This is a genomic window from Variovorax paradoxus (assembly GCF_009498455.1).
Classification (GTDB): domain Bacteria; phylum Pseudomonadota; class Gammaproteobacteria; order Burkholderiales; family Burkholderiaceae_C; genus Variovorax; species Variovorax paradoxus_H.
Genome location: NZ_CP045644.1, coordinates 2235001 through 2292671 on the forward strand (window position 1 = coordinate 2235001; position 57671 = coordinate 2292671).

Here is a 57671-nt window from a genome sequence, read left to right on the forward strand (position 1 = left end):
GACGAAGGACGTGATAGCCTGCGATAAGCTTCGGGGAGCTGGCAAATTAGCTTTGATCCGGAGATTTCCGAATGGGGAAACCCACCTGCAAAGGTATCGCATGATGAATACATAGTCATGCGAGGCGAACCGGGTGAACTGAAACATCTCAGTAGCTCGAGGAAAAGACATCAACCGAGATTCCGAAAGTAGTGGCGAGCGAAATCGGAAGAGCCTGTTAGTGATAGCACAAGACATAACGGAACAGCTTGGAAAGGCTGGCCATAGCGGGTGATAGCCCCGTACGTGAAATGACCTGTGTGGTACTGAGCTAACGACAAGTAGGGCGGGACACGAGAAATCCTGTCTGAATATGGGGGGACCATCCTCCAAGGCTAAATACTCATCATTGACCGATAGTGAACTAGTACCGTGAGGGAAAGGCGAAAAGAACCCCGGGAGGGGAGTGAAATAGATCCTGAAACCGCGTGCTTACAAAAAGTAGGAGCCTCGTAAGGGGTGACTGCGTACCTTTTGTATAATGGGTCAGCGACTTACATTCAGTGGCAAGGTTAACCGAATAGGGAAGCCGTAGAGAAATCGAGTCCGAATAGGGCGATCAGTCGCTGGGTGTAGACCCGAAACCAAGTGATCTATCCATGGCCAGGATGAAGGTGCCGTAACAGGTACTGGAGGTCCGAACCGACTAGTGTTGCAAAACTAGCGGATGAGCTGTGGATAGGGGTGAAAGGCTAAACAAACTTGGAAATAGCTGGTTCTCTCCGAAAACTATTTAGGTAGTGCCTCAAGTATTACCATCGGGGGTAGAGCACTGTTTTGGCTAGGGGGTCATGGCGACTTACCAAACCAAGGCAAACTCCGAATACCGATGAGTACAGCTTGGGAGACAGAGCACCGGGTGCTAACGTCCGGACTCAAGAGGGAAACAACCCAGACCGCCAGCTAAGGTCCCTAAAATTGGCTAAGTGGGAAACGAAGTGGGAAGGCTAAAACAGTCAGGATGTTGGCTTAGAAGCAGCCATCATTTAAAGAAAGCGTAATAGCTCACTGATCGAGTCGTCCTGCGCGGAAGATGTAACGGGGCTAAGCCAGTTACCGAAGCTGCGGATTTGCAATTTATTGCAAGTGGTAGGAGAGCGTTCTGTAAGCCTGTGAAGGTGCGTTGTAAAGCGTGCTGGAGGTATCAGAAGTGCGAATGCTGACATGAGTAGCGTTAAAGGGGGTGAAAAGCCCCCTCGCCGTAAGCGCAAGGTTTTCTACGCAACGTTCATCGGCGTAGAGTGAGTCGGCCCCTAAGGCGAGGCAGAGATGCGTAGCTGATGGGAAACAGGTCAATATTCCTGTACCGATTGTTAGTGCGATGTGGGGACGGATCTTAATAGGTCATCCAGTTATTGGATTATTCTGGTTTAGTTGGATGTAGGCGTGCATTAGGCAAATCCGGTGCACATATACCGAGGCCAACGATCGAGCGGACTTGTCCGTGAAGTGACTGAACGAGGTTCCAGGAAAAGCCACTAAGCTTCAGCTAACAACGACCGTACCGCAAACCGACACTGGTGCGCGAGATGAGTATTCTAAGGCGCTTGAGAGAACTCAGGAGAAGGAACTCGGCAAATTGACACCGTAACTTCGGAAGAAGGTGTGCCCTATTAGTGTGTAGTGAACAACGAAGCATGAATGGGTTGCAAAAAATCGGTGGCTGCGACTGTTTATTAAAAACACAGCACTCTGCAAACACGAAAGTGGACGTATAGGGTGTGACGCCTGCCCGGTGCTGGAAGATTAAATGATGGGGTGCAAGCTCTTGATTGAAGTCCCAGTAAACGGCGGCCGTAACTATAACGGTCCTAAGGTAGCGAAATTCCTTGTCGGGTAAGTTCCGACCTGCACGAATGGCGTAACGATGGCCACACTGTCTCCTCCTGAGACTCAGCGAAGTTGAAATGTTTGTGATGATGCAATCTCCCCGCGGAAAGACGGAAAGACCCCATGAACCTTTACTGTAGCTTTGTATTGGACTTTGAACAGATCTGTGTAGGATAGGTGGGAGGCTTTGAAGCAGGGTCGCTAGATCTTGTGGAGCCAACGTTGAAATACCACCCTGGTGTGTTTGAGGTTCTAACCTAGGTCCATTATCTGGATCGGGGACAGTGCATGGTAGGCAGTTTGACTGGGGCGGTCTCCTCCCAAAGCGTAACGGAGGAGTTCGAAGGTACGCTAGTTACGGTCGGACATCGTGACGATAGTGCAATGGCATAAGCGTGCTTAACTGCGAGACTGACAAGTCGAGCAGATGCGAAAGGACATAGTGATCCGGTGGTTCTGTATGGAAGGGCCATCGCTCAACGGATAAAAGGTACTCTGGGGATAACAGGCTGATACCGCCCAAGAGTTCATATCGACGGCGGTGTTTGGCACCTCGATGTCGGCTCATCTCATCCTGGGGCTGTAGCCGGTCCCAAGGGTATGGCTGTTCGCCATTTAAAGAGGTACGTGAGCTGGGTTTAAAACGTCGTGAGACAGTTTGGTCCCTATCTTCCGTGGGCGCTGCAGATTTGAGGAAGCCTGCTCCTAGTACGAGAGGACCGGAGTGGACACACCTCTGGTGTATCGGTTGTCACGCCAGTGGCATTGCCGAGTAGCTAAGTGTGGAAGAGATAACCGCTGAAAGCATCTAAGCGGGAAACTCGTTTCAAGATGAGATCTGCCGGGGCCTTGAGCCCCCTAAAGAGTCGTTCAAGACCAGGACGTTGATAGGTCAGGTGTGGAAGCGCAGTAATGCGTTAAGCTAACTGATACTAATTGCTCGTGCGGCTTGACCCTATAACTTTGATCAATCTGATCAAGGTGTTATGCCAAGTTGACGCATTCAAAATAATTCGCCAAAAGCTGATTCCAAACTCTATGAATTCGTTTGATTGATCGTGTGATCAGTCAGACAACCCTTTATGCCTGATGACCATAGCGAGTTGGTACCACTCCTTCCCATCCCGAACAGGACAGTGAAACGACTCAGCGCCGATGATAGTGCGGGTTCCCGTGTGAAAGTAGGTCATCGTCAGGCTCTTACAGCCCAGAAAACCCCAGTCAGCAATGACTGGGGTTTTTTGCTTTGCGCGACGCAAAGACAAAGAACACGCAAAGCACGAGCAAGCGAATAGACGGACAAAGAAAAAGCGCCAACTCGAAAGAGATGGCGCTTTTTTATTGGAGCAAACAACCGCCAATCAGGCGTTCCGAACTCCTAAAGCATCGGATTGTGCTGCGCCAGCGGCAATCAGCTCTGCCAACAGATCCTCAGTCAGGGCTGCCAGCGTCTCACCAGCAAAGAATCGAGCCCGAATCCGCTCGAAATACAGCGTCCCGCCAACCCACTCAGCCCAATCCGCTCGCGACACCGCATGCAGCTCCAGCAGCTTGAACTTCATCAGCACCTTCATCGCATGGCGCGCGTGCTTTACCGGGTCTCGCTGCAAGCCAGCTAAACGCCGGCGCGCAGTTTGCAAGGCACGGTCGACGTCGCCAAAGACTCCTCCATGGCCTGGAATCACATGCAAAGGCGTCAGCTTCTCGATCAAATCGAGCGTCGCGGCGATATCTCCGAACGAGGGCTCGCCCATCAGTTCAGGAAAGGCGATGCCAAAGCCGTTTTCCCAGAGTGAATCCGCAGAAATCAGGGTCCGCGACACTGGATCGAACAGAATCACCGAGTGCGAATCGTGGCCCGGAGCGCCGTGCACTTGCCACGCCCTGCCTCCCAAGAGGCATTCGGTGCCTGGCTCGAGCAGCCCGGTGAAGCCAAAACGAGGGCAAGTCTGCCCTGTCGCAAGAAAACTCAGACCCTGCGCATCCCACCGCTCGACCAACGGCGCCTCGCCAGGTGGAATGTCCGTTCGCAGTGACGGATAATGCTGCTGCAAAGCCGCGTTCCCCCCGCAGTGATCGCTGTGCAGATGCGTGTTCAGCACCCGATCGAGCGGACGCTCTCCAAGAACGGATTCCACCAGTGCCAGCGTCTGATCGGCATGCGTGGCATACCCCGTGTCGACCAGCGCCGTTTCCTCTGCCCCGACGAACAGGATGTTGTTCGACGACAGCCAGCCCCGCTCGAACACGACGACATTCGCCGGCAGTCCGGCGCTGGCTTCCCCGTGATGCGCTACGGGCTCAGGCACCGGCACCGGCGCTGGTGCGCAGCTCGCGCCGCAGGATCTTCCCCACGTTGGTCTTGGGCAGCGACTCGCGGAACTCGATGTGCTTCGGCCGCTTATAGCCGGTCAGTTGTCCGTTGCAGTACTGGAGCACGGCGTCTTCCGTCAACGTCGGGTCCCTGCGGACCACGAAGACCTTGATGGCTTCGCCTTGCTTTTCGTCCGGCACGCCGACGGCCGCGCATTCGACCACCCCCGGGCACAGCGAGATCACGTTCTCCAACTCGTTCGGGAACACGTTGAAACCGCTCACCAGGATCATGTCCTTCTTGCGATCGACGATCCGGCTGTAGCCGTCTTCCTGCATCACGGCGATGTCTCCGGTGCGCATGAAGCCGTCGGCTGTGAAGGCCGCCGCTGTTTCGGCGGGCTGGTTGTAGTAGCCGGTCATCACGTTCGGGCCCTTGATGCAGAGCTCGCCCGCCTGGCCGATCGGAAGCGATTGGCCTTCATCGTCCTTGATCGCGATCTCAATGCTCGGCAACGGCAGGCCAATGGTGCCCGTGAACTTCGTGTTCGACACCGGGTTGTTGGTGCCGATCGCGCAGGTCTCGCTCATGCCCCAGCCTTCGATCATCGGGCAGCCGGTGGCCTCGAACCACTTGCGCGCCGTGCCTTCGGAGGCGGCCATTCCACCGGCCTGAGATACGAAGAGCGTAGAGAAATCGACCGTCTTGAACTCCGGGTGCATCAGCAGCGCATTGAACAAGGTGTTCACCGCCGGCAGCATGTGGAAGGGCCGCTTCTTCAACACCGCGACGAACTTGTTGAAGTCGCGAGGGTTCGGGATCAGCGTCATGTGCGAGCCCTGGCGAATCACGAGCAGGCACAGCGTCAACGCGAAGATGTGATACAGCGGCAGCGCCGCGATGCTGTTGACCTTCGCCAGGTCGCCGGCCCGCGACAGCGCGGGTGTGAACCAGGCTTCGGCCTGCAGCGTGGCGGCCACGATGTTGCGATGGGTCAGCACCGCGCCCTTCGACAAGCCGGTGGTGCCGCCCGTGTACTGCAGGAAGGCGATGGAGTCGAGCGTGCTCTGATCGGGCCCGAGCGTGCGCCCGCGGCCTTCGGCAATCGCCTGCTTGAACGGTGTGACCGTGCGGCCTTCGCTCAACGGCAGCTTGTAGGGCGGCACCATCTTGGCCAAGTGGCGCACGGCCACCGTGATCCACGTGCCGTACAGCCCGCCGAGCAGGTCACCCATCGCGGTCATCACCACGTGCTTGACCGGCGTGCGCTCGATCACCTGCTCGAGCGTGGCGGCAAAGTTCTCGAGGATGACGATGGCCGTCGCGCCGGAGTCCTTGAGCTGGTGCTCCAGTTCGCGCGCCGTGTACAGCGGATTGACGTTGACGCAGGTGTAGCCCGCGCGCAGCACGGCGCACATCGTGACCGCGAACTGCGGCACGTTGGGCAGCATGATCGCCACCCGCGCGCCGGGCTCAAGGCCCCGCGACTGCAGCCAAGCACCCATCGCCTTCGAGAGCGTGTCGAGTTCGCCGTACGACATCCACCGCTCCATGCAGACCGAGAACGGCCGGTCCTTGTAGCGGCCGAAAGCCTCATCGAACATGTGAGGCAGGGAGCGGTACTGCTCCGGGTGAATCTCGTGCGGCACGCCGGCCGGATAGTTCTGTTGCGCGGATGTCTGCATGCAAGCTCCTTTGGCGCGGATTGTGGGAGCCAATGCCTCCCACCCGCCAGCGGGCTTGTCCTAGGGACGCATGCCGGGTGTCGCGCAGGCGATAGTCGCCGTGCGCGCCCGCGTCACTGCGATGCCGATCAGGCGTTGCCGGATTCGCCCGGCAGCAGCACGCCGGCCGGGATGTCGGGCTCGACTTCGAGCGCGCGGTACAGCGGCGTGAAGTCGGGTGCCGTGAGATCGAAGAGCTGCGCGAAGTTCTCGATCACGAAGTAGTTGGCCTGGTAGGTGTCGATCTTGTATTGCGTGCGCATGGTGCGCAGCAGGTCAAGCGGCAGGCGGTGCGGCTCGGGGCTGCGCACCGCGTGCTGCAGTTCGCCGACCGAACTCAGGATGCCGGCACCATAGGCGCGCAGGCCCTCGGGTTGGCGGATCAGTCCGAACTCGACCGTGTACCAATACAGCCGCGCCAGCTTCTCGCCGGCACCCAGCTCGTGCGCCTTCATGCCGCCCTGGCCGTAACGCTGCACGTAGTCGGCGAAGGTCGGGTCGAACAGCATCGGCACGTGGCCGAACAGGTCGTGGAACACGTCGGGCTCGACGATGTAGTCGAACTCTTCGGGCTTGCGGATCCAGTCGGTCACCGGGAACTTGCGGTTCGCCAGCAGCGTGAAGAAGGGCAGTTCGGGAATCAGCCCCGGCACCGCGACGATCTCCCAGCCAGTGGCACGGTGCAGGCGCTCGTTGAGTTCCTCGAAGCGCGGGATGCGGTCCTTCACGCCGAGCAGCGGCAGCGCCTGGATGAAGGCGTCGCAGGCCAGGCCCGGCAGCTGCGCGGCCTGGCGTTCGTACAGCCGCTTGTAGGTGTCGTGGTCGGCCGCCGTGTAGCTGGCCCAGTCCTGCGGGCAGGTGTAGTCGGCTTGCACCGAACCGCCGCGCGAGTAGTCGCCGCGCGGCGGGCGATCGGATGCGCCATAGACGGCGGGAGTGACAACGGCGGCGAGGGTGTCCATGGGGCGGTTCGATTTCTCGGGTTATTTGAGCCAGCGGTCCATCACGCGCTGGAAGTCGCCGCCGGCTTGCTGCAGGTGCAGCCATTGGTCGACATACGATTTGAAAGCCACGTCGTCGCGCGGCAGCATCCAGGCCATCTCGCCGTACTGCAGCGGCTTGTCGGGGTTCACCGCACACAGCCCGGGCTTGAGCTTCTGCTGCGTGATGGCCTCGGCCGATTCGGTGACGAACACGTCGGCGCGGTTGGCCAGAATCTCGTCGAAGATCGTGACGTTCTCGCCGTGCAGCGTGAGCTTGGCTTGCTTGAAGTTGGTGCGGGCAAAGCGTTCGTTGCTGCCGCCCGGGTTGAAGATCACGCGCGTCGACGGCTGGTCGATGGCCGCCACGCTCTGGTACTTGGCCACGTCGGCGCAGCGCGCAATGGGCGTCTTGCCGTTGACCATGTAGGGCGCGCTGAAGAAGGCGCGCTTCTGGCGGTCGGTGGTCACCGACACGCCGCCCACGGCGATGTCGCATTTGCCCGCAGCCAGGTCGGGCAGCAGGTTGGCCCAGGTCGTCTTGACCCACTCGGGCTGGGCGCCGAGGCTGGCGCTGAAGCCCGCCATCAGGTCGACGTCGATGCCTTCGAACGAGGCGTCGGCCTTCTGGAAGCTGAAGGGCCGGTAGTCGCCCGGCGTGCAGATGCGCAGCACCGCCGCCTTCTGCACCGTGTCCAGGTGCGAAGCAGCCAGGCCGGCCGCGGGCGGCGCCGAGGCGCAGCCCGAGAGCACGACCGCAGCGGCGGCTGCCGCGACAAGGGAAGTGACGACAGTCGAAGAAGACGCGTGGCGCATGCCGGGCTCCAGGGCAGTGGTGAAGCGCCTTATTTTGCGGCGCTCAGCACGCCACGGCGCATCTGGTCGAGCTCGATGCTCTCGAACAGCGCCTTGAAGTTGCCGTTGCCGAAGCCGTCGTCGCCCTTGCGCTGGATGAACTCGAAGAAGATCGGGCCCAGCTGGTTCTCGCTGAAGATCTGCAGCAGCAGCGCGTCCTTCTTGCCGTCGATCAGGATCTTGCGTTTCTTCAGCTCGGCCACGCTTTCGCCGTGCTCGGGAATGCGCTTGTCGATCAGCTCGTAATACGTGTCGATGGTGTCCAGCAGCGTCACGCCGTTGGCGCGCAGCGCGTCGACGCTCTCGTACAGGTTGTCCGAGCCCATGGCGATGTGCTGGATGCCCTCGCCCTTGTACATGTCCAGGTACTCCTGGATCTGGCCGGCCTGTTCCTTGCCCTCTTCGTTGATCGGGATGCGGATCTTGCCGCAGGGGCTGGTCATGGCCTTGCTCTTCACGCCCGTCACCTGGCCTTCGATGTCGAAGTACTTCACTTCGCGGAAGTTGAAGAGCTTCTCGTAGAAGTTGGCCCACACGTCCATGCGGCCGCGATACACGTTGTGCGTCAGGTGGTCGATGTAGGTCAGGCCGTTGCCCTTGCGCGTGAGCGCGTCCTGCGACGACACGCCCGGCAGCGCCTCGAAGTCCACGTCGTAGAAGCCGATGTTGCCGATGTCGCCCGGCTGCGCGCCGTTCTTGCCGGGCCAGCGGTCGACCAGGTAGATCAGGCTGTCGCCGATGCCCTTGATGGCGGGAATGTTCAGCTCGCCCGGGCCGGCCTTGTCGGCGAAGCCCCAGGCGCCCAGCGCGGTGGCGCGCTCGTAGGCCTGCTTGGCGTCCTGCACGCGGAAGGCGATGGCGCACACGCTCGGGCCGTGCTCGCGCGCGAAACGCTGGGCGAACGAATCGGGTTCGGCGTTCAGGATGAAGTTGATCGTGCCCTGGCGGTACAGCAGCACGTTCTTGTGGCGGTGCTTGGCGATGGCCACGAAGCCCATGCGCTCGAACACCTGGCCCATCGCGACCGGATCGGGTGCCGCGTATTCGATGAATTCGAAGCCGTCGGTGCCCATCGGGTTCTCCCAGGGCGTGAAGGCGGGGGCGTCGGCGTGGCTCATGGGTGCTGTCTCCGAAAAGTGGGGAAGTTGTGCAGAAAGGAAAACAATGGCCCGGATTCGGGCCGTGCTGCACTGTAGGTCGGAAGCCTTTCAGGTTTTCTGCGTTTCTGGGCGCCTTTGATGGCCATGACGCAGTAAAACTGCAAAAATGGCGAAATGGAAGCACTCGACAAGATCGATCGACTCATTTTGCGCATGCTGCAAGCAGACGGCCGCGCCACCTACGACCAGATCGCGGAGCAGGTCAGCCTGTCGCCCAGCGCCGTGCTGCGGCGGGTCAAGCGGCTCGAAGAGCACAAGGTCATCGACCGCTACGTCGCCTTGGTCCAGCCCGAGGCGGTCGGCCTGGGCCTCACGGCCTACCTGAACGTGCGGCTCGAAAAGCACACCGAAAGCCACAAGCGCAACCCCATGGACCTGTTCCGCGCCAGCGTGCAGACCTGGCCCGAGGTGGTCGAGTGCGCCGCGCTCACCGGCGACATGGACTACCTGCTGCGCGTCGTGGTGGCCGACATGGCGCACTACAGCCGCTTCATCATGGACACCCTGCTGAAGCACCCCAGCGTCCAGGACTGCAAGACCAGCTTTGTGCTCGATCGTGTCAAAGCCACAACATCTGTGCCCGTTTAACTACAAATTGGTTGCGGAAAGACCACGGACTCTGGTACCGAGTCACGAATGCGTCCAGAAAGTGTCCTGACGGGCTTGGTGATTAAGGGAAAACCCTTACATTTGAACCATGCTTACCGCCAAGACCCTCCTCAAAGCGTCTCTCGGCCTCGGCTCTTTCCTGAAGGCGCCGATGGTTGAAGCGCAGCCGCGCGCCGTCAGCGCGCCACCGCCTGTCATGGTGCCGATCCGCTCGATCGGCCCGCGCGAACGCGAACGCATCGCGCGCCACCTGCTCGACCTGACTCCGCACGACCGCTACCTGCGCTTCGGCTATGCCGCGGCCGACGAGCAGGTATTGCGCTACGTCGAAAGCCTGGACTTCGATCGCGACGAACTGTTCGGCATCTACAACCGCCGCCTCGACCTGATCGCGATGGCCCACGTCGCCTACGCGCCCGACGACCAGCACAGCGACTGCGCCGAGTTCGGCGTGTCCGTGTCGGCGCACGCCCGCGGCCGCGGTTACGGCGCGCGCCTGTTTGAGCGCGCCGTGGTCGCCGCGCGCAACGAAGGCGTGGGCATGCTCTTCATCCATGCGCTGAGCGAAAACGCCGCCATGCTCAAGATCGCCCGCAACGCCGGCGCGACCGTGGTGCGCAGCGGTTCGGAGTCGGAAGCGCACCTGCAGCTGCCCACCGCCACCTTCGACAGCCGCATGAGCGAAATCGCGCTGGAGCACTACGCCGCGGTCGATTTCGCGCTCAAGAGCCGCGCCAAGCAGTTCTGGGCCTTCCTCGGCAGCCTGCAGGAAGTGCGCAGCGGCATGCGCGAAGCCCGCAGCAAATCGGCTCCTTGAGCGGGCGAGGGCGGCCTATGCCGGCCGGACGGTAGAGCCTGTCATGCGCAATCCGTTATCCTTGCCTTTCTTCAACTCCGCCCTCCCGCAGTGGCCGACCCTCACCCTGAACGCGCTCCCGTTGAACGGGAAGACAAGCGTGGCTTTCTCCAGAAGCTCGCCGAATTCATCCACCCCGGCCCCGATTCACGCGACGAGCTGATCGAAACCCTCGCCGACGCCGAGGACAACGAGGTGATCGGCGCCGAATCGCGCGTGATGCTCGAAGGCGTGCTGCGCATGGCCGACATGACGGCCGGTGACGTGATGGTCGCCGCCCCGCGCATGGACCTCGTGAACATCGACGCGCCCTTCGACGCGTTGCTGCACTCGGTGATCCAGACCGCGCACTCGCGCTTTCCGGTCTACGAGGGCGAAAAAGAAAACATCATCGGCATCCTGCTCGCGAAAGACCTGCTCAAGCTGCAGCGCGCGCCGGGTCTGAACATTCGCGCGCTGCTGCGTCCGGCCACCTTCGTGCCCGAGAGCAAGGGCCTGAACGACCTGCTGCGCGAATTCCGCGGCAACCGCAACCACCTGGCCATCGTCATCGACGAGTTCGGCCGCGTGGCCGGCCTCATCACCATCGAAGACGTGCTCGAGCAGATCGTCGGCGAGATCGAAGACGAGTTCGACATCGCCGAAGACGAGGGCGACATCTTCGGCCTGGCCGACCACACCTACCGCGTCTCGGGTGACACGCCCATCGAGCGCGTGGCCGAGGCCTTCGGCATCGTCTTCAACGAAGAACAGCTGAGCGAAGACTTCGACACCATCGGCGGACTCATCGCGCACGAGATGGGCCACGTGCCCAAGCGCGGCGAACACCACGCCATCGGCGGCTTCGACTTCGTCGTGCTGCACACCAAGGGCGGCGCGGTGCGCTGGTTCCGGGTGTCGCCGGCGCGCGGCGGCGACGCGGCCGACTGATGCCGGCGCCCGCAGCAGCGGCCCCGGCCCGCGTCTCGCCATCCTCTTCCCCTTCCTCCGCTGCCAGCGGGTTCCTGCGCCTGCTCGGCTTCGGCCTGGCGGGTGTGGCGCAAGCCTTGTCGATCGCGTGGCCCGGCGACGGCCGTCCGTTGTGGTGGCTGCAGCTGCTGTCGCTGGCCGGGCTGGTGTGGTTGCTCGACGGCCTCCGCATGCAGGGCGCGGGCTGGCGCCGCGCCGGTCTGCACGGCTGGGTGTTCGCAACCGCGTGGCTCACGGGCAGCTTCTGGTGGCTCTTCATCTCGATGCACACCTACGGCGGACTGCCGGCGCCGCTGGCGGTGATCGCCGTGCTCGCGCTGGCCGCGGCGCTCGGGCTCTACTACGCCGTGGCCTGTGCCTGGTTCGTGGTGCGCGGGCCGACGGGGCGCATCGCGGGCGCCTTGGTGTTCGCGGCGCTGTGGACGCTGGCCGAACTCGTGCGCGGCAGTTGGTTCACCGGCTTTCCCTGGGGCGCGGGCGGCTACGCCCACGTCGATGGCCCGCTGGCTGCGCTGGCGCCGTGGGTCGGCGTGTACGGCATCGGCGCGGCGGCGGCACTGGCCGTGGCGCTGGTTGCGCGACGCCTGCCGCTGCGTGGCGTGGTGCCGACGGCGCTGGCCGCGGTGCTGCTCGCCGTGGTCTTCGTGCTGCCCAACATCGTCTCGCCGCTGCCTGCTGATGCACGCGGCACGCAGGGCACCGCCGGCACGCTGCAGGTCGCGCTGCTCCAGGGCAACATCCCGCAGGACGAGAAATTCATTCCGGGCGGCGGCATCGAAACCGCGCTGCGCTGGTATGCCGAACAGCTGCGCGATGCCAAGGCCCAGCTCGTGGTCACGCCTGAAACCGCGCTGCCGCTGCTGCCGCGCCAGCTGCCCGCCGGCTACCTCGACGCGATCCAGGAGCGCTACGGCCAGCCGGGCGCGCAGCAGGCCGCCATCGTCGGCCTGCCGCTCGGCGACGGGCCCGGCACGTACCGCAACGCCGTGCTGGGCTTCCAGCCCGGCGCGACGCAGCCCTTCACCTACAGCAAGCACCACCTCGTGCCCTTCGGCGAGTTCATTCCGCCGGGCTTTCGCTGGTTCATCCGCATGATGAGCATCCCGCTGGGCGACTTCGAGCGCGGCGGGCTCGCGCAGGCGCCGTTCGTCTGGCAGGGCCAGCGCATCGCGCCCAACATCTGCTACGAAGATTTGTTCGGCGACGAGATCGGCGCGAACTTCCGCGACGAGGCGACCGCACCGACCGTCCTGCTCAACGTCAGCAACATCGCCTGGTTCGGCGACTCGGTCGCCATCGACCAGCACCTGGCCATCTCGCGCATGCGTGCGCTCGAGTTCGCGCGGCCGATGGTGCGTTCCACCAACACCGGCGCCACCGTGGTGATCGATGCCGCGGGCCGCGTCACGCACCAGCTGCCGCGCCTCACGCGCGGCGTGCTCGAAGCGCCGGTCGAAGGCCGACGCGGGCTCACGCCCTTCGCGCGCTGGGTCGCGCCTTTCGGCCTGTGGCCGTTGTGGATCGCGGCGCTTGCGATCGTCGCGCTCGGCGCGGTCTTCTTCCGGCCTGGGCGGCGCTGAATCCCACCGGCGGATACACGTTCGACGTCATCGTCCGTGAAGCACCATCACCGCCCCAAGCCTGCCGCGCCGCCCGCTGCTGACGGCGGGGGCACGCCTCGATCGAGAGGCCCGGTGCTCGAAGTCTTCCTCGCCTTTCTCGCGCTCGGCCTGACCTCCTTCGGCGGCCCGGTGGCGCACCTCGGCTACTTCCGCGCGGAGTTCGTCGAGCGTCGCAAGTGGCTCGACGACAAGAGCTATTCCGACCTCGTGGCGCTGTGCCAGTTCTTGCCCGGACCCGCGAGCAGCCAGGTCGGCATTGCCCTGGGGCTCGGCCGCGCGGGGTGGGGCGGGGCGCTGGCAGCGTGGCTCGGGTTCACGCTGCCGTCCGCCGTGGCGCTTATCCTCTTTGCGGCCGGCGTCACGCATTGGGCGGGTCTTGCCCAATCGGGCGCCGTGCACGGGCTGAAGGTCGTCGCGGTGGCCGTCGTCGCGCAGGCAGTGTGGGGCATGGCGAAGTCGCTGTGCCCCGACCGGTTGCGCGCGGGTGTGGCCATCGTCGCGGCGCTGCTGGTGCTCGCGGTGCCTTCGGCCATGGGGCAGATCGTCGCCATCGTCGCCGGGGGCGTTGTCGGTCGATGGGCGCTGCAGCTCGGCCCCCTTCCCGCCGCGCAGCACCGCGACCACGGCGTGCGCAAGTCGACCGGCGCCGCGCTGCTGGGCCTGTTCGCCGTCCTGCTCGTCGCACTGCCGATGCTGGCGGAGGCGACGCAGTGGCCGGCGCTGTCCGTCCTCGCGTCCTTCTATCGCTCGGGCGCGCTGGTGTTCGGTGGCGGTCACGTCGTGCTGCCCTTGCTGCAGGCGGGCGTGGTGCCTACAGGACTGGTCTCGAACGACGTGTTCCTGGCCGGCTACGGCGCGGCCCAGGCCGTGCCGGGGCCCTTGTTCACGTTCGCGGCCTTCCTTGGCGCCGCCATGCCGGGACCGTTCGGCGGCTGGGTGGGCGGCGTGGCGCTGTTGCTGGCGATCTTCCTGCCCGCCTTCCTGCTGGTGGCCGGCGCGCTGCCGTTCTGGGAGACGCTGCGCCAGCGCGATGGGGTCCAGCGCGCGATGGCGGGCGTGAACGCGGCGGTCGTCGGCGTGCTGCTCGCCGCGCTCTACGACCCGGTGTGGACGAGCGCCATCCACTCGAAGGCCGACTTCGGCCTCGCGCTGGCCGCCTTCGGCTTGCTGGTCTACGCGCGCCTCTCGCCGGTGTGGGTTGTCGGGCTCGCGGCGTTCGCCGGCTGGCTGCTGGCCCTGTAAGGCCGGCGCATGACCGCATGCCATGCCGGCATGCAGCGGCCCTGCACGCGGGCATGGTTCATGTATCTTCCTCGCCGCCTCCAGAAATCATCCTCAAACCAAGGAACCCCAATGTACTTTTCTGCCCATTTCCGTGCCTTCGCGACCGGTGCCGCGTTGCTCGCGGCCAGCGCGCTCGCGCAGGCCCAGCAGGCACTGCCCAACGTGGTGATCCTGGCGACCGGCGGCACCATCGCCGGCGCCGGCGCCTCGGCCGTCAACAGCGCGACCTACGCGGCCGCCAAGGTCGGTGTCGAGAAGCTGATCGCCGGCCTGCCCGAGCTGGCCAAGGTCGCCAACGTGCGCGGCGAGCAGGTGTTCCAGGTGGCTTCCGAAAGCCTCACCAACGACAACCTGATGACGCTGGCCAAGCGCGTCTCAGCGCTGTCCAAGCAGTCGGACGTCGACGGCATCGTGATCACCCACGGCACCGACACGCTGGAAGAAACCGCCTACTTCCTGACGCTCACCGTGCACACCAACAAGCCGATCGTGGTGGTCGGCTCGATGCGCCCGGGCACGGCCCTGTCGGCCGACGGTGCGCTCAACCTGTACGACGCCGTGAACGTGGCGGGCAGCAAGGACGCGATGGGCAAGGGCGTGCTCGTGACGATGGGCGACAACATCGACACCGGCCGCGACGTGAGCAAGAACGTCAACATCAAGACCAGCGCGTTCTCCAGCCAGTGGGGTCCGCTGGGCATGATCGTCGAGGGCAAGAACTACTGGTTCCGCGCGCCGGTGAAGCGCCACACCACGAACTCGGAGTTCAACATCGACACCATCACCGCGCTGCCGCCGGTCGAGATCGCCATGGGCTACGAAGGCGTGTCGTCGGTGGCCATCGACGCGATCGCCAAGAGCGGCGCCAAGGCGCTGATCCACGGCGGCACGGGCAATGGCTCGGTGGCCGACCGCATCGTGCCGAACCTGCAGAAGGCGCGCACCGACGGCGTGATCGTCATCCGCAGTTCGCGCGTGCCCGACGGCTTCGTGATCCGCAACGCCGAGCAGCCCGACGACAAGTACGACTGGGTGGTGGCGCACGACCTTCGCCCGCAGAAGGCGCGCATCCTGGCGATGGTGGCTCTCACGAAAACCAACAACACCAAGGAACTGCAACGCATCTTCTGGGAATACTGATCGACGGTCAGCGGGCGGTGCGGCGCTTGCGGTGCCGCGCGTATTCCAGGCTGCTCACGCACACGAGCAGCCAGCCCAGGCCGGTCAGCAGGCCGGCCGCGACATCGCTCGCAAAGTGCACCTGCAGGAAGACCCGGCTGCAGGCGATGGTGACGATGGCCGCCACCGTGGCCATGGCGGCCGGCACATGCCAGCGCGCCGGCAGCAGCCGCAGCGCCAGGTACAGCAGCATCCCGTAGCTCACGATCGCGCCCGCGCTGTGGCCGCTGGGAAAGCTGAAGCTCGTTTCCAGCGCCAGCCCGTGGTCGTGCACCGGCCGGGCGCGCGCAAAGATGTGCTTGAGCGCCGGGTTCAGCACCACGATGCCGCCGAGCGCGATCACCCAGCCCAGCGCCAGACCGCGGTGTGCGTTGCGCCACAGCAGCAGCGCGACCACCCCGCACACGGGTGCGAGCAGTTGTGCGTCGCCCAGGTGCGTGAGCCAGCTGAAGCTCACGAGCGCGCCCCACGGCACGTGGGTGCCGATGGCGTCGGCGAGCGCCTGGTCGGCGCGGCCCATGGTGCGGCCGTCGCCGAGGTGCGAAGCGATCCAGGCGACCAGCACCGCCGCCGCGAGGATCAGCACGAAGCCCAGGCCCAGACCGAGCGCCAGGCGCGATTCATCGGGCTCGCCGGTGTCGGGCAGCGAATGGCGCCGTTGCAGCATCCGGCAGCCGAGGCCGGCACCGAGCACCGACACGGTCAGCGCGAGCGCGAACCAGGCCAGGGCGTGCTCGCCCAGCTGTTGTGCAAGAAGAACCAAGGGGGAAGAAGAAAGAAGAAGGGTGTCCGCAGGAGGCATGCGGCGCAACCCTAAGGGCCTGCCGCGCGGCTGGCAAGCGGAAGCCGCAATAGGTCGACAAGCTTGAAGGCTTTGGCCGCCGCCGAATGGTCCCAGCGTTCGACCACGCAGACGCGCTGCGCGCCGTCGCCGGGCGCTTCCGTGCGCAGCACGTTCACCGAATTGGGCGCGTCCGAGCGCACGCGCGTCGACACCGCGGTGCCGGCCTGCACCGCCCAGGCGGTGGGCGGACAGCCCTGAAAGTGCTCGTCGAGCGGACGAACGAAGGGCAGGTGGATGTGGCCGCCGACGATCAGGTCGGCGCCCGCCGCCGTCCAGCGAGCGACCGCCGCGTCGCGCCCGTGCAGGCGGTTCGAGCGGTCTTCAGGCCGTGTCACCAGCACCGGCTGGTGCGTCACGACCACGCGCACCTGCCGGGGCGTGGCGTGCGCCAGCCGGGCCGCGACGCGCTCGACCTGTGCGGGCGACACCTCGCCGTCTTCGTGCCGGTACCAGCGCGTCGTGTTGACCGTGACCACCAGCCAGTCGTCGCAGGCGAACACCGGCTCCAGGTCGGTGCCGAAGGCTTCCGTGTAGCGACCGTAGGGCGAGAAGGCGCGCGCCGCCAGCTGGAACAGCGGGATGTCGTGGTTGCCCGGAATCGCGACCACCGGCGCCGCGAGCCGGTCGGCAAAAGCGCGCGCTGCCGCGAACTGGCGGCGCGTGGCGCGCTGCGTGATGTCGCCCGACAGCAGCACCGCCTGCGGTGCCAGCGCGTGCGCGAGGCGCTCGAGCGCTTGCAGCACCTCGGGCTGCTCGGTGCCGAAGTGCGGGTCGGACACTTGCAGCAGGCAGCTCATGGCCGCGCCGCCTCCAGCTCGGGCGCGCTGTCGGGCCGCACCAGCCACAGCGGGTCGGGCGCCACGCGGAACAGCAGGGGCATGTCGACCCAGTCGATCTCGCCGTCGGTCGCGATCTTCACGCGGCGCGGCGTGCGCAGCCGGCCGGCCTTCACCGTCATCGACTCGAACGGAAAGCTCAGCACCTCGTCGGCATCGCCCAGCCGCCCGAGCGCGCCGCGCACCAGCAGCCCCGGCATCGCCAGCAGGCCGACCGGCTTGAGCGCCACGGCGGTCAGCTGGCCCTGCTCGGGCGCCTCTGCGTGGTCGACGCCCGCCTGCATCAGCTGCAGCGGGTTGTTGCCCACGAACAGCGTGGGCGTGCGGATGTCGCGCTCATGGCCGTGCGAGGCAATGCGCAGCTGCCAGTGGCGATGGCGTCCGCGCAGCACCGTCAGCAGGCCCGAGTAGAAGGCGATCCAGCGGTGGCGGCCGAAGCGCGCCTTGTGGCTTTCGCGCTCTTCCAGCAGATCGGCATACAGGCCCATGCTGGCGTTGACCAGAAACACGCGGTCGTTCACCAGCCCCACCTGCACGGGCCGGGGCTGCTGCGTGAGCAGCACCTGCAGCGCCTGCGCCGTGTCGCGCGGAATGCCGTGGGTGCGGCTGAAATAGTTGAAGGTGCCCTGCGGCAGCACGCCGAAAGGGCAGCCGCTGCCGAGCGTGGCCTGGGCCACGGCATTGATGGTGCCGTCGCCGCCCGCGGCCACCACCACGCCGCCCACGGCGCGGGCACGCTCGACCGCCTCGCGCGCCAGTGCCTGCACGCGGCCGGGGCCGTCCACGAGGAACACGCGGTGCCGGCGGCCGTCTGCCTCGAAGGCTTCGTCGATGACCTGCCGGGCCTGTGCGGCGCTCTCGCTGCCGGAGCCGGCATTGAGCACGATGAAAAAGGGAGCGTCGGGGCCGATGTGGGGCGGTGCCATGCAGTGAGAGAGGGGGAAAGCGCGGGAAAGTGCCGAAAGCGGCGGGAAACGCGCAAATGAGCGCGGGGCTCGGCTTTGTCCCACAGCCGCACGGGCCGCCGCGGCAGCCGGCATCCCGAGCGGCTGTGGGAGAGTTGCCCTCCCACGACCGTAAAATCGTCGCCTTTCGCGGCCTGTGCCGCGCCACCGTCCCGTCCAATGTCCGGCCCCCGACGCCGGCCAGCTTCATGTTGACCTTCCAGCAAATCATTCTCAAACTGCAGTCGTACTGGGCCGACAAGGGCTGCGCGCTGCTGCAACCGTACGACATGGAAGTGGGCGCAGGCACCTCGCACACCGCCACCTTCCTGCGCGCGCTCGGCCCCGAGCCCTGGAAGGCCGCCTACGTGCAGCCCAGCCGCCGCCCCAAGGACGGCCGCTACGGCGAGAACCCCAACCGCCTGCAGCACTACTACCAGTACCAGGTCGTGCTCAAGCCCGCGCCCAGCAACATCCTCGAGCTCTACCTCGGCAGCCTCGAGGCCCTGGGCTTCGACCTGAAGAAGAACGACATCCGCTTCGTCGAAGACGACTGGGAGAACCCCACGCTCGGCGCCTGGGGCCTGGGCTGGGAGGTCTGGCTCAACGGCATGGAAGTGACGCAGTTCACCTACTTCCAGCAGGTCGGCGGCATCGACTGCAAGCCCATCACCGGCGAGATCACTTACGGCCTGGAGCGCCTGGCCATGTACCTGCAGGGCGTGGACAACGTCTACAACCTCACGTGGACCGACGGCCTGAGCTACGGCGATGTCTACAAGCAGAACGAGGTCGAGCAGTCGACCTACAACTTCGAGCACAGCGACGCCGAGTTTCTGTTCACCGCCTTCAACGCGCACGAAAAGCAGGCCAAGCACCTCATGACCGAGCAGCTCGCGCTGCCGGCCTACGAGCAGGTGCTCAAGGCCGCCCACAGTTTCAACCTGCTCGACGCGCGCGGCGCCATCAGCGTGACCGAGCGCGCGGCCTACATCGGCCGCATCCGCAACCTCGCGCGCAGCGTGGCGCAGAGCTACTACGACAGCCGCGAGCGCCTGGGCTTCCCGATGGCGCCGCGCGAATGGGTTGCGCAGATGCCCCCGAAGAAAGCCGCCTGAGCGATGACGACCCCCATGAACAAGAACTCCCTCCTGGTCGAACTGTTTGTCGAAGAGCTGCCGCCCAAGGCGCTGAAGAAGCTCGGCGAGGCCTTTGCCGGCGTGCTGCGCGACCAGCTCGTGGCGCAAGGCCTGGCCGAAGCCGGCTCGGTGCTCACGCCCTACGCGTCGCCGCGCCGCCTGGCCGCGCACCTCACGCACGTGGCTGAGCGCGCCGCCGACAAGGCCGTGTCGCAAAAGCTCATGCCCGTGGCCGTGGGGCTCGATGCCTCGGGCCAACCGACGCCCGCGCTGCTCAAGCGCCTGGCCGCCCTCGGCGCCGACGCCTCGGCCGTGCCTGGCCTCAAGCGCGCCATGGACGGCAAGGCCGAAGCCCTGTTCTACGAAAGCACCGCCAAGGGCGCCACGCTGGCCGAAGGCCTGCAGAAGGCGCTGGCCGAAGCCATCGCCAAGCTGCCGATTCCGAAGGTCATGAGCTACCAGCTCGAAAGCGGCTGCGACATGCCCGGCTGGAGCAGCGTGAGCTTCGTGCGCCCCGCGCACGGCCTCGTGGCGCTGCATGCCGACACCGTGGTGCCCATCGAGGCGCTGGGCCTGAAGGCCGGCCGCGAAACGCACGGCCACCGCTTCGAAGCAGCGGTCGATCCCGTGGTGCTGCGCGACGCCAACAGCTACGCGCTGCAGTTGCAGGACGACGGCGCCGTCATCGCCAGCTTTGAAGCGCGCCGCGCCGAAATCGCACGCCAGCTCGCGGCGGCTGCGGTCAAGGTCGGCGGCGGCTCGGTGCCGATCCACGACGACGCGCTGCTCGACGAAGTGACCGCGCTGGTCGAACGTCCCAACGTGCTGGTGTGCAGCTTCGAGCCCGAGTTTCTCGAAGTGCCGCAGGAGTGCCTCATCCTCACGATGAAGGCCAACCAGAAGTACTTTCCGCTGCTCGATGCGTCGAGCAAACTCACGAACAAGTTCCTCGTCGTCAGCAACATCACGCCCGACGACGCGAGCGCGGTCATCCAGGGCAACGAGCGCGTCGTGCGCCCGCGCCTGGCCGATGCCAAGTTCTTCTTCGACCAGGACCGCAAGAAATCGCTGGCCTCGCGCGTCGAGTCGCTGGGCAAGGTGGTCTATCACAACAAGCTGGGCACGCAGGGCGAACGCGTGCAGCGCGTGATGCACATCGCGCGCGGCATCGCCGAAAAACTCGGCGACGCGACGCTGGCCGCGCAGGCGACCCAGGCCGCGCAACTGGCCAAGGCCGACCTCGTGACCGACATGGTCGGCGAGTTCCCCGAGCTGCAGGGCACCATGGGCCGCTACTACGCGCTGCACGACGGCCTCGATGCCGCCGTGGCCGACGCCATCGAAGACCACTACAAGCCGCGCTTCGCCGGCGACGAGCTGCCGCGCAACAGCGTGGGCCTCGCGGTCGCGCTGGCCGACAAGCTCGAGACGCTGGTCGGCATGTTCGGCATCGGCAACCTGCCCACCGGCGACCGCGACCCGTTCGCGCTGCGCCGCCATGCGCTGGGCGTGATCCGCATGCTGATCGAGAAAGACCTCGCGCTGGGGCTCGATGCCCTGCTGCAGGACGCCGCCGCGCAGTTCAGCGCCATCGACGGTTTCGACAGCAGCAAGGCCACGGTCGAGCTGCGCGACTTCATCCTCGATCGCCTTGCCGGCAGCCTGCGCGAGCAGGGCGCCAGCGCCCAGGAAGTCGACGCCGTGCTGGCCCCGCTGCCGCAGCGCCTGGGCGAAGTGCCCAAGCTGCTGGCGGCCGTGCGCGCCTTCGCCGCACTGCCCGCCGCCGCTGCACTCGCCGCCGCCAACAAGCGCATCGGCAACATCCTGAAGAAGGCGCCCGAAGCCGACGCCCACGTCAGCGAGTTGCTGCTGCAGGAGCCCGCCGAGAAGGCGCTGCACGCCGCCATGGCGCAGGTCGTGCCCGCTGCCAACGCCCAGTTCGACGCGGGCGACTACACCGGCTCGTTGCAGACGCTGGCCGCGCTGCGCGAACCGGTCGATGCGTTCTTCACGGACGTGATGGTGAATGCCGAGCAGGCCGACCTGCGGCTGAACCGCCTGGGCCTGCTGATGTCGCTGCACGCCGCGATGAACCGCGTCGCGCAGCTCGAGCGGCTGGCTGTCTGACCCCATGCCCCATCCCTCCACCAGGAGCGGTTCTTCCATGAAGCTCGTCATCCTCGACCGCAACGGCACGATCAACGTGCACCGCGAAGACTTCGTCAAGAGCGACATCGAGTGGACGCCGCTGCCCGGTGCGCTCGAGGCCGTGGCGCGGCTCAACCATGCGGGTTGGCACGTGGTGGTGGCGTCGAACCAGTCGGGCCTGGGCCGCGGCCTGTTCGACATGGCCTCGCTCAATGCCATGCACGCCAAGATGCACAAGATGCTCGCGGCCGTGGGCGGCAAGGTGGATGCGGTGTTCTATTGCCCGCACAGCCCCGACGAGGGTTGCGACTGCCGCAAGCCCAAGGACGGGCTGTTCCTTCAGATCGGCGACCGCTTCGGCATCGACCTGAAGGGCGTGCCGACCGCGGGCGACAGCCTGCGCGACCTGCAGGCCGGCGCGTCCGCCGGCTGCGAACCGCACTTGCTGCTCACGGGCATGGGCGCGGCCTGCCGCGGGGTTCACCCGCTGCCTCCCGAATATCCGGCGGACACGAGGGTGCATGACGACCTCGCCGCCTTTGTCGACTTTCTGCTCGCGCGCGAAGCGCGGGCTGCACTGCAGGTGGCTGTCTGATGGCGTTTATCCGTTCCGTTCTCCACGCCCTGTGGATGCTTGTCACCGTGGTGCCCTGGGGCATCATCATGTGCGTCTGCTCGCTCTGGAAGCGCGGCATTCCGCTGTACTGGATGGCCGCGCGCTGGCTCGGCTGGGCGGTCGACGGTGCGCGCGTCATCATGGGCATCCGCACGCGCGTGACCGGCATGGAAAACCTGCCGACCGACCAGCTCGCCGGCGCCGTGCTGCTGGTCAAGCACCAGTCCACGTTTGAAACCTTCCTCATGCCCACGCTGATGCCGCATCCGCTGGCCTACGTGTTCAAGAAGGAACTGATCTACGTGCCCTTCTTCGGCTGGGCGATGGCGCGGCTGGACATGATCCACATCGACCGCAGCCAGCGCGCGCAGGCCTTCAACAAGGTCGTGAGCCAGGGCCGCAAGCTGCTCGCGCAGGGCATCTGGATCATCATGTTCCCCGAAGGCACGCGCATTCCGCGGGGCCAGAAGGGCACCTACAAGAGCGGCGGCACGCGCCTGGCCTGCGAAACCGGCGTGCCCGTGATCCCGATCGCCGTCACATCGGCCAAGGTCTGGCCGCGCAAGGCCTTCGTGAAGCGCCCCGGCGTGGTCGACGTGTCGATCGGCCCGGCGATCTCGAGCGTGGGCCGCAAGCCCGACGAGCTGATGCGCGAAGTCGAAGCCTGGATCGAGGCCGAGATGCGCCGCCTCGACCCTGAGGCCTACAGCGACAGCGCGGTGCAGCCGCAGCAGGCGTTGCCGCGCGAAGCGGGCTGACGCGCCTGCCTCAGACCGGACCCGACATGCGGGGAATGCTGCAGTTCACGATGGACCTCTTCGAGGGGTTGGGGAGCACGCCAGCGCCTGCTGCTGCTCCGCCGCGGCGGCCGAGGAAGAAGGCGCCAGCGCCTGTGCCGCCTGCGGCTCCCGTGCCGGTGGTGGCTGCCACGCCTTTGTCCATCGAGCCCGTTGATCCGCGTCCTGCGGTGCCGTTGGCCGACACGTTGACGCTGGCGAAGTTTGCGCATCCACAAGCGACGCGTGAAGTGGTGCTGGGGTCGGCGCGCGTGGCCTACGAGTTCAAGCGCGGGCAGCGCAAGACCATCGGTTTTCTTGTGGGCGCCGAAGGCTTGTCGGTGCGTGCGCCGCGGTGGGTCACGCTGCGCGATGTCGATGCGGCGGTGCGGGAGAAGGCAGACTGGATTCTGCGCAAGCTGGCGGAGACGCAGCAGCGCAATGCGCGTGTCGAGGCGACGCGGATTGCTTGGGAAGATGGGGCGGAGTTTCCTTTTCTTGGCGAGCTGGTGGTGATCCGGCTCGATCCGAAACACGGGTTTGCCAGCGTCGGCGGCACGCTCGACCCCGCTGTCGAAGGCGGTGGCCCGCGGACGCTGCGGCTGGCTGTGGCGCAGAACGCGGCGCCTTCGCAGATTCGGGATGCGGCGCAGGCCTGGTTGATGCGACAGGCGAGGAAGCTGTTCATCGAGCGGCTGGATCACTTTGCGCCGCTGCTGGGGGTGTCATGGCAGAAGCTGTCGCTGTCTAACGCCGCTACGCGGTGGGGGAGTGCGAGTGCGGATGGGTCGATTCGGTTGAACTGGCGGTTGATTCACTTTCGGTTGTCTGTGATCGACTACGTTGTGGCGCATGAGCTGGCGCATCTGCGGGTGATGGATCATTCGCATCGGTTTTGGGAGACCGTTGAGAGTGTTGTGCCTGACTATGGGGTGCTGAGGCAGCAGTTGAAGGATGAGGCTGTGCCTCGGTGGGGCTGATGTTTTTCGTTTGCTTCCCGAGGCCGGGAGTTCCGCCCGGCGGCGGACTCACTTTCTTTTGCTTCGCCAAAAGAAAGTAAGCAAAGAAAAGGCGACCCCACTGTCTGCGTCCCTTCGCTTCGCTGCGGGCAACCTGCGGTGCTCACGTTTCGCGGGGTCTCGCAGAACTCGCTGCGCTCAAACAGCTGCGAGCCCTGATCCGCGAAACGCTGCGCTCCTCGGCGCAGCCAGAGGGGATTTGGACACCGGACGGGCCTTTGCTTCGCTCGGCTTGGGATCGGGCCTTCGCTGCGCTCGGCGGGCGGACTTGCTCCCTCTCCCCTTGGGGAGAGGGTTGGGGTGAGGGTCCGCGGCACAGAAACACCGCTTCGCGCGCATGAAGGCCGATGCCCTCACCCCCGCCCTCTCCCAAGGGGAGAGGGAGCAATGCAAGCCGAGCGTAGCAAAGGCTCGTGAGGTATTCAGCTGCCGAGCAAAGCGATGGCCCGCTCGGTATCAAAGCCCTTCTGTATGCGCCGAGGAGCGCAGCGTTTCGCGGATCAGGGCTCGCCCTTGTTTGAGCGAAGCGAGTTTGGGCGAGACCCCGCGAAACGTGAGCACCGCAGGTTGCCCGCAGCGAAGCGGAGGGACGCAGACAGCAGGGTCGCCTTTCTTTTGCCTACGTTTCTTTGGCGAAGCAAAGAAAAGTAGGTCGGCCGCCGGGCCGAGACCCGGCCTCGGAACTCAACCAGCCCCGAGCGCCAAAAAATCAACGAGCGTGCGTGACCCCACCGTCCACCACCAACGTAGACCCCATCACATAGTCCCCAGCCCGCGACGCCAGAAAAATAGCCGCCCCAGCCATGTCCTCAGGCGTACCAATGCGGCCAGCGGGAATGCGGCCTTTGACCTCATCCCCGTGATCCCGCGCATCCTTGTTCATATCCGAAGCAAACGCCCCAGGAGCAATCGCACTCACCACGATCCGATCCTGCGCCAACCGCAGCGCCATCCGCCGTGTCAGCTGAATCAACCCCGCCTTGCTAGCCGCATACGAATAAGTCTCCTGCGGATTCACCGAAATCCCGTCAATAGAAGCAATGTTGATCACCTTAGACAAATGATCCGTAGCAGCCTTCTTGAGCATCGGCGTCAACGCCTTGGTCAAAAAGAACGGCGTCTTCAAATTCAGATCAACCACCTTGTCCCAGCCACTCTCAGGAAACTCCTCATACGGCGCCCCCCAAGCAGCCCCAGCGTTGTTGACCAAGATATCCAGCGCCCCTTCATGCTTCGCATAAGCATCGACCAGCGCCTGAGCCCCTTCCAAAGTCGAAACATCGGCAGGCAACGACACGCAATGCCCAAACGCCGACAGCTCCTTCGCCGTCTGATCACAAGCCGCAGCCTTGCGCGCCGAGATGTACACACGCGCACCTTGCGCCAAAAAGCCCTCGGCAATCATGCGGCCGATGCCGCGCGAGCCGCCGGTGATCAATGCGCTGCGGCCCTTCAGCGAGAAGAGTTGGGTGGTGTCCATGTGCGTTTGTCTCCTGAGTGGTGGAAGAGAGGAAGTTCAATTCCCGTCAGGAGAAAGCTTAGTGCGCGATCCGCCCGCGCTGCGTCACCTAGGCGGCAGGCAACGCCAGCCGGCGAGGGCTCTCGAAGGTGCGCAAGGCACCGCTCAGCGGGTCGATGAACGCCAGTGACCGGGCCAGCAGCTGCAGCGGCTTGTCGAAGTCGTCGTTCCCCGCAGGCTGCAGCGTGGGATAGAACGGGTCGTTCACGATCGGCAAACCCAGCGCCTGGCAATGCACGCGCAGCTGGTGCTTGCGGCCGGTGACGGGCGAGAGCTCCAGCAGCGCATGGCCGTCGCGGGCCTCGCGCAGCACGATGCGGGTCTCGGAATTCGGCTCGCCGTGCGCTTCGCGCATGCGCATGAAATGGTCGTCGTCCACCAGCCGGCTGCGGTACACGGCGGGCACCGACGACACGCCCTCGTGCCACGGCACGACAGCCTCGTAGTGTTTGTCGATGCGCCGCTCGGGGAACATCGCCTGGTAGATGCCGCGCGTCTCAGGGCGCACCGAGAACAGCACCAGGCCCGAGGTGTTGCGGTCGATGCGGTGCAGCGGCACGAGGTCGTCCAGGCCGAGCTTGCGCTTCAGGCGCACCAGCAGGCTCTGCTGCACGTACTTGCCGGTGGGCGTGACGGGCACGAAGGGCGGTTTGTCGACCACGACGAGGTCGTCGTCCTGGTGCAGCACCTGCTCTTCAAAAGGGATGGGCGTCTCGGCGTCGAGCGCGCGGTAGTAGTACACGCGCAGCGGCGATTCATATCGGCGCGTGGCGGTGACGGGCACGCCGTGCTCGTCGCACACGTCGTTCGCTTCAATGCGCGAGAGCCAGGCCTCGCGCGAGATGGCGGGAAAACGCTCGGCGAGAAAGTCGGCGATGGTGGACCAGGGGCCGTACGGCAGCGAGACACAACTCGGGCTCACGCCGTCGCGCGTGGGCATGGGAACGACGAAGCGGGGGCGCGTCATGGTGCGGCGGCGTCCAGCACCGACAGCACCTCGGCGAACGACGGCCGTGCCGCCACTTCGGGTTGCAGGCAGCGCGCCGCGAGCGTGGTCAAGGGCGAAGAAGAAGCCGCATCGTCGCAGCGCTCGGCCAGCTCTTCGAGCAGACAACCGAAGGCGCGCATCTCCACGCCTTGCAGCGCTTTCGCGTGCGCGGGGTCGAGTGCGCCGGTCATCCAGGCCGCACCGAAGTCGCCGAGCCGCCCGCCGTCCTGCGCGTGCCACAGGATGTTGTGGGCGTACAGGTCGCCATGCAGCAGGCCGCGCGCATGCAGGTGCGCCATGGCCGCCGCGATGTCGCGCGCGATGCGCAGCGCGGTGCCGGCGGACCAGCGCGCATCGTCGGCATAGACATCGCGGGTGCACGAGGCCAGGCTCGGCGGACCGGCCAGGGTGATGAACGACGGCGGCACCAGCGCCATCACCAGGCCTTCGGTGCCGTCGGGGTGGCCGTCGATGCGGCCTTGCGCGGCGATCAGCGTCGGGTGCGCGCCGGCCGCAATGCAGGCCGCCATCTCGCTGTGCGGCCAGCCGTCGCTGGTGACGGCGCCCTTGAACAGCTTCACCGCCACGGGCAAGGCAGCGTCATCCGATGTGGCCAGCGTGGCGCGGTGGATCACGCCCGAGGCGCCTTCGCCGAGCTTCGGGCCGAGCGTGAGGTCGCGCCAGTCGACGTGCGGCACGGTGGGCGCGTCGATGGCCGCGTCTTCGGTCGGCGCATCGAACGGATTGCCCGCGCACGCCAGCCACGCCAGGCGCGGCAGCGTGTGCAGCCACTCGGGCAGCACGTCGAAGCGGTTGGCCGACAGGCGCAGCAGTTCGATCTGTCGGCAGCGGGCCACCGACGCCGGCAGCGCGCGCAGGCGGTTGCCGGCCAGCATCAGCTTCTGCATGCGGGTGCAGTCGCCGAGCGTGTCGGGCAGCGCCTCGATGGCGTTGTCGGTGAGGATCAGCCAGCGCAGCGAGGGCGGTAGGGCCTCGGCCGGCACGTGGGCGATGCGGTTGGCCTTGAAGCCCACGATGTCGAGCTGGTGGCACTGGCCGAGGGACGCCGGCAGTTCGGTGAAGCGGTTGTCGGAGCAGAACAGCACGCGCAGTTGGTGCAGGCGGCCCAAATCATCGGGCAATGTGCTGAGCGCATTGCCCGTGAGGTTCAGCGTTTCGAGGGTGTCGGCGAGCGCAAAAATCTCGCGCGGAAACTCGGTGAGTCCGCACGAGAGGTCCAATCGTCGTACGCCAGCCAGCCGGCCGGCGCGCAGCTCAGCCAGCGTGTCCATGCGGGAAGTCTACCCAGCCGAAGCTACCTGGCGCCGAAGCGGTAGATGCCGTCTGCGGCCAGCGTGCGCTTCACCTGCCCCGAGAACCACAGCAGGTGCAGGTGGGCCACGGTCTCGCCCATCGCGAAGGTGATCTGGTGCAGGTCGAGCTCGCGCTTGAACAGGATCGGCAGGCCCTCCGACGCCGTGATCGGTCGCGCGAGGCAGGCTTCGAGCAGCTCGGCCAGGCGGTCGCGGTGGTGCTCCTGCAGCTGGTCGACGCGGCGGTGGATGCCGGTGAAGGGCTTGCCGTGCGAGGGCAGGCCCAGCGTGTCGGCCGGCAGGGCCTTGAACTTGTCGATGCTGTCCAGGAACAGGCGCAGCGAATTCGCCTCGGGCTCGCCCGCGTGCACGCTCACGTTGGTCGAGATGCGTGGCAGCATCATGTCGCCGCCCAGCAGCAGCCTCGGCTCGGCGCAGTACAGCGCGATGTGCTCGGGCGCGTGGCCGTAGCCGCTGATGCAGCGCCACTCGCGCCCGCCGATGGTGACGATGTCGCCGTCCATCATGCGCACGTAGCGGTCGGGCACGGCGGGCACCATGTTCGTGTAGTAGCTGGTGCGTGCGCGGATCTTGGCGATCGACTCGGGATTGTTCAGCCCGTGCGAGAGAAAGAAGTTGGCCGCCGCATCGCCGCCCGCGAGCGTGTCGCCGGCGCTGCACAGCACGCGTGCCACGTGGTAGTCGGTGGCGCTGATCCACAGCGGCACGTTCCAGCGCTTGCACAGCCAGTCGGCCAGGCCGATGTGGTCGGGGTGCATGTGGGTCACGATCACGCGCAGGATCGGCAGGCCCTGCAGCTGGGTCTCGAAGATCTGCTCCCACTGCGCGCGGGCCTCGTCGTGCGCGATGCAGCAGTCGACCACCGTCCAGCCCTCGACGCCGTCGATCGTGTCGCGCAGCAGCCAGAGGTTGATGTGGTCCAGCGCAAAAGGCAGCCGCATGCGGATCCAGCGCACGCCGGGCGCCACTTCCAGTGCTTCGCCAGCGGCGGGCAGGGTGTCGCCCAGGGGGTAGTGGAGTTCGCGTTCGAGGAGGTTCATGTATGATTGACGTTTACGTAAACGTCATGGGTTGAGGCTTCATTGTAAAGAATGCGCCGCCAACCTGCTGTCGCCCCCGCAACCCTTGCCGCCCATGCCCGCGCAGACCTTCACCATCAGCCAGCTCGCCAAGGAGTTCGACCTCACGACGCGCGCCATCCGCTTCTATGAAGACATGGGCCTGCTGTCGCCGGAGCGGGCCGGCCTGCAGCGCGTGTACAGCGCGCGCGACCGGGCGCGGCTCACGCTCACGCTGCGCGCCAAGCGCCTGGGCCTGACGCTGGTCGAGGCGAAAGACATCCTCGACATGTACGACAGCCCGCGCGACACCGTGCCGCAGCTGGAAAAATTTCTGGGCGTGCTCGGCTCGCACCGTGCACAGCTCGAGGCGCAGCTGGCCGAGTTGCAGGCCAACCTCGCCGAAGTGCGAGAGCACGAGAAAAAGGGCCGCGCCACGCTGGCCAAGGCGCAGAAGGCCGTCAAGGCCACCAAGGACGCCCCCGGCGGCGAACGCACGCCCGACACAACGACTCACTGACAAAATAGCCCACCATGTCCTCAGACAACCTCGACGACCTCTTTGCCCACAACCGTGCCTGGTCCGCCCAGATGGAGCGTGACCGGCCCGGCTTCTTCACCGGCCTCGTCAAGCAGCAGACGCCGCGCTACATGTGGATCGGCTGCTCCGACAGCCGCGTGCCCGCCAACCAGATCACCGGCCTGGAGCCGGGTGAAGTGTTCGTGCACCGCAACGTGGCCAACATCGTGGTGCACTCCGACCTCAACGCGCTCTCGGCGATCCAGTTCGCGGTCGAGCACCTGAAGGTCGAGCACATCATGGTCGTCGGCCACTACGGCTGCGCCGGCGTGAAGGCCGCGCTCAGCGGCAAGCGCATCGGCCTGGCCGACAACTGGATCCGCCACATCCAGGACGTGCGCGACCGCCACAGCGTGATGCTCGACAGCCTGCCCGAAGACGTGCGCGTCGATGCGCTGTGCGAGCTCAACGTGGCCGAACAGGTGGTCAACGTGGCCGTCAGCACCGTCATGGTCGACGCCTGGGCGCGCGGTCAGAAGGTGCGCATCCACGGCTGGACCTTCGGCGTGCACGACGGCCTGCTGCAAGACCTCGGCCTGAGCGCCGACGGCGACAAGCCGCTCGACGCCATCTACAAGGCCGCCGTGCAGCGCATCCGCTACAAGTGGAGCAAGCCGGCAGGCGTCTCGCCGTCGGCGCAGGCAGGTGCCGACGGCACCGAAGGCGTGGAGCGCGCAGAGACCCCGCCAGCCGCCTGAGCGAACCCGTCGCTGCCATCGCCGGTACCGTTGCCATGTTCCCGCAGCGCCTCGATTCCCCGCTGGCCTACGACATTGCGAAGGCGATGATCGACGGGTTCAACCGGCACTACCGGCTGTTCCGCGCCGAATCGGCACGCGCCAAGCACCGTTTCGAAACGGCCGACTGGCACGGCCAGCAGCGGGCGCAGCGCGAGCGCATCGAGTTCTACGACCTGCGCGTGAACGAGGCCGTGGCCCGGCTCGAAAAAGAGTTCAAGGCCGGCGACCAGCCCATGGAGGTCTGGCACCAGGTCAAGCTGCACTTCATCGGCCTGCTGGTGAACCACCACCAGCCCGAGCTGGCCGAGAGTTTCTTCAACTCGGTCACCACGAAGATCCTGCACCGCGCGTACTTCCAGAACGACTTCATCTTCGTGCGCCCGGCCATCAGCACCGAGTACATCGAGCCGCGCGGCGCACCCACCTACCGGCCCTACTACCCGTCGCAGGCCACGCTGCCCGACATCATCGAGCAGATGCTCGACGACTTCGCGCTGCAGGGCAGCTACGCCAACAAACGGCGAGACGCCGAGCGCGTGGCGCACGTCATCCTGAACCGCTTTCACCAGGTCAAGCTTCGCGCCAACTTCCAGCTGCAGGTGCTGTCAGGCCTGTTCTACCGGAACAAGGGCGCGTACGTGGTCGGCAGGATCATGAACGGCTTCACCGAGATTCCGTTTTCGCTGCCCCTCCTGCACGACACCCGCGGCAAGTTCTACATCGATGCGGCGCTGTTCGGCGAAGACGACCTGCAGATGCTGTTCAGCTTTGCGCGCGCCTACTTCATGGTCGACATGGAAGTGCCTTCGGCCTGGGTGCAATTTTTGCGCTCGCTCATGCCGCGCAAGCCGCGCGCCGAAATCTACAACGCACTCGGCCTGGCCAAGCAGGGCAAGACGCTGTTCTACCGCGACTTTTTGTCGCACCTGAACTACTCGAGCGACCGTTTCCGCATCGCGCCCGGCATCAAGGGCATGGTCATGCTGGTGTTCGACCTGCCGTCGTTCCCGTTCGTGTTCAAGGTCATCAAGGACTTTTATCCGCCGCAGAAAGACACCACGCGCGAGCAGATCAAGGGCAAGTACATGCTCGTGAAACAGCACGACCGCGTGGGCCGCATGGCCGACACGCTCGAGTACAGCAACGTGGGCTTTCCGCTCGACCGCTTCGAGCCCGAGCTCATCGAAGAAATCCGCAAGTTCGCGCCCAGCCAGCTCGAAATCGGCGACCGTGACGGCAACGGGGAGATGGAGGTCGTGCTCAAGCACGTCTACATCGAGCGCCGCATGATCCCGCTGAACATCTACCTGCAGGAAGCCTTCGACACGCTGGCCCATCCCGAGAGCCCGGCCCATGCCAAGCGCGCCAAAGACCAGCTGGAGCACGCGGTGATCGAGTACGGCAACGCCATCAAGGACATGGTCGCCGCCAACATCTTCCCCGGCGACATGCTGTGGAAGAACTTCGGCGTCACGCGCGGCGGCAAGGTCGTGTTCTACGACTACGACGAAATCGAATACGTCACCGACTGCAAGTTCCGCAAGGTGCCCACGCCGCGCAACGAAGAAGACGAGATGAGCGGCGAGGTCTGGTATTCGGTGGGCCCGAAAGACGTGTTCCCCGAGACCTTCGAGCCCTTTCTGCTCGGCAACAGCGATGTGCGCGCCGCCTTCATGGCGCACCATGCCGACCTGCTCGACGCCGCCTTCTGGCAGCACCACAAGGAACGCATCCAGGCCGGCCAGATGCTCGATGTGTTCCCGTACGAAGAGTCGCAACGCTTCCAGCACGAAGGCCACGCGACGCATTTCTGACCGCCCGTTCCCCGATTCCGTTTTCGTTTTCGTTTTGTCTTTGATTTCACTTTCACATTCCTGAAGGAGACCTCCATGTCCGAATCCATCGTCATCGTCGGCGCCGCACGCACCCCCATGGGCGGCTTCCAGGGCGACTTTTCGTCCCTCTCCGCGCACGACCTGGGCGGCGCCGCCATCAAGGCCGCCGTCGAGCGCGCCGGCATCGCGCCCGAGAGCGTGGGTGAAGTGCTGTTCGGCAACTGCCTCATGGCCGGCCAGGGCCAGGCTCCGGCGCGCCAGGCGGCCTACAAGGGCGGCCTGCCCGACAGCGCGGGCGCCGTCACGCTCAGCAAGATGTGCGGCTCGGCCATGAAGGCCGCGATGCTCGCGCACGACCTGCTGCTGGCCGGCACGCACGACGTCATCGTGGCGGGCGGCATGGAAAGCATGACCAACGCGCCCTACCTCATGCTCAAGGGCCGCGGCGGCTACCGCATGGGCCACGACAAGATCTATGACCACATGATGCTCGACGGCCTCGAAGACGCCTACCAGCCCGGCCGCTCCATGGGCACCTTCGGCGAAGACTGCGCTGCCAAGTACAACTTCACGCGCGAACAGCAAGACGCCTTCGCCATCGCCAGCGTGCAGCGCGCCAAGGCCGCCACCGAATCGGGCGCCTTCAAGGACGAGATCACGCCCGTCACCGTGAAGGGCCGCGGCGGCGACACCGTCATCTCCATCGACGAAGGCCCGGGCAAGGTCAAGCTCGACAAGATCCCCACGCTCAAGCCCGCGTTCAAGAAAGAAAACGGCACCATCACCGCTGCCTCGAGCTCGTCGATCAACGACGGCGCCGCCGCGCTGGTCATGATGACCGAGTCGCATGCGAAAAAGATCGGCGCCAAGCCGCTGGCGCGCATCGTCGGTCACGCCACCCACGCGCAGCAGCCCGAGTGGTTCGCCACCGCGCCGGTCGGCGCCGTGCAGAAGCTGTTCGCCAAGACCGGCTGGACCGTGAAGGACGTCGACCTGTGGGAAGTGAATGAAGCCTTCGCCGTCGTGCCCATGGCCCTCATGCACGAGCTCGACGTGTCGCACGACATCGTCAACGTGAACGGCGGCGCCTGCGCGCTGGGCCACCCCATCGGCGCCAGCGGCGCGCGCATCATGGTCACGCTGCTGCACGCGCTGAAGGCGCGCGGCAAGAAGCGCGGTGTTGCCACGCTGTGCATCGGCGGCGGCGAAGGCACCGCGGTCGCACTCGAATTGCTATAACGCCAGGAGCCGCCGGCGCCCGGGAGAGGGCGCCGGCCGGTTTCCACCCCGGACACTTCAAACAAAACCATGCGTAGAGCAGGAGATTTCATGCGCCCATCCCTTCACCGTTCCGCCGTTGCCGCCGTGCTCGCTACCGCCTTCATGGCCGGTGGCGCCTGGGCCCAGAAGCGCGACAACGTGCTGTTCCAGGCCGCCACCGACGAGCAGCCGGCGGTGATCAAGACGCTCGAGAAACTCGTCAACATCGAGACCGGCACCGGTGACGCCGAAGGCATGGCCGCCGCCGGCGCGTACCTCGAAGGCGAGCTGAAGAGCCTCGGCTTCACCGTCACGCGCAGCAAGTCGGCCGGCCTCGTGGTCGGCGACAACATCGTCGGCAAGCTCAAGGGTCGCGGCGGCAAGAACCTGCTGCTCATGTCGCACATGGACACCGTGTACACCAAGGGCACGCTCGCCAAGGCGCCGTTCCGTGTCGAAGGCGACAAGGCCTACGGCCCCGGCATCGCCGACGACAAGGGCGGCAACGCCGTCATCCTGCACACGCTCAAGCTGCTCAAGGACTACGGCGTGCGCGACTACGGCACCATCACCGTGCTGTTCAACACCGACGAGGAAAAAGGCTCCTTCGGCTCGCGCGACCTGATCCAGGAAGAAGCCAAGCTGGCCGACTACGTGCTCTCCTTCGAGCCCACCAGCGCCGGCGACGAAAAGATGTCGCTCGGCACCTCGGGCATCGCCTACGTGCAGGTCAACATCACCGGCAAGGCCTCGCACGCGGGCGCCGCCCCCGAGCTGGGCGTGAACGCATTGGTCGAAGCGTCTGACCTCGTGCTGCGCACCATGAGCATCGACGACAAGTCGAAGAACCTGCGCTTCAACTGGACCATTGCCAAGGCCGGCAACGTGTCGAACATCATCCCGGCCAGCGCCACGCTGAACGCCGACGTGCGCTACGCACGCAACGAAGACTTCGACGCCGCCATGAAGACGCTCGAAGAAAAGGCGCAGCAGAAAAAACTGCCCGAGGCCGACGTCAAGGTGCTCGTCACGCGCGGCCGTCCGGCCTTCAATGCGGGCGAGGGCGGCAAGAAGCTCGTCGACAAGGCCGTGGTCTTCTACAAGGAAGCCGGTGGCAGCGTGGGCGTCGAGGAGCGCACCGGCGGCGGCACCGACGCAGCCTACGCGGCGCTCTCGGGCAAGCCCGTGATCGAAAGCCTGGGCCTGCCCGGCTTCGGCTACCACAGCGACAAGGCCGAGTACGTCGACATCAGCGCCATTCCGCGCCGCCTGTACATGGCCGCGCGCTTGATCATGGACCTGGGCGCCGGCAAGTAAGCCGCGCACCCACCGACAACAAAGAACCGGAGACAACGCCATGCTGCTCAGCGCAGACCAGGAAGCCATCCGCGACGCCGTGCGCGATTTTTCGCAGGCCGAGATCTGGCCCCACGCCCCCCAGTGGGACCGCGACCACAGCTTTCCGAAGGAAGTGCACCAGGGCCTCGCCGCACTGGGCGCCTACGGCATCTGCGTGCCCGAAGAGCATGGCGGCGCGGGCCTCGACTACCTCACGCTCGCACTTGTGCTCGAGGAAATCGCGGCCGGCGACGGCGGCACCAGCACCGCCATCAGCGTGACCAACTGCCCCGTCAACGCCATCCTCATGCGCTACGGCAACGCGCAGCAGAAGAAGAAATGGCTCGAGCCGCTGGCCCAGGGCCAGATGCTCGGCGCCTTCTGCCTCACCGAGCCGCAGGCCGGCAGCGATGCCTCGAGCCTGCGCACCACCGCGCGCAAGGACGGCGACGGCTACGTGATCGACGGCGTCAAGCAATTCATCACCAGCGGCAAGAACGGCCAGGTCGCCATCGTCATCGCGGTGACCGACAAGGGCGCCGGCAAGCGTGGCATGAGCGCGTTCATCGTTCCCACCGACGCGCCCGGCTACAACGTCGCGCGCGTCGAAGACAAGCTCGGCCAGCACAGCAGCGACACCGCGCAGATCAACTTCGACAGCTGCCGCATCCCGGCCGAGAACCTCATCGGCGCCGAAGGCGAGGGCTACAAGATCGCGCTCGGCGCACTCGAAGGCGGGCGCATCGGCATCGCCGCGCAGAGCGTGGGCATGGCCCGCAGCGCCTTCGACGTGGCCGTGGCCTACGCCAAGGAACGCCAGGCCTTCGGTGGCGCCATCTTCGACCAGCAGGCCGTGGGCTTTCGCCTCGCCGACTGCGCCACGCAGATCGAAGCCGCGCGCCAGCTCATCTGGCACGCCGCCAGCCTGCGCGACGCCGGCCGGCCCTGCCTGAAAGAAGCCGCCATGGCCAAGCTCTTCGCCAGCGAAATGGCCGAGCGCGTGTGCAGCGCCGCTATCCAGACGCTGGGCGGCTATGGCTACGTGAACGACTTTCCGCTGGAGCGCATCTACCGCGACGTGCGCGTGTGCCAGATCTACGAAGGCACGTCGGACATCCAGAAGCTGCTGATTCAACGCGCGCTGGCGTGATTGCTTGATCACGTGAGCCGGCGCCGCGGCCGACCCTGGGGCTCGATCGCCGCGGCACTCGTGCTCGCGGCGCTGTCTATTTGGAGCTTCGTCATCGAGCCGCGCTGGGTGGCCGCGCGTGTCGAGCCCTTGGGCTCGGCGCAGTGGCAGCCCCCGGCCGGCCTGAAGGTCGCGGTGGCCAGCGACTGGCACCTCAGCACGCGCTCGCTGTGGCGCGTGACCAGCGCCGACCGCGCCGCGGCCCTCGTCGACCAGATCAACGCGGCGCAGCCCGATGTGATCCTGCTGCCCGGTGACTTTCTTGCGGGCTCCGGCGACGACGAAGACTTTTCCATCGAAGCCATGGCCGCCGTGCTCGGCCGACTGAAGGCGCCGCAGGGCGTGTACGCGGTGCTCGGCAACCACGACTGGTGGCACGACGGCGAACGCACTGCCAAGGCCTTGTCCGCACAGGGCATCCGCGTGCTGGAGAACGCCTCGGCGCGCCTGCCCGGGCACGAGCTTTGGGTGGTCGGCATCGGCGACGACTCCACCGGCCATTCGCAGCCCGACAAGGCCCTGGCCGGCGTGCCGCCCGGCGCCGCCACGCTGGTCATGATGCACGACCCCTTCAGCTTCGCCGGTATGCCGCGCACGCAGGGCCTTGTGGTGGCGGGGCACACGCACGGCGGGCAGATCAGCGTGCCGGGCTACGGCGCCTTGGTGGTGCCCGGGCGTGCGCCGCGCGAGTGGGCCTATGGGTGGATCGCGCACAAGGACAACAAGCGGATGTACGTGACGAGTGGGCTCGGCGTGAGCATCCTGCCGGTGCGGTTCAACATGCGGCCTGAGTGGGTGATGTTTCGGTAGATCCGTGCCAATCGCTGGAGCTTGACTCGCGTCTTCGAGACCGCTTACATTGCCTTTGCTTCGTGATGAGCGGGGCCGGGTTTAGCAGCCCGCTGACATCCTGCGACGAAAGCCGCAGTTACCGCACAGGGTCTGCGGCTTTTTCGTTCGTGCTCCTTTTTAGGCGGCTCGAATGGGAGGGCTCGCGCCCTGCCGGTTTCCGCAAGGATGTCCCGGTCTGCTAACCCGTTCGAGCTGCCGCCCTCGTTTAGCAGCGGGTGCGTCGGTTGTTGCAAATCGACATCCTTGGAGGCCTATGGCCCATGCTTCAAACGCTCGCACCGACGCAGGTTGCTCTTGCGCGTCTCAACGACCCACTGCCTTGTTCAAGCCCTTTGAATGGGTGCAGGGCGAACGGCTTGCGCCTTCACTGCAAAGCCATGCAGCCTTTCTCAACGATGCGCGTGATGTGGTGCAGGGTGCGCAGACGTTGGTTCAGTTGCTCGAATGGGATGAGGAACGGCGCGATGCTGCTTCTTCCGATACGGACCCTGCGCCGCTTTTCGATGCATGCCAGCGGAGTTCGCTGCAGCGGTTTCTTGCGGTATCGCTGGGGCTTCTGCATGCGCGGATTGAGGCGCAGTGTGAGGCATTGACCGAGTGGCAAGACGGCGCAGGGGTTGCAGCGTGTGCAACTGCATGAATTCCTAGAAGGAGAAAGCTGTCCCCGCATCTGAAGCGAGTGGGCAGTCGAAAAGAGATTCGAATGCAGTTCGTTCATCTACGGGCATGAGCGCAGGATGCTCTTTCCGTTTCAGAAACCGTGAGCATGTGGCATTCTTCAGCTGGCCGCTCGCGGCCGCGAGCAGCACCAAGTGCTCTGGTGATATTTTTGCTTTCTGCCAGCGGGCGACAATGTTCGAATGGTCGCGGGCTTTCGGCATGGCAGTTCTAACTAACCGTATGGGCCTCATCGTTGATTTCCTCTTGCCACGTCGGCCAGTCTCGCATCAAGCTAAGAGCGGGCCGAACAAAGATGCTTGGCGTGATTTTGTGTACGGGCGAGCGATGCAAGCATGGCGTGCACGTCCGCTAACAGGTTTTCCATTGAAGTTCGCCATGGTGTATCTGTCTGATGATCCCGCGCCCGGGGACATCAACAACTTCGTAAAACCTGTGCAGGACGTTCTATGCGCGTTGATCTATGGAGACGATTCAATGATCCGAGATGTTTCTGCTCACATGCGTCTTCTAAGTGAACCGAATGGCATACGCGGACTGCCTGAAAAGTTGGCGCAGGCACTCATCGATGGCGAGGCCTGCGTCTATGTAGCTATTCATGACTCGAACGAACTTGCTGAGGAACTGAGATGAGCATATTGACTGCCACCCTAGCGGAAAGGCTCATAGCAAAGCGGTATGAAAAGCAGGGTTACGTTGTGACCTTGGAGCCACCGCCTTCGTCCATTCCATTCTCACTAGCAGGCTATACGCCTGACATCCTCGCGACCAAGGGAGATGAGCACATTCTTATCGAGGTGAAGAGCCCAAACGCACGACTAAATCGAGATATCTATTTGTCGGTTGATCGTGAAGTTCAGCAGCATCCGGGTTGGCGCTTTGAGCTGGTCACAGTAACCGGAGACGAGCTGCGAGAGCCGACCGTGAGCGACGCCGATCGGCCGACGATTGGCAACATCCGACAACGCTTGCAAGTACTGAAATCCTTATTTAATGCGCCTGATGTGTCGGGAATTCTCCTGCCTCAATTGTGGGTCGCTTTTGTCGCCGCCCTGCGACTGCTGGCCGATAGCGAAGGAATATCTTCGGAAGGGCTCACTGACCTCAGCCTACTCAATAAGGTCTATTCACAGGGCATCACTTCGATCGATGAGGATGCAACTGCAAGGCGGCTTTTGAGTTTGCGAAACATCGCGGTGCATAGCCTGAATCCGGATATCACGATGGAAGATTGCGAAGAGCTGTACCAGATCACACATGCAGTCTTGGAGAGGCTGCAGAAATCACACACCTGAGTCGTAGTCGCGAATTTTGAAATGAGCAGGCTAAGATCATCTGAAGGTGATCTAGCCATAGGAAGTTTTGCAACGTAGGAGTTCGGAGATCCTGTTCTCGACTAAATGGCGCATGTAGTTCGAGCCGAGGATTACCTCCATAGCAGGCCGAGTGTAGGCACGCAACTCGCAGATCGGTAAAACCCTTCGCGGCGGGTCAACTTCATGATGACAGTCCCACGATGGGCCGTTTGATGTCCATTTCTCATGCCTTTGCCGAGCACACTCATCCAAGCAGTCTCTAGCTACGTTGAGCGCGAGGAGCCGTTCCTTGCATCGACGTACACGTGGGCTATCGACTCAGCCAGGCTCGCCACTCATTTGGCCATCACTGTCTCAGGCTCAGACTCATACGCGCGTAATCTCGATCTGAAGTCTCAGTTAAATAGAGCGTGGGTGGACGCGAACCAAGGTCAGCGTGAGGCCATCGCTGACTACTATGTTCGAGTCTGGGGCGGAATCGGTGGCAATCGCGTTGGCACCATCTCCAAATATGTAAGCGCCATCTCTGACGGGAGAATCCCGCACTTCACGGGAATCTCATCATGGTCCAAAGTTGCGACAGCAGCGAATTCCAAAAATGCAGCAATCTTTGATGCACGCGTTGCTGTCGCACTGAACGCGCTTCAAGTGTTGAGTGGTTCTTCCGAGGGCGTCGTGTTCCCGTACCTCTATGGCCGAAACTTGGTCATACAGCGTACAGGTCCCATGTTGCGAGATGCAGGGCGAGCTCGAGGCTGGCGAGCCTTGCCTCGTGCGCAAATTTACCCTGTCTATCTTGCGCTTCTCAAGCATGCGTCAATGCCGCTCAAGGGAAGCCTAGCTCTCGCGCGCGCCGAGATGGTGTTATTCGCAAAGGCAGAGTCGCTTGCCACAGAGGCGGAAGAATCACTCTCCCACTCAGCTTTGGCCTCGGGAGCGGAAGCGCTGCCCGGCGTTGACTTGCGCTAAGCATCAGCGGATTGATCCCATTCAGTCCGTTGGAACGACACCAACGCATCCCACACCACGCCAAATAGGCACGCCCAAACTCGTCTCGCACCCACCTTCAGCTCCCGCCGCGCCAAGTGTTCCAATAGAGCCCTTCATGAGCGCCACCGACCCCACTCCCGGCCCCTGCCCCTGCGGCCGCACCGACCGTCGCGACAAGCCCATCGGCTACGCCCTGTGCTGTGGGCGCTACCTCGACGATTTCGAGAACACGCCTGCGCCCGACGCCGAATCGCTGATGCGTTCGCGCTATTCGGCCTTCGTGCTGGCGCGTGCCGACTACCTGCTCGCCACCTGGCATGCGTCGAAGCGGCCGGCTTCGATCGAGTTCGAGCCGGGCGTCAAATGGCTGGGGCTGGACATCCGCTCGCGCTCAGTGCTCGACGCCGACCACGCCGAGGTCGAGTTCGTCGCCCGCCAGCGCAGCGCGACGGGCGTGGCGTTCCGCCTGCACGAGCGCAGCCGCTTCGTGCGCGAGAACGAGCGCTGGTTCTACGTCGATGGGGACCTGCACCAGCCCCCGGGTTGACGCACCGGGCTTCGGCCCGCACAATCGGCCCCGCTCCGGGGTGCACACACGTGGTGTGCTGAGATGGCAAAGCTGCCGACCCGCGAACTTGATCCGGGTCATACCGGCGTAAGAAGAGCTGCACTCCCTGACTTCGGTCCGTCACTCCCTTTTCTGGTGGCGGGCCTCCCGAGGTCCACTGAGCGATTGCGGAGCACCCTTTCCCTCAACAAGGAGTGCCTCCCGATGAATGCCCCCGATAAATTCACCTCGCTGCTGTCGCTGACGCGCGAACCCTTTCCCGCGTCGCACAAGTGCGTCATTCCGGGCAGCCGGCCCGACCTGTTCGTGCCCGTGCGCGACGTGGCGCTGACCAACGGCGAAACCGTTTCCCTGTACGACACCTCGGGCCCCTACACCGACCCGAAGGTCGAGATCGACGTGCGCCGCGGCCTGCCCGACGTGCGCAGCGCCTGGGTCATCGAGCGCGGCGATACCGAAAGCTACGAAGGCCGCACGCACCACGCGCTGGACGACGGCGCCAAGAACGAAGACCGCGACGCGCAGCGCCTGGCCGAGCTGCGCGCCGGTGCCTCGGCGCTGCAGCGCACGCCGCGTCGCGCCAAGTCGGGCGCCAACGTCACCCAAATGCATTACGCACGCCGCGGCGTCGTCACGCCCGAAATGGAATACGTGGCGCTGCGCGAGAACGGCAAGCGCGAGTGGATGGCCGAGTACCTGGCCAATGAAGAGCGCGCCAAGCGCGTGGCGGGCAACCCGATGGGCGCGAGCATTCCGCGCATCATCACGCCCGAGTTCGTGCGCGACGAAGTGGCCCGTGGCCGCGCGATCATTCCCGCGAACATCAACCACCCCGAGGTCGAGCCGATGGCCATCGGGCGCAACTTCAAGGTGAAGATCAACGCCAACATCGGCAACTCGGCCGTCACCTCGAGCATCGAGGAAGAAGTCGAAAAGCTGGTGTGGGCCATTCGCTGGGGCGCCGACAACGTGATGGACCTGTCGACCGGCAAGAACATCCACACCACGCGCGACTGGATCGTGCGCAATTCGCCGGTGCCCATCGGCACGGTGCCGATCTACCAGGCGCTCGAAAAAGTGGGCGGCGTGGCCGAAGACCTCACCTGGGAAATCTACCGCGACACGCTCATCGAGCAGGCGGAGCAGGGCGTCGACTACTTCACCATCCACGCGGGCCTGCGCCTGCCGTTCATTCACCTCACGGCCGACCGCATGACGGGCATCGTGTCGCGCGGCGGCTCGATCATGGCCAAGTGGTGCATTGCGCACCACAAGGAGAGCTTCCTCTACACGCACTTCGAGGACATCTGCGACATCATGAAGGCCTACGACGTGAGCTTCTCGCTCGGCGACGGCCTGCGCCCTGGCTCGGGCGCCGATGCGAACGACGAGGCCCAGTTCGCCGAGCTGCGCACGCTGGGCGAGCTCACGCAGATCGCCTGGAAGCACGACGTGCAGACCATGATCGAAGGCCCGGGCCACGTGCCGATGCACATGATCCAGGCCAACATGGACGAGCAGATCAAGCACTGCCACGAGGCGCCGTTCTACACGCTCGGCCCGCTGACCATCGACATCGCGCCGGGCTACGACCACATCTCCAGCGCCATCGGCGCCGCGATGATCGGCTGGGCCGGCACGGCAATGCTCTGCTACGTGACGCCCAAGGAGCACCTGGGCCTGCCCGACCGCGACGACGTGAAGCAGGGGATCATTGCCTACAAGATCGCCGCGCACGCGGCCGATGTGGCCAAGGGCCACCCGGGTGCGCGCTCGCGCGACGACGCGCTGAGCAAGGCACGCTTCGAGTTCCGCTGGCAAGACCAGTTCAACCTGGGCCTGGACCCCGACACGGCGCGCGAATTCCACGACGAGACCCTGCCGAAGGACTCGAGCAAGGTGGCGCACTTCTGCTCGATGTGCGGCCCCAAGTTCTGCTCGATGAAGATCACGCAGGAAGTGCGCGAGTACGCGGCCAAGAAGGGCGTGGCGGAGCGCGAGGCCGTGGCCGAGGGCATGGAAGAGAAGTCGAAAGAATTCATGGCCGGCGGCGGCGAGATCTACATCCCGATCCGACCCGTCGCTTGATAGCTTGAGTCTCCCCGTGCGGAAAGGGGGCGTTGCTACCATGGGGCCAGACCCCTGAACTCCTGCCTCGCAATGACCCCTTTCCCCTTTTCCGCCGTTCTCTTCGATTGCGACGGCGTGCTCGTCGATTCCGAGCCCATCACCAACCGCGTGCTCGCCGAAATGCTCGGCGAACTCGGCTGGCACCTGACGCCGACGGAGTCGATGGACATCTTCACCGGCAAGGCCGTGAAAGACGAAACGGCGCTCATCGAGGCGAAGACCGGCTTCAGGATCACCGACGACTGGCTGCGCGGCTTCCGCGCCCGCCGCAACGAGGCGCTCGACCGCGACCTCGTCGCCATTCCCCACGCGCCCGCCGCCATCCGCGAGATTCACACGCGGCTCAAGGGCCGCATCGCCTGCGCCTCGGGCGCCGACCGCCACAAGGTCGAGCTGCAACTGGCCAAGGTCGGCCTGCTCGACTGCTTCGAGGGCCGCATCTTCAGCGGCCACGAGATGCCGCGTTCCAAGCCGTATCCCGACGTGTACCTGGCCGCGGCCGAAGCGCTCGGTGTCGACCCCAGGCGCTGTGCGGTGGTCGAAGACACGGTCACCGGCGCCACGGCCGGCGTGGCCGCGGGTGCCACGGTGTTCGGCTACAGCACGGGCGAGTCGGGCCACAGTGGCCCCGGCGCGTTGCGCGGCGCGGGTGCCGTGGCCGTGTTCAGCGACATGACCGAGCTGCCCGCGTTGCTGGCCAGCTACGGCCTGCAGGCGGCCTGAGTTTCTGGTGCAATGACGTTCGCCGTCAGCGTGTGTCGCGCCTGCCGCGCACACGCGTCTCTTCCACCGCTTTCTCACGTTTCGCAAGGACTTCGCCCATGACCTCCGAATACCAGACCGAGCAACCCGACCGCAGCGAGATCGACGCGCTCCAGGGCCCGGCCGTGGTGGAGTTCGGCACCAACTGGTGCGGCATCTGCAAGGCCGCGCAGCCGAACATCGCCGAGGCTTTTGCCAAGTTTCCGAATGTGCGCCGCATCAAGGTGGAAGACGGCAGCGGCCGCCCGCTGGGGCGTTCGTTCAACGTGCGGCTGTGGCCCACGCTGGTGTTCATGCGCGACGGGCAACAGGTCGCGAAGCTGGTGCGTCCGGAAGACAGCCAGTCGATCGTGGATGCGCTGGCGTTGATCGACAGGCCGGCCTGACTGCGCACCAATCCGCCCTGTCGCACAGGCGCTGCGAATCATGAACACCGAACTGCACAGGCTTGCCAGAGGGGCTGACCTGGAGGCGCAGGCCCAGGCACCTTTGCGTCTGCGGTTCGGCCTGGCCTGCGTCCGGCGCGTGCGGCACCTGCTGGAGTCGCCGGAGGCGATCGAAGGACTCGACACGCTCGAAGCCTTTCTTGACGGCCGGGTCAGCCCGGAGGCGCTGGCGCAGGCCGTGCAGCAGATGGCCGTGGTGGCCGGCAGTCACCCGGGCTCGCGCTCCCTCGATGGGGCGGCCCATGCGGCGGTGTCTGCGACCTATGCCGTGTCCCAGGCGGTGGCCGGCCGCGCGCTGCAGGCTGCGGCGTACGCGGCCTACGCCACGGTCTACGCCTACGGAGGCTACGCGGTCACCGATCCCGAGGCCTTCGCGGAAGAGTTCGCGTGGCAGGTCTCGGCGTTCCGCGCGCTGAGCGAAGACGGGTCGGGGCTGGCCGCGCCAGCAGGTTGATCCCGAGTCTCGGCGGGGCATGAAACGCCCGCGCGGGCGCAGAATTTCCGCGTTCGGTCTGCGCGTGCAAGCCCACCGGTGCGGTCAACTTGACTCCGCAAGGCGAATGCATGGATATGCACAGTCGCGCTGCAGGTGAACGGTGACCCCCTTTCGACGTCGCTGCAAGATCTCTCAAAAAGTAAGGACATCATGGAACGCCCATTCCTGCCTCTATCGAGGGGAACGCCGCCTGAGGAATTCACGCTCCGTGTTTACTGTTCCCCAGCGATGCAACTCTCCATTCAACCCAGTGGAGAGACGCTCGGGTTTACCGTAGTGGGGAGGCTTGTAGATGCTTCGATCGATGGCAACGGCGCGTTGGTATTGATCGCGAGAGGTTTTCCGGCGGCGAATGCCGCAAGGAGTTTTTTCCCTGTGTTGCAACGAGCGGTTGCTTTAGCGGGGGTGAATGGGCGGTTGGCTGTCAACATGCCTTTAGAGATTTCTGAGACCAAAGTGTCTGACTTTGGTTTTTGGGAGGGGCAGGAGGATGTCGTAGAGCACGGGTGGCCAGCAACGCAGCTACCCAATCCCCTTGTTATTTACAACGAGGGGGCATGGGTTTATCCGGAGCATGAGTATGTTGCTCTGGCAAAGAGCTTCCGCATCGTTCCCACCTTTCTTACCGACATCGTACAAATTACGAAAGAGCTGAAGGATGCTTCCACACAGCTACCGCAGCAAGCAAGACCGGTAGATCGGGAGGTCTTGATCGCCGCGTCGTTTCTTGCACATGGAAGTCGATCGACACTGCACGTGTGGAGATTTCTGATCGCAGTCACTGGACTGGAGATGCTTGCGGATCGACAGCAAGCGGGAGAAAAAACCAAGCAGGCCATTGAACTCCTGCGGGAAGAGATCGATGCGAAGTACGCGCAGACGCCATCGGTTCAAGTCGACTGGTTGAAGAATGCGATTCGAGGCGCAAAAGAACAATCCATCGGCGCCGCTGTAAGGGACTTGGTCGTCAACTGGTGCGCTCCGGGCAAGGCGAAGAATCCATTGCATCAGTTTTTCACCGACGAGGGCGACTGCAAGAAAAAGGTGTCGGCACTTTACGCGCTCCGATCTCAATATGTGCATAGCGGTCGAGTGACACAGGAAAAGGATCTCAAGCGCTATTCCTTTTTCGAACTCGCAAGCGTAGCGACCGCTTCTTTGCATCACATCCTCAACGAAATGCTGCGCGGGTAGCCGAACTTGCTCAAGTGGGAGGTCGGAGCAATCTTCCTTTGCTCACCGCGCAGGAGCTCGGCCTCGAGGCTGATGTCGCCGCTGGCGATGAATTCGGCGCTGATCCAGTTTCGCCTGCTGATGGCGCAGGCAGTGGAGGCCGTAGGCGCGGCCGAGGTTCAGGGCGCGCCCTACAACCCCAACTGCCGAAAATCCCGCGGCGCGTGCCCCGTCCACTGCAGGAACGCACGCGAAAAACTCTTCTCGTTGCGAAACCCGACCGCCAGTGCCACCTGCTTGATCGGCCGCGTGGTCCGGCGCAGCTGCTCCACCGCGAGCTCGTGCCGCACCTCGTTCTTCAGCACCTGCAGCGAGGTGCCCTCTTCATGCAGCTGCCGGTGCAGCGTGCGCCCCGACACGTTCAGCAGCCCCGCCAGCGCCTCGGCCGTGGTCGCCTCGCCGGCGCGCGCGCGCAGCAGTTCGCGCACGCGCTGGCCCAGCAGGCGGTCGCGGCGGTACTGCAGCACCGTGAGTGGCAGGGCGCGCTTGAGCATGGTGCGCAGCGCGCGCTCGTCGCGCAGCAGCGGCAGCGCCAGGTAGCGCTCGTCGAAGCTGATGCTGGCCTGCGGCGCGTCGAAGTGCACGTCGGGCGTGAACATCAGTGGGTAGGCGTCGTGGTGCGGCGGCGCCGCGAACGGAAAGGTGGCCTGGCGCAGCGAGATGCGCGAGTCGATGGCCCAGCACACGTAGCCGTGCATGAAACGCAGGCTCGTCACCAGGCAGAACTCGCGGAACGCCGGATCGAGCGGGCGGTTCTCGGTGATGCGCAGCGTGGCGACGCCGCCGGTCACTTCCAGCGCGAGCGTGATGTCTTCGGTCAGCAGGCGGTGGTGGCGGCACCAGCGCTTGATGGCCACGCCCAGGTCGGGCGAGGTCAGCGAGGCGCGGCACAGCATGCCGTAGCTGCCCCAGGGCAGGCGGCGCGAGAACCAGCCCAGCGCCTCGTCGTCCAGCTCCTGCATGGCGTGGCCCGACAGCGCCTCGAACTGCGCGGCCGTCACCCGAGCGCCGGGGCGGTTCAGTTCGCGCGGCGCGATCTGTGCCGCCTGCAGGGCCTGCGCCGGGTCCTTGCCATAGCGGGCATACCCTTGCACGATGGCTCGCACGAAGGCCATCGGCGTGACGGCGCGGGCGGGTCGCAGGAAGGCGGGAGACGACAAGGTTGAGTGCATCGGTCGTGGCGCAATTTGCAACCATTGTGGCGCCAATTGCGGCACGACGAGGCGTAAGCTGCGGCTTTTCAAGCGCCATTCCGCGCGGGCAGCCCTGCGCGCCGACCCCCTCAGAGGAGACAAGACTCATGCACGATTTCGGCCTCAACTTCGACCTGGGCGAGGACATCGACGCGCTGCGCAGCGCGATCCAGGACTTCGCCGCCCACGAAATCGCGCCCCGCGCCGCCGAGATCGATCGCGACAACCTGTTCCCGCACGACCTGTGGCAAAAGCTCGGCGAGCTGGGCCTGCACGGCATGACGGTGAAGGAAGAGTTCGGCGGCACCGAGTTGGGCTACCTGGCCCACATCGTGGCCATGGAAGAAGTCTCGCGCGCCTCGGCCTCGGTGGGCCTGTCGTACGGCGCGCACTCCAACCTGTGCGTGAACCAGATCCACCGCAACGGCAGCGACGCGCAAAAGAAGAAGTACCTGCCCAAGCTGGTGAGCGGCGAGCACGTGGGCGCGCTGGCCATGAGCGAGCCCAACGCCGGCTCCGACGTGGTGAGCATGAAGCTCAAGGCCGACAAGAAGGACGGCTACTACGTGCTCAACGGCGGCAAGATGTGGATCACCAACGGCGGCGACGCCGACACGCTGGTCATCTACGCCAAGACCGAACCCGAAATGGGCGCGCGCGGCATGACCGCCTTCATCGTCGAAAAGAACTTCAAGGGCTTCTCGGCTGGCACCAAGCTCGACAAGCTCGGCATGCGCGGCTCCAACACGTACCCGCTGTTCTTCGACAACTGCGAAGTGCCCGAAGAGAACGTGCTCGGCGGCGAAGGCATGGGCGCCAAGGTGCTGATGAGCGGCCTCGACTACGAGCGCGCCGTGCTCTCGGGCGGCCCGCTGGGCATCATGGCCGCCTGCATGGACGCCGTGATTCCGTACATCCACGAGCGCCAGCAGTTCGGCCAGAGCATCGGCGAGTTCCAGCTGATGCAGGGCAAGATCGCCGACATGTACTCGACCTGGCAGGCCACCCGCGCCTACGTGTACGCCGTGGGCAAGGCCTGCGACCGCAACGACCACGCGCGCACCTTCCGCAAGGACGCGGCCGGCGCCATCCTGTACTCGGCCGAGAAGGCGACCTGGATGGCCGGCGAGGCGGTCCAGACGCTGGGCGGCGTGGGCTACACCAAGGACTTCCCGGTCGAGCGGCTGTGGCGCGACGCCAAGCTGTACGAGATCGGCGCGGGCACGAGCGAAGTGCGCCGCATGCTGATCGGGCGCGAGCTGTTCAGCGAAACGGCCTGAGCTGTTTTTCTCCCTCCCCGCTGGGGAGGGCAGGGGTGGGGGCAAGCGGCGTCCGATGAAGCACAGCGCCGAACAAACGCCGCTTGCCCCCATCCCAACCTTCCCCCGGAAGGGGAAGGAGCAAGTCAAGGAGACAAGGAACATGAGCATGACTGCTGCGTTGACCGAGAGCTACGGCAAGGGCGCCACCAACGTCCCCCTCATCGAACACCCCATCGGCGACTTCTTCGACGACATGGTCGCCAGGCAGCCCGAGCGCGAAGCCCTCGTCAGCCGCCACGAAGGCCAGCGCTTCACCTACCGCGAACTGCAGACCGCGTCGAACAAGCTGGCCAGCGCGCTGCTGAACCTGGGACTCGTGCCCGGCGACCGCGTGGGCATCTGGTCGCACAACAACGTGCCGTGGGTGCTGATGCAGATCGCGACCGCCAAGGTCGGCCTGATCCTCGTGAACATCAACCCCGCCTACCGCACCTCGGAGCTCGAGTACGCGCTCAACAAGGTCGGTTGCAAGGCGCTGGTGACGATGGCGCAGTTCAAGACCAGCGACTACCTGGGCATGCTGCGCGAGCTGGGCCCGGCGAAGCTGCCGCAGCTGCTGCACACCTTCTGGATCGACGCCAAGCCCGGCCAAGGTGACGAGCAGCCCGGCATGCGCCGCTTCAGCGAGCTGCTGGCCAGCGGGGATCCGGCCGATGCGCGCGTGGCCGCGACGCAGAAGACGCTGAAGGCCACCGACCCGATCAACATCCAGTTCACCAGCGGCACCACGGGCTTCCCCAAGGGCGCGACGCTCACGCACCGCAACATCCTGAACAACGGCTTCTTCATCGGCGAGTGCATGAAGCTCACGCCGGATGACCGCCTGTGCATTCCGGTGCCGCTGTACCACTGCTTCGGCATGGTGCTGGGCAACCTGGCCTGCCTCACGCACGGCTCGGCCATCGTGTACCCGAACGACGGTTTCGATCCGCTCACGGTGCTCGAAACCGTGCAGGCCGAAAAATGCACGGGCCTGCATGGCGTGCCCACGATGTTCATCGCCGAGCTCGACCACCCGCGCTTCAAGGAGTTCGATCTGTCGACCTTGCGCACCGGCATCATGGCCGGCTCGCCGTGCCCGACCGAGGTGATGAAGCGCGTGGTCGACCAGATGCATCTGAACGAAATCACCATCGCCTACGGCATGACCGAAACCAGCCCCGTGAGCTGCCAGAGCAGCACAGACACGCCGCTGGACAAGCGCGTGTCGACCGTGGGCACGGTGCAGCCGCACCTCGAGGTGAAGATCATCGACCCCGAGACCGGCGCGGTCATGCCCATCGGCAAGTCGGGCGAGCTGTGCACGCGCGGCTACTCGGTGATGCACGGCTACTGGGAAGACGAACCCCGGACGCGCGAAGCCATCGACGCCGAGCGCTGGATGCACACCGGCGACCTCGCCACGATGGACGCCGAGGGCTACGTGAACATCGTCGGCCGCATCAAGGACCTGGTGATCCGCGGCGGCGAGAACATCTACCCGCGCGAGATCGAAGAATTTTTGTACCGCCACCCGAAGGTGCAGGACGTGCAGGTGGTCGGCCTGCCCGACAGGAAGTACGGCGAAGAGCTGTGCGCCTGGATCATCGTCAAGCCCGGCCAGACGGCCACGGACACCGAGATCCGCGATTTCTGCAAAGGGCAGATCGCGCACTACAAGGTGCCGAAGTACATCCAGTTCGTCTCCGAGTTCCCGATGACGGTGACCGGCAAGATCCAGAAATTCAAGATCCGCGATGCCATGACCGAGCAACTCGGTCTCACGCAAGAAAAGACAGCATGAGCAAACTCGAAACCAAACTCAACGCTCGGTCCGCCGACTTCCAGGCCAATGCGGCCGCGATGCGTGCGCTGGTCGACGACCTGCAAAAGCAGTTCGCCAAAGTGGAGCAGGGCGGCGGCGAGGCCGCGCGCGCCAAGCACACGGCGCGCGGCAAGCTGCTGCCGCGCGACCGCGTGGCCGAGCTGCTCGACCCGGGCACGCCCTTCCTCGAAATCGCGCCGCTGGCCGCGCATGCGATGTACCTCGACGGCAAGGGGGCCGAGTCGGCTCCGGGCGCCGGCATCATCACCGGCATCGGCCGCGTGAACGGTGTCGACTGCATGATCGTGTGCAACGACGCGACCGTGAAGGGCGGCACCTACTACCCGTTGACCGTCAAGAAGCACCTGCGCGCGCAGGAGATCGCCGAGCAGAACCGCCTGCCCTGCATCTACCTCGTGGACTCGGGCGGCGCCAACCTGCCGAACCAGGACGAGGTGTTTCCGGACCGCGACCACTTCGGCCGCATCTTCTACAACCAGGCCAACATGAGCGCCCAGGGCATTCCGCAGATCGCGGTGGTCATGGGCTCGTGCACGGCCGGCGGCGCGTACGTGCCGGCGATGAGCGACGAATCGATCATCGTGAAGAACCAGGGCACCATCTTCCTGGGCGGCCCACCGCTCGTGAAGGCCGCGACGGGCGAGGTCGTGTCGGCCGAAGACCTGGGCGGCGGCGACGTGCACACGCGCCTGTCGGGCGTGGTCGATCACCTGGCGCAGAACGACTTGCACGCGCTGGCGCTCGCGCGCTCGGCGGTGGCCAACCTGAATGCGAAGTCGGCAGAGAAGCCCGACGGCGCCGCGGTGCGCGCGCCCGAGTTCCCGCGCGAAGAGCTGTACGGCGTGATCCCCACCGACACGCGCAAGCCCTTCGATGTGCGCGAGATCATTGCGCGCATCGTCGACGGCAGCGAGTTCCACGAGTTCAAGGCCCGATTCGGCGCCACGCTGGTCTGCGGCTTTGCCGAGATCGAGGGCATGCCGGTCGGCATCATCGCGAACAACGGCATCCTGTTCAGCGAGTCGGCGCAGAAGGGCGCGCACTTCATCGAGCTGTGCTGCCAGCGCAAGATCCCGCTGGTGTTCCTGCAGAACATCACCGGCTTCATGGTGGGCCGCAAGTACGAGAACGAAGGCATCGCGCGCCACGGCGCCAAGATGGTGACGGCCGTGGCCACGGCCAACGTGCCCAAGTTCACGATCATCATCGGCGGCAGCTTCGGCGCCGGCAACTACGGCATGTGCGGCCGCGCGTACAGCCCGCGCTTCCTCTGGATGTGGCCCAACGCGCGCATCAGCGTGATGGGCGGCGAGCAGGCCGCGAGCGTGCTGGCCACGGTGAAACGCGACGGCATCGAACTGAAGGGCGGCAGCTGGAGCGCCGACGAAGAAGAAGCCTTCAAGGCGCCGATCCGCCAACAGTACGAAGACCAGGGCCACCCCTACTACGCCACCGCGCGCCTGTGGGACGACGGCATCATCGATCCGGCCGACACGCGCCGCGTGCTCGCACTGGGCCTGGCCGCGTCGCGAAACGCGCCGATCCCCGAGCCCAAGTTCGGCATCTTCCGCATGTGACGAGGGCCACCGCATGAGCAGCACCTTCACCAAGCTGAACCTCGCCATCGACGGCGCGGTCGCGCGCATCTGGCTCGACCAGCCCGACGCGCGCAACGCCTTCGACGACGTCGTGATCGCCGAGCTGACGCAGGCTTTTCTCGAAGCCGGCGGCGCGCCGCAGGTCAAGGCCATCGTGCTCGGCGCGAACGGCCCGGCCTTCTGCGCGGGCGCCAACCTCAACTGGATGCGCCGCATGGCCGACTACACGCGGGACGAGAACCTCGCCGACGCGGGCAAGCTGGCCGACATGCTGCGCACCATCGCCGAGTGCCCCAAGCCCACCATCGCGCGCGTGCAGGGCGATGTGTACGCCGGTGGCATGGGGCTCGTGGCCGCCTGCGACATGGCCGTGAGCGTCGACACCGCGTGGTACTGCCTCAGCGAAGTGAAGATCGGCCTCGTGCCCGCGACCATCAGCCCGTACGTGCTGCGCGCCATGGGCCCGCGCGCGTCGCAGCGCTACTTCCTCACGGCCGAACGCTTCACCGCCGCCGAGGCGCACCGCATCGGCTTCGTGCATGAAGTGGTCGCGGCCGATGCGCTCGACGCCAAGGTCGATGAACTCGTCAAGGCGCTCACCGGCGCCAGCCCCGCGGCCGTGCGCGCCTGCAAGCAGCTGATCGCCGACGTGGCCGGCCGCGAAATCGACGGCGCGCTCATCGCGAAGACGGTCGAAGGCATCGCCGACATCCGTTCGAGCGACGAAGGCCGCGAGGGCGTGCAGGCCTTCCTGCAGAAGCGCAAGCCGTCCTGGCTCGCCGCCAGCTGACAGCCACGCAAGGACTCGCCATGAACGCACTCGACATGCCGCAACTGCTCGCACTGGCCGCCGCCATCGGCTGGGCCAGCGGCGTGCGCCTGTACCTCGTCGTGCTGTTGACCGGCCTGGTTGGCTACTTCGGCTGGGTGCCGCTGCCTTCGGGGCTGCAGATGCTCGCGCATCCGATCGTGCTGGCGGTCAGCGGCTTCATGGTGTTCGTCGAGTTCTTCGCCGACAAGATCCCCGGCCTCGACTCGCTCTGGGACGTGGTGCACACGGCGATCCGCATCCCCGCCGGCGCGGCGCTCGCGGCCAGCGTGTTCGGTGCCGACCACGGCGCGATGGCCGTCGTCGCGGCGCTGCTGGGCGGTGGCTTCGCGGCCACGGCGCATGCGGCCAAGGCCACCACGCGCGCGGCCATCAACACCTCGCCCGAACCGTTCTCGAACGTCGGGGCGTCGCTGGTCGAAGACTCGATGGTGCCGGCCGGGCTGTGGCTCGCGGTGGCGCATCCGCTGGTCTTTCTCGTGCTGTTCGTCTTCGTGCTCGTGCTCAGCGTGTGGCTCATCCGCAAGAGCTGGCGTTTTCTGCGCGCGCTGTTCAGCCGCGTGGCACGCATCTTCAGTGGCCGGCCCGATCCGGGCGTCACGTCCGCTTTTCAACTGAAAAAGAATCCTCCGGGAGACACCCCTAATGTTTAAGAAGATCCTGATTGCCAATCGTGGTGACCAGCCGCGAAGCGGCGCAGCGGCGAAGCCAAATCGCATGGCACGCGCAGCGTGCTCAGGCAATTTCACCGCGAAAGTCCACCATGTTTAAGAAGATCCTGATTGCGAATCGCGGTGAAATTGCCTGCCGTGTTGCCGCAACCGCACGCCGCATGGCCGTTCGCACCGTGGCGGTGTACTCCGATGCCGACGCGCACGCCAACCATGTGCGCGCCTGCGACGAGTCCGTGTACCTCGGCGGCAGCGCCCCGAAGGACAGCTACCTGCGCTGGGAAAAGATCCTCGAAGCCGCCAAGGCCACGGGCGCCGAAGCCGTGCACCCGGGCTACGGCTTCCTCAGCGAGAACGAAGAGTTCGCACAGGCCTGCGCCGACGCCGGCCTGGCCTTCATCGGCCCGCCGCCCTCGGCGATCAAGGCCATGGGCCTGAAGGCCGAGTCGAAGCAGCTGATGGAAAAGGCCGGCGTGCCGCTGGTGCCCGGCTACCACGGCCACGACCAGGACCCGGCGCTGCTGCAGCGCGAGGCCGACCGCATCGGCTACCCGGTGCTCATCAAGGCCAGCGCCGGCGGCGGTGGCAAGGGCATGCGCGCGGTCGACAAGGCCGCGGACTTCGAGGCCGCGCTGGCCTCGTGCAAGCGCGAGGCCATCAACAGCTTCGGCGACGACGCGGTGCTGATCGAGAAGTACGTGCAGCGCCCGCGCCACATCGAGATCCAGGTGTTCGGCGACACGCAGGGCAACTACGTGTACCTGTTCGAGCGCGACTGCTCGGTGCAGCGCCGCCACCAGAAGGTGCTCGAAGAAGCGCCCGCGCCCGGCATGACCGAGGCGATGCGCAAGGAAATGGGCGATGCGGCCGTGGCTGCGGCGCGCGCCGTGAACTACGTCGGTGCGGGCACGGTCGAGTTCATCGTCGAGCAGCGCGAAGGCGGCGAAATGAACTTCTTCTTCATGGAGATGAACACGCGCCTGCAGGTGGAGCACCCGGTGACCGAAGCCATCACTGGCCTCGACCTCGTCGAATGGCAGCTGCGCGTGGCCTCGGGCGAGCCGCTGCCCGCCAAGCAATCGGAGCTGCAGATTCACGGCCACGCCATCGAGGCGCGCATCTGCGCCGAGAACCCCGACAACAACTTCCTGCCCGCCACCGGCACCTTGCGCGTGTACCGCAAGCCGCAGGCCACGGCCTTCCAGCGCAGCCGCGTGCGCATCGACGACGGCGTGCGCGAGGGCGGCGAGATCTCGCCCTTCTACGACTCGATGATCGCCAAGCTCATCGTGCACGGCAGCACGCGCGCCGAAGCGCTGGCCCGGCTCGACGCTGCGCTGGCGCAAGTGCAGATCGTGGGCGTGTCGACCAACGTGCAGTTCCTGCGCGGCATTTTGGCGACCGAGTCGTTCTCGAAGGCGAACCTCGACACTGCGCTCATCGAGCGCGAGCGCGCCGTGCTGTTCGACCGCGAGCCGCTGGGCCTGCCGCTGGCCGCGGCTGCCGCCATCACGCGCACGCTGGTCACCGAAGCACCGGTCGGCGTGCCCGACCCCTTCGAGCGCCGCGACGGCTGGCGCGCGCATGGCGAGTACAAGCGCCGCTTCGACTTCGAGTTCCGCGGCACCGAGCACAGCGCGCTGCTGACCTACCGCCGCGACGGCGGCCTGAACCTCGAAGTGGGCGGCGTCAATGGCCCGCTGACGGTCGGCCGTTTTCCCACGGGCGAGTTCGAGCTCGAATTCGCGGGCACGCGCCAGACCCTCGACGTGCACCTGGACGGCGCCACCGCCCACGTGTTCGCGTCGAAGGGCGCCACGCGCCTCACCGCCATCGACCGCCTCGCCCACGCGGGCGACACCCACGCCGAAGGCGGCCGCCTCACGGCGCCGATGCCCGGCAAGGTCGTGTCCTTCGCGGTCAAGGCGGGCGACAAGGTCAGCCGCGGCCAGCCGCTGGCCGTGATGGAAGCCATGAAGATGGAGCACACCATCGCCGCGCCCGCCGACGGCACGGTGGAAGAACTGATGTTCTCGCCGGGCGAGCAGGTGGCGGAAGGCGACGAATTGTTGCGAATGGCTGCGGCGGCTTAACCCCGTTGCGGACGCTGGTCCGTATCAGCGGTGGTAGTCATTCTTTTCAAGGAGTCCTGATGACCCGCCGCACCCTTTCCGTGTCGACACCCCGCGCTGCCATGCGCCACCGCGCAGGCGCCGTCCTGCTGGCCCTGGCGGCCGCCCTGTCGCTGGCCGGCTGCGACCGCCAGCACAGTGCCGAGTCGGCCGCGCCGGCCTCAGCGCCTGCGCCCATGCAGGCACCGCCGATGGGCTATGGCGGTGCCATGAAAGTGCAGCGGGCGAGCGCGCCGCAAGCCGAAATCGCCGCGTCGCAGTCCGACGAGGCGCGGGGCGGCAGCGGCGAGACCGCGTTGCAACGCTTCCTGGCCGTGCGGCAGGACCTGAATGTCGAAGTGCCGGCCGAGCAGCTGGCCGACGCCTGGGGCAAGGTGCGCGACCTGTGCGGCACGCTGAAGTGCGAGCTGCTGTCTTCGTCGCTGCTGCGCGAGACGCCGCAGCAGCCGGGCAACGCCCTGCTCGAGATGCGCGTCGAACCTGCCGACGTCGACAAGCTGCTCGGCGGCCTGGCCGGCGTGGCGAACGTGGTCTCGCACACCACCACCAGCGAGGACAAGACCTCCGAGGTGATCGACGTCGAGGCCCGCATCAAGAACCGCACCGAGTTCCGCGACAGCCTGCGCGTCATGCTGCGCGACACCGTCACCAAGCGCACCATGGCTGACCTGCTGGCGATCCAGCGCACGCTGTCGGACACGCAAGCCGAACTCGACGCCATCGCCACGCAGCGCAAGGTGCTCGCGCAGCAGACCAGCAAGCAGCACATCCAGATCCAGTTCACGCCCAAGCGCGCGCTGGTGAGCGGCAGCGACGGCTACAGCCCGATGGCGCACGCGCTGCGCAACGCCGGCGACGTGCTGGCCGAAAGCGTGGGCGCGCTCATCACCTTCGTGGCTGCGGCGCTGCCGTGGCTGCTGCTGGTGGTGCTGCCCATGGGATGGTTGGTGCGGGTGCTGTGGCGCCGTCGCCGGACGGGCAAGGCCTGAGTCCGGTCAGAAGCGCAGTGGTGCGTCAGCCCACCACCACTTCGCTGATCTGCATCACCGGCACGATGTCGGTGTAGTTCTTGATGTCGCCCTGGATCTCCTTCATGTGCGGGCCGAAGGCCTTCTGGAAGGACTCGACCGATTCGGCGAACACGTGGCACATGCCGACATACGTGGGCGGCGAACCCGGTGCGCCGCCGCCCAGGCCCTTGTCGATGGTGTACGAGAGGCAGGCGTCGCCCATGCGGGCCTTGAGCATGGGCATGTGCTGGTCGCGGTAGTAGTCGTGGTCGAACCGCGCGCCGGGGGTGTGGGGGTACATCACGCTGACTTTGATCATTTGAGGTGTCTCCTGGGTGGCTGAATGCGGTCGAGCATAGGGGAGGGCGCGCAGCGCAACAAGCCGGTGCCTTCTAAGATGGCGCCCATGCGAATCTCTGTCTACCTCACCGACAACCGTCCCGATCCCTGGATCAATGGCCTGAAGGCCGAACTCCCCGAAGCCACCATCGAAGCCTGGACGCCCGGCGCGCCGCAGGCCGACCACGGCGTGGTGTGGGCGCCTCCGCAGCAGTTTCTCGACGAGCAGCCGAACCTGCGCGGCCTCTTCAACATCGGCGCGGGCGTCGATGCGCTGCTCAAGCTCAAGGTGCCGGCGAACACGCGCATCGTGCGGCTCGACGACGCGGGCATGTCGGTGCAGATGGCCGAGTACGTGTGCCACACGCTCATTCGCCACTTTCGCGAGTTCGACGTGTACGAGGCCGATGCGCGCGAGGGCAAGTGGAGCTACCGCAAGCCGAAGCTGCGGCGCGATTTTCCGGTCGGCATCATGGGCCTGGGCGTGCTCGGCGAGCGCGTGGCCAAGGCGGTGGCGCAGTTTGAATTTCCGGTGCTCGGCTGGAGCCGTTCGCCCAAGACGCTCGACGGCGTGCAGGTGTTCAGCGGCGAGGCGCAGTTCGACGAGTTCCTGGCCTCCACGCGCGTGCTGGTCAACCTGCTGCCGCTGACCGAGTCCACGCGCGGCATCCTGAACCGCACGACGCTGGGCAAGCTCAAGCCCGAGGGCTACCTCATCAGCATTGCGCGCGGCGGCCACCTGGTCGAAGACGACCTGATCCCGATGCTCGACGCCGGCCAGCTTGCGGGCGCGACGCTCGACGTGTTCCAGGTCGAGCCGCTGCCGGCCGACCATGCCTTCTGGCGCCACCCGAAGATCACCGTGACGCCGCACGGCTCGGCGCGCACGCTGCGCGAGGAGTCCATTGCGCAGATCGCCGGAAAGATCCGCGCGATGGAGCAGGGGCTGCCGATCGCCGGCATCGTCGATCCCGTCCGGGGCTACTGACGCCCCTGCGCCGCCGACGACGAACCGGCTGAAACGCGGCCGGCGGGGGAAAACCCCGACGCTTTTGTTTTTCACATACGAGAAAATTTCTTCATGGTTGTGAAAACAGCGTTTCGCGTGATCGAGATCGTCGAGCTCTTCGCCCGGGAGAAGCAGCCGCTGGCGCTGTCCGAGATGGCGCGGCTGCTCGAGATGCCGGTGTCCAGCTGCCTGGGCCTGATCCGCACCCTCGAAGAGCAGGGCTACATGTACGAGACCGGCCGCCGCCAGGGCTACTACCCGACGGGTCGGCTGCTGGCGATGGCGCAGGTCATCGCCGCGCACGACCCGGTGCTCGACCGGGTGAAGGCCACGCTCGAAGAGCTGCGCGACGCCGCGGGCGAAACCGTGGTGTTCGGCAAGTTCCGCGACGCGGAAAACGTCGTCTATCTCGACGTGCTGAGCGCGCCGCAGCGCATCCGCTACACGGCCGAGTCGGGCGAAACGCGGCCCGCGTATGCCAATTCGATGGGCCGCGCGCTGCTCTCCACGCTCACACCCGAGGCGCGCCGCAAACTGCTCGACGGCATGACGCTCGCGCCGTTGACCGACGCCACGCTCACCACCGCCGACGCCATCGAGGCCGAGCTGCAGCGCGGCGCCGCGCGCGGCTGGTACGGCAACCTCGGCGAAAGCATTCCCGACCTGATCGGCCTGGCCTGGCCGCTGC

General features: G+C 65.5%; 50 protein-coding genes, 2 rRNA genes and 1 riboswitch (2 of these 53 only partly in view). Of the genes, 38 read left to right on the forward strand and 14 right to left on the reverse strand.

Annotated features, from left to right (window positions below; all coding sequences use genetic code 11):
* Positions 1-2826, forward strand: a 23S ribosomal RNA gene (locus tag GFK26_RS10250) (it extends 47 nt beyond the left edge of the window).
* Between the two features lie 128 nt (positions 2827-2954).
* A 5S ribosomal RNA gene (rrf, locus tag GFK26_RS10255) occupies positions 2955-3067 on the forward strand.
* Positions 3068-3230: 163 nt separating this feature from the next.
* Here rrf and GFK26_RS10260 read toward each other — a convergent pair.
* From GFK26_RS10260 to hppD, 5 genes are all read right to left on the reverse strand, one after another.
* Positions 3231-4178 carry an MBL fold metallo-hydrolase gene (locus tag GFK26_RS10260; RefSeq protein WP_153281876.1) on the reverse strand — a complete coding sequence of 316 codons (948 nt, stop codon included), beginning with the start codon at positions 4176-4178 and terminating at the stop codon, positions 3231-3233.
* Positions 4171-5868, reverse strand: coding sequence for an AMP-binding protein (locus tag GFK26_RS10265; protein WP_153281877.1), 1698 nt, complete (start codon positions 5866-5868; stop codon positions 4171-4173). The genes GFK26_RS10260 and GFK26_RS10265 overlap by 8 nt, the downstream gene beginning before the upstream one ends.
* A gap of 128 nt (positions 5869-5996) precedes the next feature.
* Positions 5997-6869: a phenylalanine 4-monooxygenase gene (phhA, locus tag GFK26_RS10270; RefSeq protein ID WP_153281878.1), complete on the reverse strand. Its 873-nt coding sequence runs from the start codon at positions 6867-6869 to the stop codon at positions 5997-5999.
* Between the two features lie 21 nt (positions 6870-6890).
* Positions 6891-7703, reverse strand: coding sequence for a transporter substrate-binding domain-containing protein (locus GFK26_RS10275; protein WP_153281879.1), 813 nt, complete (start codon positions 7701-7703; stop codon positions 6891-6893).
* A gap of 29 nt (positions 7704-7732) precedes the next feature.
* The gene (gene hppD, locus GFK26_RS10280) at positions 7733-8860 is read right to left on the reverse strand and encodes a 4-hydroxyphenylpyruvate dioxygenase (RefSeq protein ID WP_153281880.1); all 1128 of its coding nucleotides are present in this window, start codon (positions 8858-8860) and stop codon (positions 7733-7735) included.
* A gap of 156 nt (positions 8861-9016) precedes the next feature.
* On the opposite strand from hppD, the gene GFK26_RS10285 reads away from it, so the two are divergent.
* The 6 genes from GFK26_RS10285 (at position 9017) to GFK26_RS10310 (ending at position 15382) form a co-directional block, all read left to right on the forward strand.
* Positions 9017-9490 carry an Lrp/AsnC family transcriptional regulator gene (locus GFK26_RS10285; protein WP_099793261.1) on the forward strand — a complete coding sequence of 158 codons (474 nt, stop codon included), beginning with the start codon at positions 9017-9019 and terminating at the stop codon, positions 9488-9490.
* Between the two features lie 109 nt (positions 9491-9599).
* Entirely contained in the window at positions 9600-10328 is a 729-nt protein-coding gene (locus GFK26_RS10290) for a GNAT family N-acetyltransferase (protein WP_153281881.1), read from the forward strand.
* Between the two features lie 90 nt (positions 10329-10418).
* Positions 10419-11297 (forward strand): HlyC/CorC family transporter, encoded by an 879-nt coding sequence (locus tag GFK26_RS10295; protein ID WP_099793257.1) that lies wholly within the window; start codon positions 10419-10421, stop codon positions 11295-11297.
* Positions 11297-12916, forward strand: coding sequence for an apolipoprotein N-acyltransferase (gene lnt / locus GFK26_RS10300; protein WP_153281882.1), 1620 nt, complete (start codon positions 11297-11299; stop codon positions 12914-12916). Before GFK26_RS10295 ends, lnt begins: the two co-directional genes overlap by 1 nt.
* Before the next feature lie 114 nt (positions 12917-13030).
* On the forward strand, positions 13031-14200 hold the full coding sequence (gene chrA, locus GFK26_RS10305; RefSeq protein ID WP_228121961.1) for a chromate efflux transporter: 1170 nt from the start codon (positions 13031-13033) through the stop codon (positions 14198-14200).
* Between the two features lie 111 nt (positions 14201-14311).
* The gene (locus GFK26_RS10310; protein WP_153281884.1) at positions 14312-15382 is read left to right on the forward strand and encodes an asparaginase; all 1071 of its coding nucleotides are present in this window, start codon (positions 14312-14314) and stop codon (positions 15380-15382) included.
* Positions 15383-15389: 7 nt separating this feature from the next.
* On the opposite strand, the gene GFK26_RS10315 is transcribed toward GFK26_RS10310, so the two are convergent.
* The 3 genes from GFK26_RS10315 to GFK26_RS10325 are packed head-to-tail and all read right to left on the reverse strand — an operon-like array spanning position 15390 to position 18027.
* The gene (locus tag GFK26_RS10315; protein ID WP_228121962.1) at positions 15390-16184 is read right to left on the reverse strand and encodes a phosphatase PAP2 family protein; all 795 of its coding nucleotides are present in this window, start codon (positions 16182-16184) and stop codon (positions 15390-15392) included.
* A 50-nt stretch (positions 16185-16234) separates the two neighbouring features.
* A complete protein-coding gene (locus GFK26_RS10320) occupies positions 16235-17062 on the reverse strand; it encodes a metallophosphoesterase family protein (protein WP_153281886.1) in 828 nt (275 codons plus the stop codon).
* Positions 17059-18027 (reverse strand): diacylglycerol/lipid kinase family protein, encoded by a 969-nt coding sequence (locus GFK26_RS10325; RefSeq protein ID WP_153281887.1) that lies wholly within the window; start codon positions 18025-18027, stop codon positions 17059-17061. Before GFK26_RS10325 ends, GFK26_RS10320 begins: the two co-directional genes overlap by 4 nt.
* A gap of 227 nt (positions 18028-18254) precedes the next feature.
* On the opposite strand from GFK26_RS10325, the gene glyQ reads away from it, so the two are divergent.
* From glyQ to GFK26_RS10350, 5 genes are read left to right on the forward strand one after another with little or no spacing between them, the layout of a single operon-like run.
* The gene (gene glyQ / locus GFK26_RS10330; RefSeq protein ID WP_056577308.1) at positions 18255-19163 is read left to right on the forward strand and encodes a glycine--tRNA ligase subunit alpha; all 909 of its coding nucleotides are present in this window, start codon (positions 18255-18257) and stop codon (positions 19161-19163) included.
* Positions 19164-19178: 15 nt separating this feature from the next.
* The gene (glyS, locus tag GFK26_RS10335) at positions 19179-21311 is read left to right on the forward strand and encodes a glycine--tRNA ligase subunit beta (RefSeq protein ID WP_153281888.1); all 2133 of its coding nucleotides are present in this window, start codon (positions 19179-19181) and stop codon (positions 21309-21311) included.
* A 37-nt stretch (positions 21312-21348) separates the two neighbouring features.
* On the forward strand, positions 21349-21927 hold the full coding sequence (gene gmhB, locus GFK26_RS10340) for a D-glycero-beta-D-manno-heptose 1,7-bisphosphate 7-phosphatase (protein WP_192193828.1): 579 nt from the start codon (positions 21349-21351) through the stop codon (positions 21925-21927).
* Positions 21927-22706, forward strand: coding sequence for a lysophospholipid acyltransferase family protein (locus GFK26_RS10345; RefSeq protein ID WP_153281890.1), 780 nt, complete (start codon positions 21927-21929; stop codon positions 22704-22706). The genes gmhB and GFK26_RS10345 overlap by 1 nt, the downstream gene beginning before the upstream one ends.
* A 26-nt stretch (positions 22707-22732) precedes the next feature.
* Positions 22733-23704, forward strand: coding sequence for a M48 family metallopeptidase (locus GFK26_RS10350; protein ID WP_228121963.1), 972 nt, complete (start codon positions 22733-22735; stop codon positions 23702-23704).
* 748 nt (positions 23705-24452) lie between these two features.
* On the opposite strand, the gene GFK26_RS10355 is transcribed toward GFK26_RS10350, so the two are convergent.
* The 4 genes from GFK26_RS10355 to GFK26_RS10370 all read right to left on the reverse strand — a co-directional run bounded on the left by GFK26_RS10355 (position 24453) and on the right by GFK26_RS10370 (position 28624).
* Positions 24453-25223, reverse strand: a complete 771-nt coding sequence (locus tag GFK26_RS10355; RefSeq protein ID WP_153281891.1) for an SDR family oxidoreductase — start codon at positions 25221-25223, stop codon at positions 24453-24455.
* An 88-nt stretch (positions 25224-25311) separates the two neighbouring features.
* Positions 25312-26229, reverse strand: a complete 918-nt coding sequence (locus GFK26_RS10360; protein ID WP_153281892.1) for a pseudouridine synthase — start codon at positions 26227-26229, stop codon at positions 25312-25314.
* A complete protein-coding gene (locus GFK26_RS10365; protein ID WP_153281893.1) occupies positions 26226-27542 on the reverse strand; it encodes a leucine-rich repeat-containing protein kinase family protein in 1317 nt (438 codons plus the stop codon). Before GFK26_RS10365 ends, GFK26_RS10360 begins: the two co-directional genes overlap by 4 nt.
* 23 nt (positions 27543-27565) lie before the next feature.
* Entirely contained in the window at positions 27566-28624 is a 1059-nt protein-coding gene (locus tag GFK26_RS10370; RefSeq protein WP_153281894.1) for an MBL fold metallo-hydrolase, read from the reverse strand.
* A gap of 94 nt (positions 28625-28718) precedes the next feature.
* On the opposite strand from GFK26_RS10370, the gene GFK26_RS10375 reads away from it, so the two are divergent.
* From GFK26_RS10375 to GFK26_RS10450, 16 genes are all read left to right on the forward strand, one after another.
* Entirely contained in the window at positions 28719-29162 is a 444-nt protein-coding gene (locus GFK26_RS10375) for a MerR family transcriptional regulator (RefSeq protein WP_153281895.1), read from the forward strand.
* Between the two features lie 14 nt (positions 29163-29176).
* A complete protein-coding gene (gene can, locus GFK26_RS10380; protein WP_153281896.1) occupies positions 29177-29920 on the forward strand; it encodes a carbonate dehydratase in 744 nt (247 codons plus the stop codon).
* Between the two features lie 35 nt (positions 29921-29955).
* The gene (aceK, locus tag GFK26_RS10385) at positions 29956-31776 is read left to right on the forward strand and encodes a bifunctional isocitrate dehydrogenase kinase/phosphatase (RefSeq protein WP_153281897.1); all 1821 of its coding nucleotides are present in this window, start codon (positions 29956-29958) and stop codon (positions 31774-31776) included.
* Positions 31777-31851: 75 nt separating this feature from the next.
* Positions 31852-33036 (forward strand): acetyl-CoA C-acyltransferase, encoded by a 1185-nt coding sequence (locus GFK26_RS10390; RefSeq protein WP_099793223.1) that lies wholly within the window; start codon positions 31852-31854, stop codon positions 33034-33036.
* A gap of 90 nt (positions 33037-33126) precedes the next feature.
* Positions 33127-34374: a glutamate carboxypeptidase gene (locus GFK26_RS10395; protein WP_153281898.1), complete on the forward strand. Its 1248-nt coding sequence runs from the start codon at positions 33127-33129 to the stop codon at positions 34372-34374.
* A gap of 40 nt (positions 34375-34414) precedes the next feature.
* Positions 34415-35545, forward strand: a complete 1131-nt coding sequence (locus GFK26_RS10400) for an acyl-CoA dehydrogenase family protein (RefSeq protein ID WP_153281899.1) — start codon at positions 34415-34417, stop codon at positions 35543-35545.
* Positions 35546-35557: 12 nt separating this feature from the next.
* Entirely contained in the window at positions 35558-36394 is an 837-nt protein-coding gene (locus GFK26_RS10405; protein ID WP_153281900.1) for a metallophosphoesterase, read from the forward strand.
* A gap of 361 nt (positions 36395-36755) precedes the next feature.
* Positions 36756-37076: a hypothetical protein gene (locus tag GFK26_RS10410; protein ID WP_322745836.1), complete on the forward strand. Its 321-nt coding sequence runs from the start codon at positions 36756-36758 to the stop codon at positions 37074-37076.
* Positions 37077-37204: 128 nt separating this feature from the next.
* Positions 37205-37747 carry a RusA family crossover junction endodeoxyribonuclease gene (locus tag GFK26_RS10415; RefSeq protein WP_153281902.1) on the forward strand — a complete coding sequence of 181 codons (543 nt, stop codon included), beginning with the start codon at positions 37205-37207 and terminating at the stop codon, positions 37745-37747.
* Positions 37744-38409 (forward strand): hypothetical protein, encoded by a 666-nt coding sequence (locus tag GFK26_RS10420; protein WP_153281903.1) that lies wholly within the window; start codon positions 37744-37746, stop codon positions 38407-38409. The genes GFK26_RS10415 and GFK26_RS10420 overlap by 4 nt, the downstream gene beginning before the upstream one ends.
* A 1126-nt stretch (positions 38410-39535) precedes the next feature.
* Positions 39536-39967: a YchJ family protein gene (locus GFK26_RS10425; protein WP_153281904.1), complete on the forward strand. Its 432-nt coding sequence runs from the start codon at positions 39536-39538 to the stop codon at positions 39965-39967.
* Positions 39968-39993: 26 nt separating this feature from the next.
* A riboswitch (TPP riboswitch) is annotated at positions 39994-40099 on the forward strand.
* Positions 40100-40192: 93 nt separating this feature from the next.
* Positions 40193-42076: a phosphomethylpyrimidine synthase ThiC gene (thiC, locus tag GFK26_RS10430; protein WP_153281905.1), complete on the forward strand. Its 1884-nt coding sequence runs from the start codon at positions 40193-40195 to the stop codon at positions 42074-42076.
* Between the two features lie 72 nt (positions 42077-42148).
* The gene (locus GFK26_RS10435) at positions 42149-42841 is read left to right on the forward strand and encodes an HAD family hydrolase (RefSeq protein WP_153281906.1); all 693 of its coding nucleotides are present in this window, start codon (positions 42149-42151) and stop codon (positions 42839-42841) included.
* 98 nt (positions 42842-42939) lie between these two features.
* Entirely contained in the window at positions 42940-43266 is a 327-nt protein-coding gene (locus GFK26_RS10440; protein ID WP_153281907.1) for a thioredoxin family protein, read from the forward strand.
* Positions 43267-43306: 40 nt separating this feature from the next.
* Complete coding sequence (locus tag GFK26_RS10445) at positions 43307-43780, forward strand: hypothetical protein (protein ID WP_153281908.1); 474 nt, start codon at positions 43307-43309, stop codon at positions 43778-43780.
* A 270-nt stretch (positions 43781-44050) separates the two neighbouring features.
* Positions 44051-45016 (forward strand): hypothetical protein, encoded by a 966-nt coding sequence (locus tag GFK26_RS10450; protein WP_153281909.1) that lies wholly within the window; start codon positions 44051-44053, stop codon positions 45014-45016.
* A 170-nt stretch (positions 45017-45186) separates the two neighbouring features.
* Here the strand turns inward: GFK26_RS10450 and GFK26_RS10455 are convergent, their stop codons facing one another.
* Complete coding sequence (locus GFK26_RS10455) at positions 45187-46215, reverse strand: AraC family transcriptional regulator (protein ID WP_153285920.1); 1029 nt, start codon at positions 46213-46215, stop codon at positions 45187-45189.
* A gap of 140 nt (positions 46216-46355) precedes the next feature.
* Here GFK26_RS10455 and GFK26_RS10460 point away from each other — a divergent pair, with 140 nt between their 5' ends.
* The 7 genes from GFK26_RS10460 (at position 46356) to GFK26_RS10490 (ending at position 55614) form a co-directional block, all read left to right on the forward strand.
* Positions 46356-47528: an isovaleryl-CoA dehydrogenase gene (locus GFK26_RS10460; RefSeq protein ID WP_153281910.1), complete on the forward strand. Its 1173-nt coding sequence runs from the start codon at positions 46356-46358 to the stop codon at positions 47526-47528.
* A gap of 142 nt (positions 47529-47670) precedes the next feature.
* Positions 47671-49353, forward strand: a complete 1683-nt coding sequence (locus GFK26_RS10465; RefSeq protein WP_153281911.1) for an AMP-binding protein — start codon at positions 47671-47673, stop codon at positions 49351-49353.
* Positions 49350-50972 carry a carboxyl transferase domain-containing protein gene (locus tag GFK26_RS10470; protein WP_099793203.1) on the forward strand — a complete coding sequence of 541 codons (1623 nt, stop codon included), beginning with the start codon at positions 49350-49352 and terminating at the stop codon, positions 50970-50972. The genes GFK26_RS10465 and GFK26_RS10470 overlap by 4 nt, the downstream gene beginning before the upstream one ends.
* A gap of 13 nt (positions 50973-50985) precedes the next feature.
* Entirely contained in the window at positions 50986-51783 is a 798-nt protein-coding gene (locus GFK26_RS10475) for an enoyl-CoA hydratase/isomerase family protein (RefSeq protein WP_153281912.1), read from the forward strand.
* Between the two features lie 20 nt (positions 51784-51803).
* Complete coding sequence (locus GFK26_RS10480) at positions 51804-52475, forward strand: DUF4126 domain-containing protein (RefSeq protein WP_062478695.1); 672 nt, start codon at positions 51804-51806, stop codon at positions 52473-52475.
* Positions 52476-52585: 110 nt separating this feature from the next.
* The gene (locus tag GFK26_RS10485; protein ID WP_153281913.1) at positions 52586-54586 is read left to right on the forward strand and encodes an acetyl-CoA carboxylase biotin carboxylase subunit; all 2001 of its coding nucleotides are present in this window, start codon (positions 52586-52588) and stop codon (positions 54584-54586) included.
* 59 nt (positions 54587-54645) lie between these two features.
* Entirely contained in the window at positions 54646-55614 is a 969-nt protein-coding gene (locus GFK26_RS10490; RefSeq protein WP_194274062.1) for a DUF4349 domain-containing protein, read from the forward strand.
* A gap of 25 nt (positions 55615-55639) precedes the next feature.
* Here the strand turns inward: GFK26_RS10490 and GFK26_RS10495 are convergent, their stop codons facing one another.
* On the reverse strand, positions 55640-55954 hold the full coding sequence (locus GFK26_RS10495) for an EthD family reductase (RefSeq protein ID WP_153281914.1): 315 nt from the start codon (positions 55952-55954) through the stop codon (positions 55640-55642).
* An 87-nt stretch (positions 55955-56041) separates the two neighbouring features.
* Here GFK26_RS10495 and GFK26_RS10500 point away from each other — a divergent pair, with 87 nt between their 5' ends.
* Both GFK26_RS10500 and GFK26_RS10505 read left to right on the forward strand, forming a co-directional pair.
* Positions 56042-56962 (forward strand): 2-hydroxyacid dehydrogenase, encoded by a 921-nt coding sequence (locus tag GFK26_RS10500; protein ID WP_153281915.1) that lies wholly within the window; start codon positions 56042-56044, stop codon positions 56960-56962.
* A gap of 93 nt (positions 56963-57055) precedes the next feature.
* Positions 57056-57671, forward strand: partial view of an IclR family transcriptional regulator gene (locus tag GFK26_RS10505; RefSeq protein ID WP_153281916.1) — the 5' portion only. The gene runs 134 nt beyond the window's last position; the window shows 616 of its 750 coding nt (coding positions 1-616); it begins with the start codon at positions 57056-57058; the stop codon falls past the right edge of the window.

Coding starts and splice junctions, on each gene's coding strand:
- GFK26_RS10460 (WP_153281910.1), top strand. CDS start 46,356: ATGCACGATTTCGGCCTCAACTTCGACCTGGGCGAGGACATCGACGCG.
- GFK26_RS10450 (WP_153281909.1), top strand. CDS start 44,051: ATGCAACTCTCCATTCAACCCAGTGGAGAGACGCTCGGGTTTACCGTA.
- GFK26_RS10350 (WP_228121963.1), top strand. CDS start 22,733: ATGCGGGGAATGCTGCAGTTCACGATGGACCTCTTCGAGGGGTTGGGG.
- GFK26_RS10325 (WP_153281887.1), bottom strand. CDS start 18,027: ATGGCACCGCCCCACATCGGCCCCGACGCTCCCTTTTTCATCGTGCTC.
- GFK26_RS10480 (WP_062478695.1), top strand. CDS start 51,804: ATGAACGCACTCGACATGCCGCAACTGCTCGCACTGGCCGCCGCCATC.
- aceK (WP_153281897.1), top strand. CDS start 29,956: ATGTTCCCGCAGCGCCTCGATTCCCCGCTGGCCTACGACATTGCGAAG.
- glyS (WP_153281888.1), top strand. CDS start 19,179: ATGAACAAGAACTCCCTCCTGGTCGAACTGTTTGTCGAAGAGCTGCCG.
- GFK26_RS10390 (WP_099793223.1), top strand. CDS start 31,852: ATGTCCGAATCCATCGTCATCGTCGGCGCCGCACGCACCCCCATGGGC.
- GFK26_RS10425 (WP_153281904.1), top strand. CDS start 39,536: ATGAGCGCCACCGACCCCACTCCCGGCCCCTGCCCCTGCGGCCGCACC.
- GFK26_RS10490 (WP_194274062.1), top strand. CDS start 54,646: ATGACCCGCCGCACCCTTTCCGTGTCGACACCCCGCGCTGCCATGCGC.
- GFK26_RS10360 (WP_153281892.1), bottom strand. CDS start 26,229: ATGACGCGCCCCCGCTTCGTCGTTCCCATGCCCACGCGCGACGGCGTG.
- GFK26_RS10365 (WP_153281893.1), bottom strand. CDS start 27,542: ATGGACACGCTGGCTGAGCTGCGCGCCGGCCGGCTGGCTGGCGTACGA.
- GFK26_RS10370 (WP_153281894.1), bottom strand. CDS start 28,624: ATGAACCTCCTCGAACGCGAACTCCACTACCCCCTGGGCGACACCCTG.
- GFK26_RS10495 (WP_153281914.1), bottom strand. CDS start 55,954: ATGATCAAAGTCAGCGTGATGTACCCCCACACCCCCGGCGCGCGGTTC.
- GFK26_RS10475 (WP_153281912.1), top strand. CDS start 50,986: ATGAGCAGCACCTTCACCAAGCTGAACCTCGCCATCGACGGCGCGGTC.
- GFK26_RS10435 (WP_153281906.1), top strand. CDS start 42,149: ATGACCCCTTTCCCCTTTTCCGCCGTTCTCTTCGATTGCGACGGCGTG.
- thiC (WP_153281905.1), top strand. CDS start 40,193: ATGAATGCCCCCGATAAATTCACCTCGCTGCTGTCGCTGACGCGCGAA.
- GFK26_RS10500 (WP_153281915.1), top strand. CDS start 56,042: ATGCGAATCTCTGTCTACCTCACCGACAACCGTCCCGATCCCTGGATC.
- GFK26_RS10465 (WP_153281911.1), top strand. CDS start 47,671: ATGAGCATGACTGCTGCGTTGACCGAGAGCTACGGCAAGGGCGCCACC.
- GFK26_RS10355 (WP_153281891.1), bottom strand. CDS start 25,223: ATGGACACCACCCAACTCTTCTCGCTGAAGGGCCGCAGCGCATTGATC.
- GFK26_RS10395 (WP_153281898.1), top strand. CDS start 33,127: ATGCGCCCATCCCTTCACCGTTCCGCCGTTGCCGCCGTGCTCGCTACC.
- gmhB (WP_192193828.1), top strand. CDS start 21,349: ATGAAGCTCGTCATCCTCGACCGCAACGGCACGATCAACGTGCACCGC.
- GFK26_RS10375 (WP_153281895.1), top strand. CDS start 28,719: ATGCCCGCGCAGACCTTCACCATCAGCCAGCTCGCCAAGGAGTTCGAC.
- phhA (WP_153281878.1), bottom strand. CDS start 6,869: ATGGACACCCTCGCCGCCGTTGTCACTCCCGCCGTCTATGGCGCATCC.
- glyQ (WP_056577308.1), top strand. CDS start 18,255: ATGTTGACCTTCCAGCAAATCATTCTCAAACTGCAGTCGTACTGGGCC.
- GFK26_RS10320 (WP_153281886.1), bottom strand. CDS start 17,062: ATGAGCTGCCTGCTGCAAGTGTCCGACCCGCACTTCGGCACCGAGCAG.
- GFK26_RS10285 (WP_099793261.1), top strand. CDS start 9,017: ATGGAAGCACTCGACAAGATCGATCGACTCATTTTGCGCATGCTGCAA.
- hppD (WP_153281880.1), bottom strand. CDS start 8,860: ATGAGCCACGCCGACGCCCCCGCCTTCACGCCCTGGGAGAACCCGATG.
- can (WP_153281896.1), top strand. CDS start 29,177: ATGTCCTCAGACAACCTCGACGACCTCTTTGCCCACAACCGTGCCTGG.
- GFK26_RS10440 (WP_153281907.1), top strand. CDS start 42,940: ATGACCTCCGAATACCAGACCGAGCAACCCGACCGCAGCGAGATCGAC.
- GFK26_RS10445 (WP_153281908.1), top strand. CDS start 43,307: ATGAACACCGAACTGCACAGGCTTGCCAGAGGGGCTGACCTGGAGGCG.
- GFK26_RS10275 (WP_153281879.1), bottom strand. CDS start 7,703: ATGCGCCACGCGTCTTCTTCGACTGTCGTCACTTCCCTTGTCGCGGCA.
- GFK26_RS10290 (WP_153281881.1), top strand. CDS start 9,600: ATGCTTACCGCCAAGACCCTCCTCAAAGCGTCTCTCGGCCTCGGCTCT.
- GFK26_RS10485 (WP_153281913.1), top strand. CDS start 52,586: ATGTTTAAGAAGATCCTGATTGCGAATCGCGGTGAAATTGCCTGCCGT.
- GFK26_RS10400 (WP_153281899.1), top strand. CDS start 34,415: ATGCTGCTCAGCGCAGACCAGGAAGCCATCCGCGACGCCGTGCGCGAT.
- GFK26_RS10265 (WP_153281877.1), bottom strand. CDS start 5,868: ATGCAGACATCCGCGCAACAGAACTATCCGGCCGGCGTGCCGCACGAG.
- lnt (WP_153281882.1), top strand. CDS start 11,297: ATGCCGGCGCCCGCAGCAGCGGCCCCGGCCCGCGTCTCGCCATCCTCT.
- GFK26_RS10345 (WP_153281890.1), top strand. CDS start 21,927: ATGGCGTTTATCCGTTCCGTTCTCCACGCCCTGTGGATGCTTGTCACC.
- GFK26_RS10470 (WP_099793203.1), top strand. CDS start 49,350: ATGAGCAAACTCGAAACCAAACTCAACGCTCGGTCCGCCGACTTCCAG.
- GFK26_RS10310 (WP_153281884.1), top strand. CDS start 14,312: ATGTACTTTTCTGCCCATTTCCGTGCCTTCGCGACCGGTGCCGCGTTG.
- GFK26_RS10420 (WP_153281903.1), top strand. CDS start 37,744: ATGAGCATATTGACTGCCACCCTAGCGGAAAGGCTCATAGCAAAGCGG.